The 57,671-nt window shown below is 61.9% G+C and carries 50 protein-coding genes (1 of these 50 running past the window's edge); 20 read left to right on the forward strand and 30 right to left on the reverse strand.

The genetic code is table 11. The features are described from left to right. Positions 1-88: 88 nt before the first annotated feature. Together DK391_RS05540 and DK391_RS05545 are read right to left on the reverse strand one after the other, a co-directional pair. The gene (locus DK391_RS05540) at positions 89-424 is read right to left on the reverse strand and encodes a hypothetical protein (RefSeq protein WP_109476992.1); all 336 of its coding nucleotides are present in this window, start codon (positions 422-424) and stop codon (positions 89-91) included. Positions 425-503: 79 nt separating this feature from the next. Beyond that, the gene (locus tag DK391_RS05545) at positions 504-3,977 is read right to left on the reverse strand and encodes a type VI secretion system Vgr family protein (RefSeq protein WP_109476993.1); all 3,474 of its coding nucleotides are present in this window, start codon (positions 3,975-3,977) and stop codon (positions 504-506) included. A 177-nt stretch (positions 3,978-4,154) separates the two neighbouring features. Here DK391_RS05545 and DK391_RS45580 point away from each other — a divergent pair, with 177 nt between their 5' ends. Further along, positions 4,155-4,280, forward strand: coding sequence for a hypothetical protein (locus tag DK391_RS45580; RefSeq protein ID WP_275426810.1), 126 nt, complete (start codon positions 4,155-4,157; stop codon positions 4,278-4,280). A gap of 39 nt (positions 4,281-4,319) precedes the next feature. On the opposite strand, the gene DK391_RS05555 is transcribed toward DK391_RS45580, so the two are convergent. From DK391_RS05555 to DK391_RS05565, 3 genes are read right to left on the reverse strand one after another with little or no spacing between them, the layout of a single operon-like run. Next, positions 4,320-4,907 (reverse strand): flavin reductase family protein, encoded by a 588-nt coding sequence (locus tag DK391_RS05555; protein ID WP_109476994.1) that lies wholly within the window; start codon positions 4,905-4,907, stop codon positions 4,320-4,322. 1 nt (position 4,908) lies between these two features. Continuing rightward, positions 4,909-5,640, reverse strand: coding sequence for a GntR family transcriptional regulator (locus tag DK391_RS05560; RefSeq protein WP_109477165.1), 732 nt, complete (start codon positions 5,638-5,640; stop codon positions 4,909-4,911). A gap of 11 nt (positions 5,641-5,651) precedes the next feature. After that, a complete protein-coding gene (locus tag DK391_RS05565; protein ID WP_109476995.1) occupies positions 5,652-6,587 on the reverse strand; it encodes a polysaccharide deacetylase family protein in 936 nt (311 codons plus the stop codon). Positions 6,588-6,874: 287 nt separating this feature from the next. Between DK391_RS05565 and DK391_RS05570 the strand changes: the two genes are divergently transcribed. Genes DK391_RS05570 through DK391_RS05585 form a run of 4 tightly spaced genes read left to right on the forward strand, consistent with a single transcriptional unit; the run spans position 6,875 to position 11,122 of the window. Then, positions 6,875-7,930, forward strand: a complete 1,056-nt coding sequence (locus DK391_RS05570; protein ID WP_109476996.1) for an ABC transporter ATP-binding protein — start codon at positions 6,875-6,877, stop codon at positions 7,928-7,930. A gap of 46 nt (positions 7,931-7,976) precedes the next feature. Continuing rightward, complete coding sequence (locus tag DK391_RS05575) at positions 7,977-9,278, forward strand: extracellular solute-binding protein (protein ID WP_109477166.1); 1,302 nt, start codon at positions 7,977-7,979, stop codon at positions 9,276-9,278. 31 nt (positions 9,279-9,309) lie between these two features. After that, positions 9,310-10,224, forward strand: coding sequence for an ABC transporter permease (locus DK391_RS05580; protein WP_109476997.1), 915 nt, complete (start codon positions 9,310-9,312; stop codon positions 10,222-10,224). Between the two features lies 1 nt (position 10,225). Then, positions 10,226-11,122: an ABC transporter permease gene (locus DK391_RS05585; RefSeq protein WP_109476998.1), complete on the forward strand. Its 897-nt coding sequence runs from the start codon at positions 10,226-10,228 to the stop codon at positions 11,120-11,122. Between the two features lie 63 nt (positions 11,123-11,185). Here the strand turns inward: DK391_RS05585 and DK391_RS05590 are convergent, their stop codons facing one another. Continuing rightward, positions 11,186-11,926: a hypothetical protein gene (locus DK391_RS05590; RefSeq protein ID WP_162600692.1), complete on the reverse strand. Its 741-nt coding sequence runs from the start codon at positions 11,924-11,926 to the stop codon at positions 11,186-11,188. Positions 11,927-12,299: 373 nt separating this feature from the next. Between DK391_RS05590 and DK391_RS05595 the strand changes: the two genes are divergently transcribed. Further along, entirely contained in the window at positions 12,300-13,046 is a 747-nt protein-coding gene (locus tag DK391_RS05595; protein WP_109477000.1) for an SDR family oxidoreductase, read from the forward strand. A 124-nt stretch (positions 13,047-13,170) separates the two neighbouring features. Beyond that, positions 13,171-14,085 (forward strand): transcriptional regulator GcvA, encoded by a 915-nt coding sequence (gene gcvA / locus DK391_RS05600; protein ID WP_109477001.1) that lies wholly within the window; start codon positions 13,171-13,173, stop codon positions 14,083-14,085. An 18-nt stretch (positions 14,086-14,103) separates the two neighbouring features. Here the strand turns inward: gcvA and DK391_RS05605 are convergent, their stop codons facing one another. From DK391_RS05605 to DK391_RS05685, 17 genes are all read right to left on the reverse strand, one after another. Next, positions 14,104-14,874: a hypothetical protein gene (locus DK391_RS05605; protein ID WP_109477002.1), complete on the reverse strand. Its 771-nt coding sequence runs from the start codon at positions 14,872-14,874 to the stop codon at positions 14,104-14,106. Positions 14,875-14,908: 34 nt separating this feature from the next. Further along, entirely contained in the window at positions 14,909-15,421 is a 513-nt protein-coding gene (locus DK391_RS05610) for a hypothetical protein (RefSeq protein WP_109477003.1), read from the reverse strand. Positions 15,422-15,537: 116 nt separating this feature from the next. Continuing rightward, positions 15,538-16,728: a Xaa-Pro peptidase family protein gene (locus DK391_RS05615; RefSeq protein ID WP_109477004.1), complete on the reverse strand. Its 1,191-nt coding sequence runs from the start codon at positions 16,726-16,728 to the stop codon at positions 15,538-15,540. 3 nt (positions 16,729-16,731) lie between these two features. Beyond that, positions 16,732-17,841: a hybrid-cluster NAD(P)-dependent oxidoreductase gene (locus DK391_RS05620; protein WP_109477005.1), complete on the reverse strand. Its 1,110-nt coding sequence runs from the start codon at positions 17,839-17,841 to the stop codon at positions 16,732-16,734. A gap of 14 nt (positions 17,842-17,855) precedes the next feature. Continuing rightward, a complete protein-coding gene (locus tag DK391_RS05625) occupies positions 17,856-19,112 on the reverse strand; it encodes an aromatic ring-hydroxylating dioxygenase subunit alpha (protein ID WP_109477006.1) in 1,257 nt (418 codons plus the stop codon). Between the two features lie 118 nt (positions 19,113-19,230). Next, complete coding sequence (locus DK391_RS05630) at positions 19,231-20,106, reverse strand: LysR substrate-binding domain-containing protein (protein ID WP_109477007.1); 876 nt, start codon at positions 20,104-20,106, stop codon at positions 19,231-19,233. A gap of 114 nt (positions 20,107-20,220) precedes the next feature. Next, entirely contained in the window at positions 20,221-20,631 is a 411-nt protein-coding gene (locus DK391_RS05635; RefSeq protein WP_109477008.1) for a cupin domain-containing protein, read from the reverse strand. 33 nt (positions 20,632-20,664) lie between these two features. Next, positions 20,665-21,741 (reverse strand): GlxA family transcriptional regulator, encoded by a 1,077-nt coding sequence (locus tag DK391_RS05640; RefSeq protein WP_239482715.1) that lies wholly within the window; start codon positions 21,739-21,741, stop codon positions 20,665-20,667. An 18-nt stretch (positions 21,742-21,759) separates the two neighbouring features. Beyond that, positions 21,760-22,764, reverse strand: a complete 1,005-nt coding sequence (locus DK391_RS05645) for a LysR substrate-binding domain-containing protein (RefSeq protein WP_109477009.1) — start codon at positions 22,762-22,764, stop codon at positions 21,760-21,762. A 173-nt stretch (positions 22,765-22,937) separates the two neighbouring features. Further along, positions 22,938-23,708 (reverse strand): pyrroline-5-carboxylate reductase, encoded by a 771-nt coding sequence (locus DK391_RS05650; protein WP_109477010.1) that lies wholly within the window; start codon positions 23,706-23,708, stop codon positions 22,938-22,940. A 65-nt stretch (positions 23,709-23,773) separates the two neighbouring features. Beyond that, positions 23,774-25,267, reverse strand: coding sequence for an aldehyde dehydrogenase (locus DK391_RS05655; protein WP_109477011.1), 1,494 nt, complete (start codon positions 25,265-25,267; stop codon positions 23,774-23,776). A 17-nt stretch (positions 25,268-25,284) separates the two neighbouring features. Further along, positions 25,285-26,616: an FAD-binding oxidoreductase gene (locus DK391_RS05660; RefSeq protein ID WP_109477012.1), complete on the reverse strand. Its 1,332-nt coding sequence runs from the start codon at positions 26,614-26,616 to the stop codon at positions 25,285-25,287. Between the two features lie 6 nt (positions 26,617-26,622). After that, entirely contained in the window at positions 26,623-27,510 is an 888-nt protein-coding gene (locus DK391_RS05665) for a dihydrodipicolinate synthase family protein (RefSeq protein ID WP_109477013.1), read from the reverse strand. 64 nt (positions 27,511-27,574) lie between these two features. After that, complete coding sequence (gene glyA, locus DK391_RS05670) at positions 27,575-28,870, reverse strand: serine hydroxymethyltransferase (protein ID WP_109477014.1); 1,296 nt, start codon at positions 28,868-28,870, stop codon at positions 27,575-27,577. 85 nt (positions 28,871-28,955) lie between these two features. Then, complete coding sequence (locus DK391_RS05675; protein WP_109477015.1) at positions 28,956-29,837, reverse strand: glycine betaine ABC transporter substrate-binding protein; 882 nt, start codon at positions 29,835-29,837, stop codon at positions 28,956-28,958. 127 nt (positions 29,838-29,964) lie between these two features. Continuing rightward, on the reverse strand, positions 29,965-30,852 hold the full coding sequence (locus DK391_RS05680) for a proline/glycine betaine ABC transporter permease (RefSeq protein ID WP_109477016.1): 888 nt from the start codon (positions 30,850-30,852) through the stop codon (positions 29,965-29,967). Beyond that, on the reverse strand, positions 30,849-32,138 hold the full coding sequence (locus tag DK391_RS05685) for a glycine betaine/L-proline ABC transporter ATP-binding protein (protein WP_109477017.1): 1,290 nt from the start codon (positions 32,136-32,138) through the stop codon (positions 30,849-30,851). Before DK391_RS05685 ends, DK391_RS05680 begins: the two co-directional genes overlap by 4 nt. A gap of 797 nt (positions 32,139-32,935) precedes the next feature. On the opposite strand from DK391_RS05685, the gene DK391_RS05690 reads away from it, so the two are divergent. Further along, positions 32,936-33,232: a hypothetical protein gene (locus DK391_RS05690; RefSeq protein WP_109477018.1), complete on the forward strand. Its 297-nt coding sequence runs from the start codon at positions 32,936-32,938 to the stop codon at positions 33,230-33,232. 182 nt (positions 33,233-33,414) lie between these two features. Here the strand turns inward: DK391_RS05690 and DK391_RS05695 are convergent, their stop codons facing one another. Next, positions 33,415-35,616 carry a PAS domain-containing sensor histidine kinase gene (locus DK391_RS05695; RefSeq protein WP_109477019.1) on the reverse strand — a complete coding sequence of 734 codons (2,202 nt, stop codon included), beginning with the start codon at positions 35,614-35,616 and terminating at the stop codon, positions 33,415-33,417. 436 nt (positions 35,617-36,052) lie between these two features. On the opposite strand from DK391_RS05695, the gene DK391_RS05705 reads away from it, so the two are divergent. After that, positions 36,053-37,417 carry a lactonase family protein gene (locus DK391_RS05705; protein WP_162600693.1) on the forward strand — a complete coding sequence of 455 codons (1,365 nt, stop codon included), beginning with the start codon at positions 36,053-36,055 and terminating at the stop codon, positions 37,415-37,417. 131 nt (positions 37,418-37,548) lie between these two features. Then, the gene (locus DK391_RS05710) at positions 37,549-38,544 is read left to right on the forward strand and encodes an aldo/keto reductase (RefSeq protein WP_109477022.1); all 996 of its coding nucleotides are present in this window, start codon (positions 37,549-37,551) and stop codon (positions 38,542-38,544) included. Positions 38,545-38,595: 51 nt separating this feature from the next. Here DK391_RS05710 and DK391_RS05715 read toward each other — a convergent pair whose 3' ends face one another. Beyond that, complete coding sequence (locus tag DK391_RS05715) at positions 38,596-40,785, reverse strand: TonB-dependent siderophore receptor (protein ID WP_109477023.1); 2,190 nt, start codon at positions 40,783-40,785, stop codon at positions 38,596-38,598. A 251-nt stretch (positions 40,786-41,036) separates the two neighbouring features. Continuing rightward, positions 41,037-41,939, reverse strand: a complete 903-nt coding sequence (locus tag DK391_RS05720; protein ID WP_204117298.1) for a LysR family transcriptional regulator — start codon at positions 41,937-41,939, stop codon at positions 41,037-41,039. Between the two features lie 77 nt (positions 41,940-42,016). Here DK391_RS05720 and DK391_RS05725 point away from each other — a divergent pair, with 77 nt between their 5' ends. The 3 genes from DK391_RS05725 to DK391_RS05735 all read left to right on the forward strand — a co-directional run bounded on the left by DK391_RS05725 (position 42,017) and on the right by DK391_RS05735 (position 44,955). Next, entirely contained in the window at positions 42,017-43,318 is a 1,302-nt protein-coding gene (locus DK391_RS05725) for an aspartate aminotransferase family protein (RefSeq protein WP_109477025.1), read from the forward strand. Between the two features lie 193 nt (positions 43,319-43,511). Continuing rightward, positions 43,512-44,432 carry an AEC family transporter gene (locus DK391_RS05730; RefSeq protein ID WP_109477168.1) on the forward strand — a complete coding sequence of 307 codons (921 nt, stop codon included), beginning with the start codon at positions 43,512-43,514 and terminating at the stop codon, positions 44,430-44,432. 193 nt (positions 44,433-44,625) lie between these two features. Then, positions 44,626-44,955, forward strand: a complete 330-nt coding sequence (locus DK391_RS05735) for a winged helix-turn-helix domain-containing protein (RefSeq protein WP_109477026.1) — start codon at positions 44,626-44,628, stop codon at positions 44,953-44,955. A 105-nt stretch (positions 44,956-45,060) separates the two neighbouring features. On the opposite strand, the gene DK391_RS05740 is transcribed toward DK391_RS05735, so the two are convergent. Next, positions 45,061-46,038, reverse strand: a complete 978-nt coding sequence (locus DK391_RS05740; protein WP_109477027.1) for an SDR family NAD(P)-dependent oxidoreductase — start codon at positions 46,036-46,038, stop codon at positions 45,061-45,063. Positions 46,039-46,171: 133 nt separating this feature from the next. Between DK391_RS05740 and DK391_RS05745 the strand changes: the two genes are divergently transcribed. The 4 genes from DK391_RS05745 to DK391_RS05760 all read left to right on the forward strand — a co-directional run bounded on the left by DK391_RS05745 (position 46,172) and on the right by DK391_RS05760 (position 51,150). After that, positions 46,172-46,750 carry a TetR/AcrR family transcriptional regulator gene (locus DK391_RS05745; protein WP_109477028.1) on the forward strand — a complete coding sequence of 193 codons (579 nt, stop codon included), beginning with the start codon at positions 46,172-46,174 and terminating at the stop codon, positions 46,748-46,750. A gap of 158 nt (positions 46,751-46,908) precedes the next feature. Further along, positions 46,909-47,634 carry a GNAT family N-acetyltransferase gene (locus DK391_RS05750; RefSeq protein ID WP_109477029.1) on the forward strand — a complete coding sequence of 242 codons (726 nt, stop codon included), beginning with the start codon at positions 46,909-46,911 and terminating at the stop codon, positions 47,632-47,634. 141 nt (positions 47,635-47,775) lie between these two features. After that, positions 47,776-49,344: a methyl-accepting chemotaxis protein gene (locus DK391_RS05755; RefSeq protein ID WP_109477030.1), complete on the forward strand. Its 1,569-nt coding sequence runs from the start codon at positions 47,776-47,778 to the stop codon at positions 49,342-49,344. 411 nt (positions 49,345-49,755) lie between these two features. Next, on the forward strand, positions 49,756-51,150 hold the full coding sequence (locus DK391_RS05760; protein WP_109477031.1) for a TIGR00366 family protein: 1,395 nt from the start codon (positions 49,756-49,758) through the stop codon (positions 51,148-51,150). A gap of 24 nt (positions 51,151-51,174) precedes the next feature. Here the strand turns inward: DK391_RS05760 and DK391_RS05765 are convergent, their stop codons facing one another. After that, positions 51,175-51,810 (reverse strand): NAD(P)H-dependent oxidoreductase, encoded by a 636-nt coding sequence (locus tag DK391_RS05765; RefSeq protein WP_109477032.1) that lies wholly within the window; start codon positions 51,808-51,810, stop codon positions 51,175-51,177. Positions 51,811-51,962: 152 nt separating this feature from the next. Between DK391_RS05765 and DK391_RS05770 the strand changes: the two genes are divergently transcribed. Next, positions 51,963-52,847, forward strand: coding sequence for a LysR family transcriptional regulator (locus DK391_RS05770; RefSeq protein ID WP_109477033.1), 885 nt, complete (start codon positions 51,963-51,965; stop codon positions 52,845-52,847). A 27-nt stretch (positions 52,848-52,874) separates the two neighbouring features. Here DK391_RS05770 and DK391_RS05775 read toward each other — a convergent pair whose 3' ends face one another. Beyond that, positions 52,875-54,050, reverse strand: a complete 1,176-nt coding sequence (locus DK391_RS05775; RefSeq protein ID WP_109477034.1) for a GGDEF domain-containing protein — start codon at positions 54,048-54,050, stop codon at positions 52,875-52,877. A 192-nt stretch (positions 54,051-54,242) separates the two neighbouring features. Between DK391_RS05775 and DK391_RS05780 the strand changes: the two genes are divergently transcribed. Next, positions 54,243-56,843, forward strand: coding sequence for a ligase-associated DNA damage response DEXH box helicase (locus DK391_RS05780; RefSeq protein WP_109477035.1), 2,601 nt, complete (start codon positions 54,243-54,245; stop codon positions 56,841-56,843). Further along, complete coding sequence (gene pdeM / locus DK391_RS05785; RefSeq protein ID WP_109477036.1) at positions 56,840-57,508, forward strand: ligase-associated DNA damage response endonuclease PdeM; 669 nt, start codon at positions 56,840-56,842, stop codon at positions 57,506-57,508. Before DK391_RS05780 ends, pdeM begins: the two co-directional genes overlap by 4 nt. 7 nt (positions 57,509-57,515) lie before the next feature. On the opposite strand, the gene DK391_RS05790 is transcribed toward pdeM, so the two are convergent. Further along, positions 57,516-57,671 carry the 3' end of an ATP-binding protein gene (locus tag DK391_RS05790; protein ID WP_109477037.1) on the reverse strand. The gene runs 1,467 nt beyond the window's last position, so the window shows 156 of its 1,623 coding nt (coding positions 1,468-1,623); the start codon falls outside the window, past its right edge; it ends in the stop codon at positions 57,516-57,518.

A 57,671-nucleotide genomic window follows, 5' to 3' on the forward strand; every position in this document is an offset into this window, starting at 1 on the left:
CCCCCCCACAATCACACCCCCACCCCCTCGGGGATGGGGGCTCGGAGATGGTGGGGGGCTCGGAGATGAAAAAAAGAGACAGCTGCACTCACTTGCCCGCGGCAGGGCCAGAGGTCACGTGCTCGAGAAACGTGTGGCCCGGTCCATACACAGAACTTGTAATCGACGCAGCGTCTTTGGGTGCGACAGGCTTACCGGCCTTGTCCACCGAGACCGTCTCGATCTCGACCACGGGAATGCACCATGCTGCCTGTTCCCGCTCACTCGGATTCCCCCTTGCATCGCTGCAGCGGAATGTGAACGAGTCCGGAAAATCAGCAGCCTTCAAGGTTTCCGTCGAGCCGTTCCACGCGTACCTGATGTTGATCGAGCCCGGATGCGGCTTGTGCGGATCCTGCGCACCGGGTGGAATGGAACTGGACATACTGTTGGCTCCCAAAGTGCCTGCGCAACCGCACACGAGCAACGCGCTCACGGCAACGACTGCCGAGTGATGGAAAATTCTATTTAGCAATCTTGTCGAAGTAGTCATAACGGGCTGGATAGCGTTTTCGTCCTTCCTGCTCACAAGGCGTCCCCTTGCTTGACCAGTACATATTGGCCGATTCGGCGAAATCCTCGGTTGGATTGTTCGCGCCATACGCCGATGGCGGCTTGCCGTCACTGGCGATGGCATCCAGATAACGCTGCTTCGATGCAGCGTCCTTCCAGAGCGTTTCGCTCCAGAGATGACCGGTTTCATGCGTCATCGTACTGTCGATGTATTGCTGCGGAATCGTCTTCCAGTCTTTCCACGGATAAAACGCAACGCCCTGCGAGACGCTAGCCGTTGCCGCCGAATAGAAATCAGGTTTGTTGTAAATTTTCTGCCACGCGGCATCCTGAGGGTTCGGCGCCGGATTGATCGACACGCGACTCAGGTGCTCGAGTTGTTGCGACGGCACAGTCTCCAACGCCTTCGAGATCGACTGCGGGTCTGGCAGCGCCGAACCAGCAGGTGAGCCAGCCTTCGGCACCAGAATATCGAGCGGATGATCATTCACCATCGCGTGATACTGCGTCGCGTTCTGCACGCCGCCGCCCGGAAACTGGAACTTCGCGTCCTTGCCGGCATCTAGCGTAACGGTGTTTTTCTTCGTGTAGAAGTCGCTCGGTGCGTCGATGCGGCCTTTTGAACCGTCGAGATATGAACAGTCCGGCGCAGCTGTTGCACCCGGTGCAGCCGAAGCCACTTCGACTTCCTCGCTGCTCAGCCACTCGTCCTTTTCCATCCACACATGCACGTCTTCCGACTCGCGCGTAAAGAAGCGCGCACCCTGGCCAACACTGTCCGTCACGCCGCTAGCGAGCACAGTGCCGGATGCATCGGTGACGTAGTACGGCGTATTCCCCCAAACATGGCTCGCACCATTCGCCTGAGCGTCTTGTGAAATAGCGTCAAGCCCCGACATGTCTACCTTGTTGCTGTAGCGCTTCATGTCGGAAGGAATCGGCAAAGACTGCAACGGATATGACTGCTGCGTCGGGCCGCTGAACTGATGCTGGCCTCCCTTGATATCTATCATGCCCGGCGCGTGGATTTCGATGTTGCCGCCCTTGATGCGAATATACGCGCCGCCCGACGTCAGGAGAATTTCCTGCTGCGCCGCCGCTTCGATGTTCCCGGTTGCCGATATCAGCTTCACGCTTTTCTGTGCAGTCACTTCGATATTGTCCGAGTGCGCCTGCACTTCGACTTTGCCTTTGGCGGCAAAGAGCTTTGCGCCCGCATTCTGCGCAAAGAGACTGATCTTCTGTGCGACGCTCGCCACCAACGATCCACCTGTCGCGAGATACGTGCTCTGCCCGCTGACAAGATTGACGTGCTGATCGGCCGATGCATGCAGCGATTGCTGGGTCGCCAGGCCAATCCCCGCAGGACTGGCCAACAACATGGCCGACTCTGCAAAACCGTTGGCGTTTCCTGTTCCGCCACCCGCAGTCAATCCATTTGATGCCGCGCCCGCCACGTTCTTCTGTGTTGCATCGCTGAACGACTTCAAGGCGTCGGAACCGTCCTTCAGGCTCTCCGCCTGATGCGTTTCGCTTGCCGACGACATACTCCCGATCACGCCATGCGCCTGCGTCAGTTGCTGAAGCGGCTCGCTAGTATCCATCTGCTGGCTGGTTGCGCTTTTTGCATACGTTGTCACGTACAGGCCTTTCGACGCGCGCACCGCGCCGTACTGGTCCGTACCGAGATCGAACCCGCTACCCAGATATGCGCCTCGCGCATTGCCGTTCTGCGCGATCAGATAGCCCAGTTGCAAAAAGCTGTTCGCGCTGCTGCTATACAGTTGCACGCGGTTCTGGCCTGTCGCATCGTCCATCACCATCTGGTTATAGCCGCTGCCGCCGAATTCCTTCGACCGGTGTCCCGACAGCAATCCATTCGAATGCCATTGCGGCGCGTTAGCGCCGTTATATGCGCGCCCAACGGCAATCGGACGGTCGCAATCGCCATCGATGTAATCGATCAATACTTCTTCGCCCACACGCGGAAGATGCACGCCGCCGTATCCGCTACCCGTGTCCGATTGTGCGACGCGCACCCAGCACGACGCGCGTTCGTCACCATTATTTAGCCGGTCCCAGATGAAGCGCACCTTGATGCGGTTCAGTTCGTCGGTGTAGACCTCTTCATCCTGCGGACCGACGACGATCGCCGATTCCATCTGCACTTGTGGCTTAAGGTGATCGAACGGGCTGCGATAAGGCACATTTGTACGCTGCGCCTCGATTTCGATGCGATAGAAACCATTACTGCCGTTTGCCGGTTTCACGTTGACAGCACCGTCGCCCTCATGGCTCCCGCGCACGGCCGCCAGCGCATCCTCCAGGCTGTGCGGAAACACGGGTGCACCACTGGAAGCGGGAAGATTGTTTTCGATCGTCCATACTGTCTCGATGACTGCGAACTCGCGTTCGCCGGCAGGATCACGATCATGATCCGGATGGCCGCCAAGGGTGAAGCGCCGCCCCGCATCCATATTGCGCACGCCGCCTGCGCCATGAAAACGTTTCGCGCGAGACTCCCACTCTTCCATGCGGATGCGCGACAGCGCATCGCCGCGATTCTGCTGTCCATACGTGTAGGCGCCCGTATATTCGTAGACCTCGGCCTGCGCGGGCAACGTCCCCTGGTTGGGCATGGTGGGCGTACTCGTGCCCTTTGCATTGTGGGCGCTCGACGGACTCTTGTAGTCGAACGTGCGCGTCGTGAGCAAGGTGCTTTGCAGCGTTCGCGTGCCGGACCACTGCGTGAGCGCATCCGTCTCGCTGTTCGTGCCGGCCCGGTAGAAACTGACCGTCTGTGGCGACAAGGCGTCAAAGGTGGACAGCGTGTCCGTGATCACGAGCGTGTGCGACTTGCCATCCTTGCCCTGCTCCCAGAAGCCATACAGGCCTTCCGTTTCCAGCAGCCTGTGTACGAAGTTCCAGTCGAACTCATGCTGGCGGCAATACGAACGGACGGGCAAGGCTTTCGACAGCGCGAAGCGGAACCACCCTTGCGCCTGTGGATGTGCGTTGAACACATCGCTGATGATCTGTTCCGCGCTCACGTCTTGCCATATGCGCTGGTCGCGCCGAAACTTAAGGAAATGCATCCACGAAGCAAAACCGATCTGATAGCCAGTCAATGCACCGTCGGAGCCGAGCCTGCGCGCCGTATGCACATAACCATTACGCGGCGCATAAGTGCGATCTGACTGCAGGACCCATAGCGTGACTGGTTGCGCAATCAGTTTCTTCAGTTCGATATCAGGCGAAGTCGAAATGACATCGACGGTGAATTCGTAATGGCGCCCAATACGCGAACTCCCGACAACGCGTTGCGGTAAAAGAATATTGTTTCCGAGCGGCGTATCCAGCTTCACGAGGCGGTCGCCTTGCGCCACTCCGCCAGAGATAGCAGCGATTATGTCCAGCGCCCCCATAACGCCTCTTATTTTTCCCCAATTGAATGCGCGTGATTCTACAAAAAAACAGATGAATAAAACATCTAACTCACTTTTTAATTTCTATATGCCAATCGAATCATATTGAATTGACAATTGACATTTAATACATTGGGTCAATCATTACCGGATTAAAACTGAAAGACGGTAATTTTTATGTACTCGATACGGGTATCGGGCCAAAAGCCCGATCACGAAAACGTGTCGGGCCTCGTCTACGATGTCGCGACGGGCAAGGTGGAAGTCGTGGTCCCACCGGGACCTTTGCGCGAGGAAGCGTGAGATGAAAGAGACCGCCGCCTTTCAGGCGAGGGCCGCGAATCAAAGCTCAAACCTGTCCCGCGTCGTCACATAGTCGCTCGCGCCGAAGCGCCCCACCGGGAAGTAGTGCTGCAACCTGACGCGCCACGCTTCCCGGTCGATCAATTCATCGCGCGCGTGCAGCATCAGCACCTTGCCGATAAAGATATGGCGGCTCGCCGTTTCAAGCGTTTCCCAAAGCTCGCATTCGAACGCAACAGGCGCCTGCGCGATGCGCGGCGGCCTGACGCGCGTCGAAGGCACTGCCGTGAAACCCACGGCATCGAGCTCGCTGACATCCGGGGCAAAGCGTTCGCCACAACGATGCATCTGCTGCGCAATCGCTTCGTCGGCGAGATGTACGACGAACTGCTTCTCACGCGGAATATTCACCGCCGTGTCCTTGAGCGTGCCGTCCGCGAGCCGGTTGATGCTGATCATCACGATAGGCGGCTCTTCACCCAGCATGTTGAACATCGAGAACGGCGCGGCATTCACAGTGCCGTCTGCACCGAGCGTGGTCACGAGCGCGATGGGCCGAGGCACGATCAGACTCGCCATCAGCTTGTAGCGCTGGTATTCGGTGATCGATTCGAAGTCGATTTCCATATCACTCCATCGCCGTTTGCCGTTCAGGTTCTTCGATGCCGAGCAGTTGCGCAAGCCGCTTCTTGCCCGGCATGCGCGAGGTTTCGATGCGCGCCTCAAGGCTTTGCAGATGCGCCATCATGTGTGCAATCGCGCCGTTGGCATCGCGTGCCTCGAGGCAATCGAGAATCGCCGTGTGCTCGTCGTGCTCGCACGGCGCGTTGCCTACGGGTTCATACGCGCCCACGATCAGCGAGCAACGCGAGATCAGTTCGGTCAGATAGCGCTCGAGAATCGCATTGCCCGCCAGCGCCGCGATCCGCAGATGAAACTCGCTCGCGAGCCGCGCCCACGACGGTTGATCGAAACGATGCATGGCCACGTGCTCATCGGCGAGTTGCTGGCGCAATTCGGCAATCTGCTCGACGCTCGCGCGCTGCGCCGCCAGTTCGACCAGCGCCCGTTCGACCCCGCGCCGCGCCTCGAAGATCTCGCGCGTCTCTTCGCGCGTCGGTTGCGCGATCACGGCGCCCTTGTTCGGACGCAATACGACAATGCCGTCATGCGCGAGCTTCTCCAGCGCGCGCCGCACCACCGCGCGCCCCACGCCGAACAGCGTGCATAACTCCGGCTCAGGCAGTTTGGTGCCGGGCGTGAGCCTGCGATTGAGCACGCCTTCGAAGATCGATTGATAGATGCGGCTCTCCACATCCGGCCGCTCGCTCTTTCCGGGCTTCTCTCGCTTGATGTCCATCGGCGCGGCGCTCATGCGGCTTGCGCCGCCGCGCGCACGGCCTCGTCTGCATGACGCGCAATCGCGCCGGGTGTCGTCAGCCAGATATCGTCGCGCGCGCGGGCAATATGTGCGAGCGCACGCCGCAAATGCCGCAGCCGGTACGGCTGGCCAACGATATACGGATGCAGCGCAATGCCCATCACCAGCGCCTGCGGCCCACGCGCGGCCTGTTCGAGCATCTCGTCGAACTGGTCGATGATCATATCCGCGAAGTCGCGCATGTCCATCTGCCGCGCCATGATCATGGGAAGATCGTTCAGTTCCTGCGGATAGGGAACCGACCAGAGCGAACCGTGCTTCGTTTGCATGCGTATAGGCCGGTCGTCGTGGCACCAGTTGAGCGTGTAGCGATAACCCGTCTGCGCGAGCAGGTCCGGCGTGCGGTGCGATTCGGAGATCCATGGCGACAGCCATCCCGACGGCGCCGCGCCCGATTGCTCAAGCATGCGCGCCTGGCAATGGGCCAGCAGCGCGCGTTCGCCGTCTTCATCCAGATCGCTCTGACGCTGCGCGTTGGTGTGACCGTGCGCAATCAGTTCGTCGCCGCGCGCGACGCACGCTTCGATCAGCGCCGGACAATGCTCGTACAGCGATGTATTGATCAGCGTACCCGCAGGCATATCGAGCGCATCGAACAGTTCGATACAGCGCCACGCGCCCACACGATTGCCGTACTCGCGCCAGCTGAAGTTCAGCACGTCGGGCTGCGGCGAGAGCGGCCCGAGTGCCGCGCCCAGCCCTTCTCCGAATGCAAAGTGTTCGAGGTTGAAGCCGAGATACACCGCGAGCCGCGAGCCGTTCGGCCAGTCATAGGTATCGCCCTCGTGTATCGCCTGATAGCCGAAGCGGCCATGTGTGGTCAGTGGGCCGAAAGAACCGCCCGGCTCGCGCTTGAAGTCGTTCATTGTCAAATATTAATGACCCGGTTTGGTTAGGTTGTGCCCCAATCCGAACGGAACCTGCACTGCGATTGCACACGGAACGCCTTCGCAAGTGCTGACGATCGAGGTGCGCAATCGTGTGCAATATGCGCGCCAACCTGTCGACACGCGTTGCCAGGCGGCATTGCGGCATGCGTGCGCTGTCCCGCGCATCACGAATGGCATATGACTTGCAGAAGCTGCGCGCTGCATGTGTCGTGCGCCGCAAGTTCGCTGTACTCCATTCGTGCCTCTCTACAGGACAGACCTTCATGGTTCAGCCGGCATCAACCGTGGTTCATGCAAGCCCAGCCGACATCGAGCTCGTGCACGTTTCGAAGCGTTATGGCGATTCGGTCGCCGTCGATGCCATCGATCTGCGCATACCCGGCGGCGCTTACTGCTGCCTGCTCGGTCCGTCCGGCTGCGGCAAGACCTCGACGCTGCGCATGATCGCGGGTCACGAATGGGTCTCCGAAGGCGATGTGCTGATCGGCGGACGCAACGTGACGCGCGAGCAACCGGCTGCACGCGGCACCGCGATGGTGTTTCAGAGCTACGCGCTCTTTCCGCATCTCTCAGCCCTCGACAACGTCGCGTTCAGCCTCAAGATGCGCGGCGTCGCCAAGGAAGCACGCAGAAAACGCGCGGGCGAACTGCTAGAACTCGTCGCGATGTCGGCCTATGCGAACCGCAAACCGTCCCAGCTATCGGGCGGCCAGCAGCAACGTGTCGCACTTGCGCGCGCGTTGCTCAACGAACCGCGCTGCCTGTTGCTCGACGAACCGCTCTCCGCGCTCGATCCGTTCCTGCGCGTGCAGATGCGCGCCGAACTGAAGCGCTGGCAGAAAGAACTCGGCATCACTTTCGTGCACGTCACGCATTCGCAGGAAGAAGCGATGGCACTCGCCGATCTCGTCGTCGTGATGAGCCACGGCCATATCGAGCAAACCGGCACGCCCTTCGAAGTCTTCAACCGCCCACGCACCGAATTCGTTGCGCGCTTTCTCGGCGGCCATAACGTGCTCGGTGCGGGCAGCGGCCTGTTCACCGTGCGCGCCGACCGTTTGCGCATCGCGCCGCAAGGCGTGACGCCCGGCACGAGTGCGGGAGAAGGCGGCCTGAGCCGCATCGGTGGACTGGCTTGCAAGGTGCGCGAAGCGGAGTACCAGGGCACGCATCTGCGCATCACGCTCGATCCGCTCGATGGTTCGCCTGCGCTGATCTCGCTGATGAGCGACGCCGACTACGATCCACAACGACTCGGGCCGGACGCGCGCGTGACGGTCTGGTGGGATGAGCAGAACGCCCATCCCCTTGCAGCCTGAAGCGTTCAACGACAACGCAACGACCATTTCCAAAGAGGAGAAAGCAATGAACGACGACAAGGCAGTCGCACGCGTGCAACAGGCTGGAGAAGAGACCGCAGGCAAGGGCATCTCACGCCGCACGTTCATCAAAGGCGCGGTTGCGGCTGCGGGCATCGCCGGTTTTCCGTATGTGCACGCGCAGGAGAAGATCACGTTGCGCTATCTCGGCACCGCTGTGAACCAGAGCGCGGACATTGCGAAGAAATTCAAGGAAGACACGCGCATCGAGATTCAATATGTTGCCGTCACAACCGATGACGTTACCAAGCGCATCATCACGCAGCCCAATTCATTCGATATCGTCGATACCGAGTACTTTTCGCTGAAGAAGCTGATTCCCGCAGGCACGCTCGCGGGCATGGACACGAAGCGCATCAAGCTCGCCGACAAGATCACGCCCGTGTTGACGAAGGGCGAAGTGGACGGCAAGAAGATCGGCGATCAAGGCACTGCGCCGAAGAAAGTGATGTTCCTCAAGGGTGCGCGTTCCACTGAGTTTTCCGCAACGCCCACCGAGTGGATGACGCTGATCCCCACCACCTACAACGCCGACACGCTCGGCATTCGCCCCGACCTGATTCCGCGTCCGGTGACGACGTGGGCGGACCTGCTCAATCCGCAATTCAAGGGCAAGGCCGCGCTGCTCAACATTCCTGCTATCGGCATCATGGATGCGGCCATGGCGATCGAAGCGATGGGTCACGTGAAGTACGGCGACAAGGGCAACATGACCAAGGCCGAGATCGACCAGACCATCAAGATCCTGATCGAAGCGAAGCGCGCTGGCCAGTTCCGTGCCTTCTGGCGCGACTTCAACGAGAGCGTGAACCTGATGGCTTCAGGTGAAGTCGTGATCCAGTCGATGTGGTCGCCCGCCGTCACCAAGGTTCGCACGATGGGCATTGCCTGCAAGTTCCAGCCGCTGAAAGAAGGCTATCGCTCGTGGGCGTCGGGTTTCGGCATTCCGCGTTCGCTGCAGGGCAAGAAGCTCGATGCCGCGTATGAGTTCGTCAACTGGTTCCAGGACGGCTGGGCGGGCGCGTATCTGATGCGGCAGGGCTATTACCCCGGTGTCACGGAAACGGCGCGCACGCACATGCAGGCGTACGAATGGGACTACTGGATGGAAGGCAAGCCCGCCGCGCAGGACATCAAGGCACCCGACGGCCAGTTGCTCGAAAAAGCAGGCGCGACGCGCGACGGCGGCTCGTACAGCCAGCGCATGGGCTCGATTGCGTGCTGGAACGCCGTGATGGACGAGAACATCTACATGGTGCAGAAGTGGAACGAGTTCATCGCAGCATGACGATGCAAACTACCACGCGCGGAGTCTGACGATGGCCTCGGTCGATTTTCTTCAGCAGGCGAAGCCGGCAACCGTGCGTCATCGGCGTGTGAGCGCGTGGCTGCAGGCCACGCCGCTCACGGTGACGTTCGCGCTGTTCTTTATCGTGCCCCTCGTGATCACGTTGATCGTCAGCTTCTGGGACTTCAACGAGTATCAGATCATCCCGGCGTTCACGCTGAAGAACTACGCGGCGATCTTCGACGGTTGCAGCTCGCTCACGGATGTCTGCGTCACGTTCAAGACCTACTGGTCGACGCTGAAGTTCTGCGCAATCGTCTGGGCCGTGACACTCGTGCTCGGCTTTACGATTGCGTACTTCCTCGCCTTCCATGTGCGCACAACGGCAATGCAGACGGTGCTGTTTCTGGTCTGCACGATTCCGTTCTGGACGTCCAACGTGATCCGCATGATTTCGTGGATTCCGCTGCTCGGCCGCAACGGGCTCGTCAATCAGGCGCTGATGTCGGCGCATCTGGTCGATCAGCCGCTCGAATGGCTGCTGTATTCGAACTTCTCCGTCGTGCTGGCTTTCGTGCATCTGTACACGTTCTTCATGATCGTGCCGATCTTCAACGCGATGATGCGCATCGACCGCTCGCTGCTCGAAGCCGCGCGCGATGGTGGCGCCGCGGGCTGGCAGGTGATCCGCGATGTCGTGCTGCCTTTGTCGAAAACGGGCATCGTGATCGGTTCGATCTTCGTCGTGACGATCGTGATGGGCGATTTCCTCACAGTCGGCGTGATGGGTGGTCAGCAGATCGCGTCGGTGGGCAAGATCATCCAGGTGCAAACGGGCTATCTGCAGTTTCCCGCTGCGGCCGCCAACGCGATCATTCTGCTCGCGGTGGTGCTCATGATCGTGTGGGCGCTGACGCGCGCCGTCGATATCCGCAAGGAGTTGTGACATGAGTGTTTCGCTCAGGCATCGCGAGCGCCGGCCCGCGAGCTTCTACTGGCTCGCGGTGCTATTCGGCCTGTTCGTACTGTTTCTGTATGGCCCCGTCATCACGATCTTCATCCTGTCGTTCCAGGGTCCGGAGGGCGGACTGACGTTTCCGATGCGTGGCGTGTCGCTGCACTGGTTTGCGGCGTTGCGCGACGGCGTAGGTGATGTCGATATCTGGGGTGCGTTCGGGCGCTCGGTCAAGCTCGCGCTGGCCGTGACGTTGCTGACGGTGCTGTTCTCCGTCAGTGCGGGCCTCGCATTCAGGCGTCGGTTTCGCGGCGATACCGCCGTGTTTTATGTGTCGGTGGCGAGTCTGATCATGCCGTCGATCATCGTATCGCTCGGCATTGGCCTGACGTTCCGGTTGCTCGACACGCTGATCAAATATCTCGCTACGTCATGGGGCTTTCAGTCGATTGCAGACACATGGACCACGTCGATGGGCCTGTATACGTCGGCGCTCGGCGCGCATCTCACGTGGACCTTGCCGTTCGGCCTGCTCGTGATGTTCGCCGTGTTCAACCGCTTCAACCCTGCGTACGAGGAAGCGGCACGCGATCTGGGCGCATCGCCGTGGCAGTCGTTCAAGAACGTCGTGCTGCCCATCATCGGGCCTTCCGTGATCGGCGTGGCGATGTTTGGCTTCACCCTGTCGTGGGACGAAATCGCACGCACCTCGCAGGCCATCGGCGATCAGAACACCTTGCCACTGGAATTGCAGGGCTTGACGACATCGGTGACCACGCCCGTGATCTACGCACTCGGCACGATGACCACGCTGATCTCGCTCGCGGTGATGGTAGGCGGGTTGCTGATCGCGAGATCGCTTGCCCGCAAGCGCGCGGCCGATCATTGAAGCGCTTTTCACTTCTTGACCTGGCCGTTCAGCGGCAACACGACATATCGATCGCGATGCAGCTCAATCGGCCTGCAGCCCTTTAGGCACGCCATAGCGTCCATTGCGATATTCGAGTGTGAAACTGGAACGCTGAAGGCTTGGACTGCCTTCGTCACAGGAACCACCGCGCACCTTGTCCTGCCTGTGCTCGCTTTTTTCCGACACTTTCAACGCCGCGTAGCCGTCGCTGCCTGCGCGCCCAATATCGATCGTTCGTGTCGTCGTGTCGAACGTTCCGGCACAATTGCCATCCCACTCGCCGGTGTTCGATGCAATCACCAGCCGTTCAAGAACCCGACGCACGGTCGTGCCGTCGATCACATACAGGCTCAGCGCAGTCGTTTCATAGGGTGCGACCCGCGAGGTGTTCCCTTGTGTGGTACGTACGCCAAACGCACGATCAGTCGGCGTCAGCTGATAGCGCGCAGTATCCAGCGAAAGACTGGAAAGGCGTATCGCGTCATACGTGATCGCCGATGGCTGAAAATCATGAGCGACGATAGCGCCAGAGTTGGAATCGGCAATCAGAATGTCCAGATCGTATTGGCCTTCATCGTCGCTATTGCCTTTTTGCGGCAGCGGCAGAAGCGCCAGTGTCAGCGAGGGATTCGCAGGCCATGCCTTGCAGCTCGCAAAATCCGTTGCTATCTTGCGCCCCGGATGCAGCTGATTCGTCCACGCTTGCAGTCTGTCTTCGCATCCAGCGTGTGCGAATGTGGGCGCTATCACAGTCGCAAAGAGCACAAGGCGTATCAGGTTCATGTTGTCGGTGTTCTGCTTGTCTTGGTTCGTAGGCCAATGGTTTCTTGCCGATGCGACGGGCGGCGCAAAGTCTATCATTTGGTATCGCTGAATCGACCCACATTCCGCATAACTGTTACGGGTTGGGCGAACACTCGTGTTGCGAATTGTCAGTCTTTCAAATCTGCAGTGCCGCCAGATTCGAAACGAAATACTTCAACGCAATTTCAGACCGATCGCTCGTGCGAAGCACCCAGATAGTTTTTCTATCCCACCCCTACAGATCTTCTAGTTTGTCGCGCAGGCTCCAAACGCCGATAGTTGAGTCACCGGGACGCAACCAAGCGTGCTTCCCAAAACCCTGGAACTCAACACGGAATCAAGGAGCATCATCATGAAGCTGGCAAACAAGATTGCATTGATCACGGGCGGCACGTCGGGCATCGGTCTGGAAGCGGCCAAGCTGTTCCGCGACGAAGGTGCAAAGGTGGTGATCATCGGTTCGGACGCGCAACGTCTGAAGGACGCGGAACGCGCACTCGGCGATTCAGTAACAGCATTGCGTGCCGATCTGCGCGATCCGGAACAGATCGATCGCGCTATCGCCGAAGTGATCGAAACGCATGGCCGCATCGACGTGATCTATGCCAACGCTGGTGCGGGCAAGGCAGCGCCGCTCGAAGCCGTAACGCGTGAACAGATCGACGAACAGTTTGCGCTGAATTTCACCGGCCTTTTCTTCACGATTCAAAAGGCCGCGCCTTACCTGAGCCAAGGCAGCAGCATCGTCGTGACGACGTCGTTCCTCAACGCAGTCGGCACGCCGGGCCTGTCCATCCTGTCGGCCACCAAGGCTGCTGTGCGTTCGCTGGTCCGCTCGCTGGGCGCCGAACTCGCGCCGCGTGGCATTCGCATCAACGCGGTCAGCCCTGGCCCGATCGACACGCCGTTCGCCACCAAGATGGGTCTCCCTGATGCCGATCTGCGCAAGGCGGGCGAAGCCCTCACCGCTGCCGTGCCGCTCAAGCGCTTCGGCACCGTGTCGGAAGTGGCCAAGGCCGCACTGTTCCTCGCAAGCGACGATGCGTCGTTCGTGACGGGCACGGAAGTGGCGGTAGACGGTGGCATGACGCAAATCTGATGCGGCTGTGCAGTTGCCGGCGAAACCCTGCCGGGGTTTCGCCGGCGAGCCAACCGACGGCTCGTTTGACCGCTGCCAGGCATATGGCCACAATCGACGGCACTTCCTTCTGTGGCTGACGGCTATGCGAGCACCGAATAACCTGAACGCATTGCGGGCTTTCGAAGCGGTTGCACGCCATCTGAGCTATCCGGCAGCCGCCGCCGAACTGAACGTGACACCTGCCGCTGTCGGCCAGTTGATACGCGGACTGGAAAGCTACCTCGACATCGAACTGTTTCATCGCTCGACATCGGGACCGTCCCGTCTCACGCTGACGGATGCCGCCCGGTCTGCGCTGCCCGATCTCCAGAGCGGCTTCGACCTGCTTTCAACAGCCGTCGAGCGACTCAAGGCGAGCAAGTCGCGCATCGTCTTCACCGTCACCGTGCCGCCCGCTTTCGCCGACAAATGGCTGCTGTGGCGTCTGCAGTCGTTCCAGACACAACATCCGTATTACGACCTGCGTATCGACACCAGCGGGCATCTGGTCGATTTCACCGCCGACCGTGTCGATGCAGGCATTCGCTACGGCGCAGGCGCGTGGCCCCATCTGGTCGCGATGTTTCTGCTGCGCGACGAATTTTTTCCCGTGTGCAGCCCGGCACTGCTCAAGGGCAAACATGCGCTGAAGAGTCCCGCTGAACTTCGGCATCACGCGCTGATCCACGATACCTCGATGTCGAACTTCGGGGTGTTTCCGACATGGCGTTCGTGGCTGCAGAAGGCAGGCTACGGCAAGACGGTCGATTGCGATCGCGGCTTGCAACTCACCGATTCTGCCGCTGCCATCCAGACCGCGATCTCGGGAAATGGCGTCGCGCTCGGCAGGCCCACGCTGGTCGAACGCGATCTCGCCGAAGGCCGCCTGGTGCAGCCGTTTGCGGACATACAAAGCTGCGAGCTTGCGTACTATCTCGTGTTCCGCAAGGAAAGTGAGAATGCTGCGCCTGTTGTGGCGTTCAGGGAATGGCTGCTCGCGGAAATCGGATCGCGCTGAGTCTTGCGTCCCGCCCCATCATTGGCCGAACGAATGCACGAGCCGCGTGAGATTCTGCGGCTGCACGTGGATGATGCCGCCGCGCGGGCTGTCGATATCGGCAATCAGCGCCAGCGACAACGCGACCGTCACGGGCAAGATCGTCACGAGCAGACCTCTGCGCAACGAGCCTTTCGATCCATAGCCCTGAACGAAGCATCCCAACATCGCAATCACGAACATGAGAAACCAGGCGCCGAGCGGAATGCGATTGATGCGGGCTGCCTCCGAATAGTCCTGGGAATTGAGCACGTCGTTCATGCCCGCGACGACCAGCGCGCCGATCGGTGTTGGCTTGTCTTTCGCGACCTCGGTCGCGAGGCGCCACAGTTCCGACTGAAGGGTTCCCGTGTCGTGATTGATGCGGTCGAGGTCGGGCAGGTCTTCATCGCGTGTCAGATAGTCGGCGATCCGCAGCTTCGTATAGCGGACCAGTCCGTCCTTGATCTTCGCGGCGGTCGCGGGTTCCGCGAGATCCGCGCGCGCGTACTCCGTGCCGATGGCGTTGGCCTCGTTCTCTTCCAGATTCTTGCGCTGGTCATAGCGGCCGACTGCCATCGAAAGACTGAAGCCGACCAGCAGCGCAAGCAAGGTCAGCGTCGCCGTCTGGACGGTGTTGAAGTCTTCGCGGTCGGCGTCCTGCAGATTCGATCTGCGGCGCAGCCAGTAGGCGCCAAGCGCCACGGACGCCACGAACAGCGCGAAAAGGACCACGAACATGACAGCGGGATGATCGACGAATGAAGCCATGCAATGTCTCCGTTCAGAACAGGCAAGGTTCGCCCTACTTCCGCGGCGGCGGCAAAGGTCCGAAGAAAATGGCTTTGAGCGTGTCGCGGCCCAGAACGCGCGACAGTTCCCCGACTATGCAGTACATCAGGATCAGCGTCACGAGAAGAATCTGGATCGCCCAGAAGCGCGGCCAGCTGATCTCGGCCCATAGCTGGGCGTTAGCGGCGGCAAACCCGTGCGCCTCCTTCCAGTACTCGTAAAGCCGCTCGAAATAATGTATGACAAGCGCAACGACTGCATACATCAGCGTTTTCCACGCGACGTTCCAGATCAGCGGCTTTTCCGGAAAGCGGTTGATGAACGGCAGCATATCCGCGATCAGCACCGATTTGCCGAGCACGAGCGACGCCAGCAGTACCGAACCCGACACCGGCAGCGACACACCCGTACCGCGCACCATCAGTGCACGAATCAACGCAACGATGTGCAGTATTACGAAAAAGAAAATAGTCGGCGGCAGCGCCTTCATGACTTCGTGCCGGATCTTCGCTGTCAATGTACTCATCGCCGTGCCCTCACAGACAATGTAGATAACACTGATACAAGTCCGCACCCGGTTTGACAAGCCCTATCAAGCGATGGAACGGCTATTCTGCCCGGTCTTCCCCTCACACGGCGTTGCTAGAGCCAATCCGCTTCGAACCCGCACGACACAAGCGGCACGCATCCTTCCTGCGTCAGCACGACCTGCTGTTCGAGCTTGACACCCTCGGTTCCTCCTTCGGCGCCAATATAGCTTTCGACGCACAGCGTCATTCCCGCTTCAAACTGGCCGTCATACCCGCCACTCGCCCAATCGACCTGATGCGCGACAGCAGGATATTCATCCACCATACCGATGCCGTGCACGATGCAGCTATAGCGGTTCTTCAGATACACGTCCGGTATCTTCCACGCCTTCTCCGAGAATTCACGGAACGTCATGCCGGGGCGCAGCAGATCCATATTGAACTGCACTTGCGCAAACGCCGCTGCGTAGAGCGTGCGTTGCGCGTCCGTGGGACGGACATGACCGACTGTCCATGTCCGCGAGATGTCGGCGCAATAACCGTTGGGGCCGACCATGTCGGTATCGAAGGCCAGCAGTTCGCCTGGCTGCAAGACACGCGCGGAACATTCCTGCATCCACGGGTTGGTCCTTTCGCCAGAGGACAGCAGCCGCGTTTCGATCCACTCGCCACCGTGGCGGATGTTCTCGTAATGCAGATGCGCCCAGAGATCCTGCTCGGTGATGCCCGGCCGAAGCTCGCTGTACATGCGCTCGATGCCCTTTTCGCATGTGCGTATCGATTCCTGCATCAGCGTCAACTCATCCGGCGACTTGATGCTGCGCGCCATTTCCATCATCGCCTGTCCGTCCAGCAGCGTGATACCGCCTTTGCTCAGACATGCCGCGCCGAACGGATCGAGCCGGTCGACGGCGAGACGGCGTTCGTCCGGTGCGTGCACGCTCAACACGTCGAGGATCTCCGCGCTCCATTCCTGCGCGCGCAATTCGACATCAGGGCCGGCGTTGAAGAAGGTCCAGCTGATCGCGTGACGCAACTCGACGTCGAGGCTCAGTCCGCTCCATACGTGCTCGCAACTGTGAAACTCCCAGCCGATCACGCGGCCATCGGCAAATATCATCACGTAGCGCGACGGATTGCGCCCTGTCCAGATCTGCATGTTCGACGTATCCGTCGCATAGCGGATATTCACCGGATCATAGAGCAGGATCGCGGGACAGTTCGCCCGTTTCAACTGCTCCTGCACGCGTGCCAGACGGTATGCCCTGACATCGGGCAGCATGTTGCGATCAGCTTCACTCATCGGTCATAGCTCCAGCACGAGATCGGAGGTCGGGCGGCTGCAGCACAGGAGCCGGAAACCTTTGACGATTTCCCTGTCGCGTATCCCGCCGTTGTGCTGCATATCGACGCTTCCGTCGAGCAATTTGGTCTTGCAGGTGCCGCATACACCCTGGCTGCACGACGACGGCACGGCCACGCCCGCCTTTTTCGCGGCAGCCAGCACCGTTTCCGCGGCGCTCATCGTGAACGATCTGGCCGAGCGTGACAGCTTGACCGTGTACGTCTGCTGGCTCGTGGGCACGATCGGGGGCGCCGTTGCCTGCGGTGCGTCCGCGCCAAGATCGAAACTCTCCTGGTGATAGCGCTCGGGATCATGCCCGCCTTCGCGCAGCAACGCGCGCACTGCGCTCATGTACCCGGCCGGGCCGCACGTGTAGACCTCGCGTTCGGCGTAATCGGGAAGCCACTGCGCCAGCAGCGGCAGACTGAGACGGCCTGTCGCTCCCGCCCAGTCAGGCTCGTCGCCAGCACCTTCGCATACGAAGAACACGCGCAAACGCGGCGAGAGCTTCGCCAGCATGCGCAGTTCGTCGCGAAAGACAATATCGGCTGGTGTTCTTGCGCTGTGCACGAAGGCGATGTCGCTGTCGAGACCGAGATCGATGCTCGCGCGCGTCATCGACATCAAAGGCGTGACGCCAGAGCCCGCCGACAGAAACAGCCGCTTTGCGGCACGCGTGCCGGTCGGCGTGAAGGCTCCCGAAGGACCGTACGCTGCCAGCTGGCCTCCCGGTTTCAGGTTGTCGTGAAGCCAGTTGGACATCACGCCGCCCGGCACGCGCTTGACCGTGATCGTCAGCAGCCAGGGGCGTGTCGGCGGCGACGAGATCGTGTAGCAGCGCTCCACGCTTTGCCCTGCGACAGACGCGCAGACCGTCAGGAATTGCCCCGGCTCGAAGCGCACGGGCAAGCTGTCGTCGGTGCGAAACGCAAAGCTCTTCACGTCATGCGTTTCGTCGATCACGCGGCAGCACGTCAGCGTCTGCCGCTGATTGCTTGGCCAGAGCGCGCTGCCGCGTTCCCATGTGGCGGCATCCGTAAAGGGATCGACTATCCGTTCGATGGCGTTCATGCGTGTGATCTCCCTCAAACGCCGTGTGCGCTCAAACGCGCTGCATACCAGCGCGAGAACTGGTCCACGTAGGCTTCCGTGAACGGCGAGAACGTGCCCGGCTCATAGGCGGGATCTTGCGTGCCTTCATGGGTGATTTCGACGAGATGCTTGTCCTGCATGTTGGTCGCAATCCACACTTCGGTCAGGTCCGACAGCGTGTAGTCGACGCCTTCCACGGCATCGGCGTGGACGAGCCACTTCGAGCGCACCAGGGTCCTGTCGGGCGCAAGCGGAATGATGTAGCTGATCACGGCGTGATCGCTCATCACATGAGTCCATGAGTTGTGGGTCCAGAGATGCGTGTCGCCGAGATCGCGGCGCTGCAGATTGCCGAGCAGCCGCGTGCTCGCCACCTGAGTGCTCATCGTCTGCGACTCGCCGCTGCTTGCGATAACCAGCTGTTGCGTCCTGAACTGCGTGACGGCGTCTTCGTCGAGCCATTCGACAGCCGCACTCACGAAGCCATCCTGCTCCCAGCTCGCCTGACACGCGGCGTTGCGCGCCTTGTACTCTTCCAATGCGCGTAGCGACTCGTCGTTCAGGTTGTCCGGGCAAAAGCCAAAGTCTTCAGGCAGAAACGATGCCGTCAATTCCGGATGCGTGCCCGCGCAGTGGTAGCACTCGCGGTTATTCTCGATCACGAGTTTCCAGTTGCCGTTCTCGATGATCTCCTGCTCGAAAGCGATCTTCGTATTCTGCAGGTCGTACGGCGCGAAGCGCGGTGTCATCGCGGCTTCGAGCCTGGCGATGTCTGCCGGCGGATCGTCGGCGAGGCACACGAAAATATGCGCACCGACAATCTTCGTATGAACAGGCCGCAAGCTGCGGCACGTGGCATCGAAATCCTTGCCCATGTGCGATGAGTGGCGCAGGCTGCCGTCGAGATCGTAAGTCCACTGGTGATACGGGCACACCAGCATGCCGACCGTCGACTTGCCCGCCTCCTTCAGACGCGCGCCGCGATGACGGCACACGTTCCGGTAAGTGCGCACGTTGTCGTCGTCATCGCGCACGATGATGATCGACGCCTTGCCGATGTCGACGACGGACACATCGCCGGGTTCCGGCACATCGGCGGTGACGCCCGCGAGAATCCAGTGCTTGTGAAAGAACACCTCGACATCGGTCTCGAAGACATCCTGACGCCCGAACAGCTCGCCGGGCATGCCATGCCCGGACGGGCGGCTGCGGATCAGATCGCCATGAGATTTGCCTTGCGCTTCGGACATCGTCTTCTCCAACGTTCAGGGGATGTGGGACGCTGTAACGTTCCCGCGATGAACCCAGTATTGGATTGACGAAAAAGGGCGTCAACGCGCTTTATTTTCGCGCTGGCATGACTTTGGATTATGCGAGTGCATCGGTGCGCAGCCACTCGATCAGGCCGTCGATGGCCGGCGTGTGAGGGCGTCCGTGCGGGACGACGATGAAGTACGCATCGTCTGTCTTCAGCGACGCGACGGGCAACCGCACCAGTTCGCCCGCCGCGACGAGATCGTGAACCAGCCTGCCCCAGCCGAGAGCGACGCCCTGGCCGTAACGGGCGGCCTGGATCGCATCCGTGTACAGGCTGCAGCGCAGCGCGAAGTTCAGGCGCAGCGCGTCGAGGCCGACGGCGCCGAACCATGCCTCCCATCCCATCCAGCCTTCCGAGGTCGAATCGGATTCGATCAGCGCCATGTTGGCGATGTCCTGCAGCGTGTCAGGCATGCCATGCGATTCCACCCATCGCGGCGAACATACGGGAAACACTTCTTCGTCGAACAGCAGCGTCGCCGTGCCGTCGCCCCAGCGTCCGTTGCCGAAGCGCACGGCAACATCGATGTCCTTATGCCGCAGATCCGCCGTAAACATTTGCGTGAAAAGTCGCAACTGGAGATTCGGATATGCGTTCTTCAACGAGGCGAGACGCGGCAACAAACGGAAATGCGAGAACGCCGATGTCGAGGCCAGCACCAGTTCCTGCTGCACGGGACCACTGGAGAGCCGGTCGAATACGCTCGCGATCTTCTGCATCGAACCGGCCACGACGAGATACAGCGCTTCGCCTTCTTCCGTCAGTTCGATCGAGCGGTGCAGGCGATGAAAGAGCCGGATGCCGAGCGTCTCTTCGAGGAATTTGACCTGCCGGCTAACGGCTGCCTGCGTGACACCCAGTTCGTTGGCAGCGACCGTGAAACTGCGCAGACGTGCAACCGATTCGAACTCGACGAGCGCCGTCATCGAAGGAATCAGACGGCGATAGCCTTTGGGGCCTGCAACAGGTGGTTTCAAATCTTGTCCCTTGGATTAAGCCTGGCCGATGGCGCGCTGACCGTTTAGCTCGCGTGGCGCGTGTCAGCCTTGTGCGTTAGACACGACCGTCGAGCCCGTATGCGCAACCACCAGCACCGTACAGCCCTGCGCCGACGACGTGCTGTGCCGCGAGCCCGCCGCATAGCACACCGTCTGGCCGGGCAGAAAATCGGCGCCGTCGTCATCCGTGAATATGCCTTCGAGAATCATGATCAGCTCGGTCGAATCATGCCGATGCTCCAGCGAACGTGCGCCCGGTTGCAGGCGCATCCAGTAACTGGTCCACGCGCCGTTGTCGTCTTCGCCGACGGGAATCCACGAGAAGCCGGGCAGCGGCGTATCGCCGATGAACATCGGGCGCCAGTCGCGCTCGTCGATCGCGTACCAGCGGCGTGCGCCCTTGACGTTCAGGCCAAAGAGCACCATTTCATCGGGCAGTTGTGCCGTCGTCATATCGTGTGGTTCCTGTGATAAGAATGCAGTGTGTCAGCTTGCGGCCATCGCCGGCGCATGGCTTTGCGGACGCGCGACGCGATAGGCAATCGGCGATTCGCCAAACTCTTTTCTGAACTCGCGGCCAAGATGCGATGCGTCGGAAAAGCCGCAAGACGTGGCAATATCCGCGACCGTGCGGTCCGAACTCGTCAGCAGCCACGACGCCATGCGGATACGGATCTGCCGTCCATAGGCATGCGGTGACTTGCCCGTTTCGGCGGCGAACAGGCGCTCCAGTTGCCTGACCGACATCTCCAGCCTGTGCGCCAGTTCGGCGAGACTCAACGGCTGGCCGATATGCTGCTCCATCAGCAGGATCGCGCGGCGCACCTTCGGGTGTGTTGCAGGCTCGAGTCCCGGCGGATGCGGCTGCGGCGCATTGCCCTTCTGTGCGTCGTCGACCAGCATGATGCGCAGCGCCTTCTGCACGATGGTGGCCTCGACATGTCGCAACAGGATGGCCGCGGCGACATCGATCGACGCGCGTCCGCCCGAACAGGTAATGCGCCGCCGGTCGATGACGAACAGACGGTCGGCCACCAGCATGCGTTCGTCGACAGCCGGAAAGCGCTCGACGAAATCCCAATAGTGAAACCAGCTGACGCAGATGCGATAGCCGGCCATCACGTCGGCGCGCATCAATGCGAACACACCCGTGCAGATGCCGACCAGTGTGGCGGACGTTTTCGCCATATCCTGGATGAACTGCAAGGTCGCCTTGCTCGCCGATGGCCCCGAGTGCAACAGGCCGCCGACCACCACGACATAATCGAACTCGCCCGCTTCCGCGAAGGTGGTCCACGGCGTGACCTGGATACCGCAACTCGCCCTGACGGGCACCAGCGATTCCCCGACGATGGTCCACGAACAGCGCACCGGCCGGCTCATGTCGCCTTCGTCGCTGGCAAGCCGGAGCAGATCGACGAAACCCGAAAACGCGGTCAGCGTGAAGTTGGGCAATAGCACGATGCCAAAGCGCAATGGCCGTGCACTCGCCGCGCCGGTTTGAAGTGGGGCGCCCGACACGCCGCTGCCGGTGTCGATGCTGTGGGACGCGTGGCCGCTCATGCTGTCTGCACCGCTACGCTATTTCGTGGTCGCTTCGGCTTCGGCGCCGCGCCACTCGCCCATCATCGCGCCGACTTCCTCGCCTAGCCATTCGCGGAACTGCAGATACTCGGGCCGCTGCTTCGCGTTCTTGTGTGTGATCAGGTAGTGATAGCGGTCGTTGAATTCGAGCGCGTCCTGCACGGGTCGCACCAGCCGCCCCTGCTCGACCTGACGATGCACGAGATGATGCCAGCCGAGCAGCGTGCCCTCGCCCGCTTCGGCTTGCGCCACCAGCAGGCGGTAGTCGTTGCTCTCCAAGTGTTCGTTCTCGACCAGCCGGTCCGTGCCGTCGCCCTGCTGGAACCAGTTGCGCCACACGCGCCAGTCGACATGCTCGCAAACCTGCGCGCGCCCCAGCAGCGACAGATGCAAGGTGGGATGCGACAGCAGATCGAGCGGCTTCAGCGCTCTTGCGTGGAAATGCCGCTCATGGAACAACGGGCTGCAGACGGGATACACGACATCATGAAACAGCGGCTCGATTTCATACTCCGGCTCGCGCGGCGGATTCTTCGTGATGATGACGTCCGGTTCCATGAGCCCGTCCAGCTCCATGAAATGCTCGGTCACCATCACATGCAGACGGATCTCCGGAAAGCGCTTGCGAAACGACGGCAATCTGGACGACAGCCATAGCGCCGAGAACGTGTGCGACACGCAAAGCGTCAACGCGTGACGGTCGGTGCGACGCACGGCTTCGGCCGCTTCGGCGATGTTCATGATCGACAGATAGGACGCGTTGTACAGAATGCGTCCGGCATCCGTGAGCGCGATGTGCCTGCCTGTACGCTCGAACAGCGCGACTTCCAGCGAATCTTCCAGTTCCTTGATCTGCCGGCTGATGGCCGCCTGCGTGACGCACAGCACTTCAGCGGCCTGCGTGAAGCTTTCGTATCGGGCAGCCGTGACGAAGCAGCGCAGCGCGCGCAGCGAAGGCATCTGCGCGAGCAGGCGGTCGGCAAACAACTGTTTCTTTTGCATGGCTTTCACCTGTGGAGCGGATACCCGATACAGCAGCGGCTTAACGGGCCTTAAACGCCCGTTCAAAAATAAGTGTGCGATGGTTCGCAGCGGCTGGCAATCGCGGGCAACCCCAGTGCGCGGCTGCCCGCGCTAACCTCGCCCGTGTCCGACGATTATCCGCCGCCGGCCGTTCAGGTGCTGCCGCTGATTCGCCGCAGCACGCCATCGAGTGCATCGCCGTACAACGCGTAAGCACGACGGCGCGACAGTTCGTTGTGTACCTGCTCGTTGATGCCGCCAGGCGTCATGCTGTGCTTCACCATGGCCGAAAATGGCTGCGCAGTGCGGGTCGTGTCGTGCGCGAGACCCACACAATAGCCGGACAAAAATGCCCGAGCGTCTTCATAGTCCAGCCCCTGACGTACGAGCCACGACGCCTGCTCTTCCAGCACCGCGTAGAAGCTCGCCATCGTCGCCGTCACAGCCGAGAGCGCGTCGAACTTGTCTTCGCTGTCCACTTCGACGGCTTCGCCGAGCGGCGCGAACAGCGCTTTGGCAATCGGGTCCGCAGGACAGATCGCCGTGCTGCCCTTGCCTTCGGCGACAGCGGGCAACGGCACCGCGCGCGCGATGGCGCCATCCGTGCGGATCAGCCCGCGCAACTGCTCCAGCGAGATGCCCGCCATGAAGCTGATGACATGGTGCCGCGTATCGAATGTCAGGTCACCCAGTACGTCAGCCGCGATCTGCGGCACGACGGCAAGGCAGACGACATCCGAGCTATCCAGCACCGCCTGATTGCTCGCGCACACGCTGATACGCCCATCGCGTGCGGCCAGTTCGGCAGCCGTCTGTGCGTTGCGCGGCGACAAGGCTATCCGCTCGAACGGCACGCCGAATCTGAGCATGCCGCTCACGACAGCCTGTGTGATCGTCCCGGTGCCGATGAATCCAAATCGCATGTAGCCTCGCTTGAATGACTCGCCAGCCCCGATCGAAAGCGGGCTGGCAGGTAGGTCGAACCACGTTAGTCCAGCTTGAGCCAGGTGGTCTTCAGCTCGCAGTACTGGTCGTGTGCATAGACGGACTTGTCGCGGCCGCCAAAACCTGACTGTTTGAAGCCGCCGAACGGCGTGGACAGATCGCCCTCGCCGAAGCAGTTCACCGTCACAGTGCCTGCGCGAATCCGCGCCGCCACCTTGTGCGCGTGATTCACGTTGTCGGTCCATAGCGATGCGGCCAGACCGTAGCAGGTGTCGTTGGCAATCTGCACGGCTTCGTCGATATCCGCGTATTCGATAAAGCATACGACAGGACCGAACACTTCATCGCGGGCAATGCTCATGTTCGGCGTCACGTTGTCGAAGATGGTCGGCTCGACGAACCAGCCACCGCTCTCCGTACGCGTCGCCTTGCCGCCGCACACCAGCCGCGCGCCTTCCGACTTCGCCTGGTCGATGTGGCTCAGCACCTTCTCGAAGTGCTTCTGCTCGATCAGCGAACCGAGTTTGACGTCGGGATCGAGCGGATCGCCGGTTTTCCAGCCTTCGAGCACGGCCTGCACTTTTTCGAGCAGGCTTGCCTTCAGCGAAGACGGCACCAGTATGCGCGACCCCGCGCTGCAGTTCTCGCCCATGTTCCAGAAAGCGGCGGCTACCGCCTGCTCGGCGACGGCATCGAGATTCGCGACATCGGGCAGGATCACCTGCGGATTCTTGCCACCGCATTCGAGCACGACGCGTTTCAGGTTGGTGTCCGCCGAGTAGCGCAGGAAGCGCTTGCCCGTTTCCGTCGAGCCCGTGAACGCGACGAGATCGACATCTGCATGACGTCCCAGCGCCTGGCCCGCGCTTTCGCCGAAGCCGGTCACGACGCTGAACACGCCAGCCGGCACGCCCGCTTCCAGCGCGAGATCGGCGATACGCAATGTGGACAGCGAAGTCTGCTCGGCGGGCTTGACGATCACGCTATTGCCGACCGACAGCGCCGGGCCGATTTTCCACGCAAGCATCAACGCCGGGAAATTCCACGGCAGCACCGCGCCGACCACGCCGATCGGCTCGCGCGTGATCATGCTGACCACGCTCGCACCCGATGGCGACAGCGCGTCGTAGCGCTTGTCCGTCACTTCCGCATGCCAGCGGATACACGCAGCGGATTCGGGAATATCCAGCCCCATGCATTCGCCGATCGGCTTGCCCGCTTCGAGTGCTTCGAGCAGCGCGAGTTCTTCGGCGTTTTCATCGATCAGTTGCGCAAGGCGCAGCAGCACCGCCTTGCGTTGTGCAGGCGCAGCCTTCGACCACACGCCGGACTCGAACGTTTCGCGCGCCGCTGTCACGGCACGGTCGATATCTTTCGCATCGCACTTCGCGATATCGGCGAGTACTTTGCCTGTTGAAGGATTGAGCGTCGCAAACGTCTCGTTCGACGCCGCGTTCGCACGCTCGCCAGCGATAAACGCCCGGCCATCGAGCGACAAGGCTTCGGCTTTCTGCTGCCATTGCTGATACGTTGTCATGTCTTGTCCTCACAGATTTAAAGCTCGGCTCCCGCCGAAAATTCCTTGACCCAGATGGCGGCCGATACCGCGACGTCAGCGATCGGACGCACTGGCAGCGAACGCGGCTGCGGCTGATTCAGCAGTTGACGCACGAGATCGTTCGACTGTCCGAGCGCGTACTCCGCGATCAACTTGCCCGACGCGGAACCGCGGCTCAGGCCCAGACCATTGCAGCCGACCGCTTCGAACACGCCATCGGCGCGCCGCCCGAACAACGCGCCATTGTTCGCCGACAGGCACAGCGGACCGCCCCACGTGTATTCGAGTTCGACATCCTTGAGCATTGGGAAACGCCGGTCGAACGAACGCTGATGCAGACTCTTCGCTTTCGCAAGATCACCTTGCGACACTTCGAGATTCGGCCGGAACGCAAAGTGATTGCGCACGCAGATGCGGTCGGTGATCAGGCGACGCACGGTCGAACCCATCGGATCGGCGGGAATCAGCGACCACGAACGTGTGCCGCCCAGGCGCTTCACTTCGTCGGCATTCATCACGCGCGTCATCGATGCAAACGTGTACACGGGCAGCAAGCCGTTCGGATGTCCGCCGAAGGTAGCGGCATACGCGTTCGTGCAGAGAATCACGCGCCTCGCGACGATCTTGCCTGCGGCGAACGTCAGTACTTTCGATTGACCTTCGTCCTCGATACGCTTCACCGCGCTGAGTTCGAATACCTGCACGTTCGCAGGCAAGGTCGCCGCGAGGCCGCGCATCAGCGCGGCGGGCTGCACGGTGCTGCATCCGGGCGTGAGCAGAGCGCCCTGATAGAAGTTCGTGCCCGTCACCTTCGCGATGGCGGCTTCGTCCAGCCATTCGAACGCTTCGCCGATGCGCTCCAATCCTTCCGCAAAGTGCGCGAGCGCCGCATGTCCCTTGCGATTCACGGAAGCATGAAATTTGCCGTCGTCGCGCCAGTCGCAATCGATCTGATGCTGCTTCACGACCGAACGCACATAGTCGATGCCGTGACGCTGGAAGCGCACATCCGCCTTGTCCGCTTCCACGCTGCGCGAATAGCTTTCACTGCTGATGTCGTGCGGCAGATCGACGAAGAAGCCAGAGTTGCGGCCCGCTGTAGTGCGCCCGATGCGATCCGCCTCGACCAGCGCAATCGACGCGTCCGGCGCGAGCTCGGCGAGACGCCGGGCCGCGCACAGACCCGTAATTCCCCCGCCGACCACCACCCAGTCGTAGCGCCGTTCCGATGTCACCGCGACGGCGGCCTTGGGCGGCGGCAGGCTTTCCCACCAGCCGTTGACGCCATCGGGAGCGGGAAAGCGCGCGAATTCCAGTTTCGAGGCCATGCAGATTTACTGAGCGTTGCGCAACAACGGACGAACCAGCTGGGCAAACGTGCTGCGTTCGGCTTCATCGAGCGTGCCGAGCGGCGCGCGTGCATTGCCGACAGGCGTACCCGCCAGTTCGCAGCCGTAGCGCACGTACTGGATGAACTTGCCGCTGCGTTCCAGCAGTTCCAGCACGGGCAGCAACTGCGCCATCAGCTTGCGGCCGGTAGTGAAATCGCCCTGCTTCACGCAGGCATCGAACAGTGCCGTGTGCGCTTCCGGCAGGAAATTGGATGCGCCGCCTACCCAGCTCTTTCCGCCCCACACGAAAAATTCGAGCGCCTGATCGTCCATGCCGCAGCTCAGTACCAACCGGTCCTTGAAGTGCGTGGCGAGATGATGCAGATGCGAGATATCGCCCGTGCTTTCCTTCATCGCGATGAAGTTCGAGCGTTCGAGCACTTTCGACAGCACCTCGTCGCTGATGGCCGTACCTGTGCGCGCCGGAAAGTTGTACAGCATGATCGGCATGTCGAGGCTGTCGTCCACCGTCAGCAGGTGAGTCAGCAGTTCTTCCTGCGTCGGTTGCGCGTAGTAAGGCGCCGCGAGCAACAGCGCGTTCAGACCGGCACGCTTTGCCTCGTTGCCGAGTCGGATCACTTCTTTCGTGGTCGTCGCGTTGATGCCTGCTGTCAGATACGTCTTGCCGCCTGCTGCTTCGGCGACGGTGTTAAAGGTTTCCACGCGCTCGTCGAAACTCAACGCGTAGTATTCGCCCGTGGTTCCGCCGATGCCGAGGCCCGCGACGCGGCCCGCGAGATTCGCGGCGTGCTTGCCGAGCAGTGCGTGGTCGATCTCGCCATCGGCCTTGAACGGGGTGACGAGCGGTGTGTGGACTCCCTCGAAGCTCATGTCGGTTCTCTCTTGAGTGGTTAAGATTGCGGCGCGCCGTTGTGGACGGAATCAGCGGACCGCGTCATACGAGTGCATCTGCATGCGAGTAGATGGGGAACTGGTTGCACAGGTCGCGCACGCGGCTGCGCACTGCGCGTTCCACCTGTTCATCGCCAGCGGCTTCGCGCTCCAGCGCCGACAGCACGTCCAGAATCATCTGGCCGATCTGTTCGAACTGCGCAGTGCCGAAGCCGCGCGTCGTGCCCGCCGGCGTGCCGAGGCGGATGCCAGACGTGACCGTCGGGTTCTCGGTATCGAACGGAATGCCGTTCTTGTTGCAGGTGATGCCCGCTCGCTCCAGCGCCTTCTCGGCCTGCGTGCCCGTCAGCCCTTTCGAGCGCAGGTCCACCAGCAGCAGATGATTGTCGGTGCCGCCCGTCACGAGGCTCACGCCGCCCGACTTGAGCACATTGCCGAGCGCCTGCGCATTGCGCAGCACCTGATCGATATACGTGCTGAACTCCGGGCGCAGCGCTTCGCCGAACGCGACCGCCTTGCCTGCGATCACATGCATCAGCGGGCCGCCCTGCAAGCCGGGGAAGACCGCCGAATTGATCTTCTTCGCGATGTCGTCGTTGTTGGTGAGAATGAAGCCGCCGCGTGGGCCGCGCAGTGTCTTGTGCGTGGTCGACGTGACGACGTCGGCGTACCGCACCGGGTTCTCGTGCCGCCCTGCTGCGACGATGCCCGCGATATGCGCCATATCGACCATCAGCAACGCGCCGACGCTATCGGCGATGTCGCGGAATGCGGCGAAGTCCAGCGCGCGTGGATAAGCGGAATAGCCCGCGATGATCAGCTTCGGCCGATGCTCCTCGGCCAGACGGCGCACCTGGTCATAGTCGATGCGATACGTGTCCGGGCTGACGCCGTATTGCACGGCGTTGAACCACTTGCCGGACAGCGCGGGACGCGCGCCGTGCGTCAGATGGCCGCCTGCATCGAGCGACATGCCCATGACCGTTTCGCCCGGCTTGACGAGCGCGAGCATCACGGCGCCATTCGCCTGCGCACCCGAATGCGGCTGCACGTTGGCGAATTCCGCTTCGAATAGCGCCTTCACGCGGTCGATGGCGAGCGCCTCGACACGGTCCACGTGTTCGCAGCCGCCGTAGTAGCGCTTCGACGGATAGCCTTCCGCGTACTTGTTGGTCAGCACCGTGCCTTGCGCCTCCATCACCGCCGCCGAGACGATGTTTTCAGAAGCGATCAGTTCGATCTGCGTTTGCTGGCGGCGCAATTCCAGCGCGATCTCCGATGCGATGACTGGGTCGCGGCTCTGGAGCGTTTCTGCAAAAAAGCGCGAGTTCTCGTTCACGTGGTAACTCCGGGAAAAATTCGTGAAGCAGGTCGTGCGGGACGGCCAATATCATTCGATGCGATGCAAGGTGCTGCCGTAAGGCTTATTGCTGCAGCCATGCCTTCAGCTTTTCCGGGTGTGCATCGACGAATTTCTTAGCTGCCGTTGCGTAGTCGTTGGTGCTGTTGCCTTCGTATTCGATCGCTTCGACATCGGCGAGCGTCAGCTTGAAGTGCTTGAAGAACACATCAGCACGCGGGAATTTGGTGGCGAACTGCTTCGAGGCGAACGCGTGCACCTGTTCTTCTCCACCCAGCGTGCCCTTCGGGTCCTTCAGGTAACGCATCTGCCACTTCTGGAACAGCCAGTGCGGACTCCACACCGTGGCGACGATCCACTGCTTCGACTGATACGCGCGCGACACGCCGGCCAGCATTCCTGCCTCGCTCGACGATTGCAGGTTGTAGCCGTTCAGGTCGTATGCCTTGATGGCCTTTTCGGATGCTTGCATCAGACCGCCTCCCGGCTCGATGCCCTGAATGGTGCCGTTCAGCTTGCTTTTCACGTCCGGCTTTTCGAGGTCGGAGATCGTCGCGACCTGCGACTCGGGAATGTAGGCGGGCACGGCCCAGCCGTTCTTGCCGCCCGTGTAGATCACGCCGCCGTCTTCCATGTCGTTCTTGTATTTCGCGTAGTACGCGCCGTGCGTCACGGGCAGCCAGCCGCCGACCATGATGTCGAGATCGCCGCGCGCCACGCCCTGGTACTGGATGCCGATGTCTGCCTGAACGAACTGGACGGGCTGCTTCAGGCTCGTTTCGAGCGCGTACTTGGCCACATTGGCGACGGCGAGCACGTCGGCCCAGTTGGTGACAGCCATCTTGATCGGCTCGGCTGCGACCGCCGTGCCCACGCCGGCGCCCATCGCGACGACTGTCGACACAGTTAGCGTCGCAACCAGCGATTTGAACAGATTGATCTTCATACCGTACTCCTAAGCGATTATGAAAGTTATCGAAAATGAACAGACATAGCGGTGTGGTGTGTTGCTTTGGCTTGCTGCCTTACATGCCGCTCCTACCCTTACCCGGCGATGCAGGCACGCACGACTCTCAGGTTCTGGCGGCGGCTGCGCCCTGGTTGGGCTTCGCGGTGCGCACATTGCTGCGCTTCGATTTTTTCGCTTTCACGCCGAAGCTTTCTGTCAGACGGTCGAGCACGATGGCCAGCAGCACCACGCCCAGCCCGCCTTCGAAGCCGATTCCGATGTCGAGACGCTGGATGCCGCTCAGCACGTATTCGCCGAGTCCGCCTGCGCCGATCATCGAGGCGACCACCACCATCGACAGCGCCATCATGATGGTCTGGTTGACACCCGCCATGATCGACGGCAGCGCGTTGGGCAACTGGATCTTCCACAGCAACTGCGTGTCCGTGCTGCCGAACGAGCGGCCCGCTTCCAGCAATTCTTCACGCACCTGGCGAATGCCGAGCGTGGTGAGACGCACGACGGGCGGCATAGAGAATACGATCGTGGCGATCACGGCAGGCACGCGGCCCAGTCCGAACAGGATCACGGCAGGAATCAGATAGACGAAGGCGGGCATCGTCTGCATGAAATCGAGCAACGAACGCAGCACCACTTCGACGCGCCGGTTGCGCGCGCCCCAGATACCGAGCGGCACGCCGATCACGAGACTGAATACCGTTGCGGCGATCACGAGTGCGAGCGTCGACACCGTCTGCGCCCACAGGCCCATGTAGTGGATCGCCAGCAAGGCGAGCCCGACGAAGATCGAGAACACCACACCGCGCCGCCACAACGCAAACGCGACCAGAAAGACCAGCATCGCCATGAACGGCACGGCGGCGAGTCCGTCTTCCAGCAATTTGATGACGGCACCCAGCGCTGCCGAGAAAGCATCGAAGCCGCCCCGGAAATGCTGAAAGAGAAAATTGACGGCGTCTTCCGCAAACTTGCCGATAACTGACGAATTCATGCTGCTCTCCGTTCCATGACCTGCTTGAGAATCGTCCGGCAGGACACGACGCCTGCGAGCCGGCCGGCTGTATCGGTGACGGGGACGTCGTGTTGCTGGCTCAACGCGATGGTCGCAAGCTCATGCAGGTCCGCGTCGAGTGCAACGGCGTTCATGTCCTTGACGAAGGCGTCGCGGATAGGATGCGCGCCCGACTTGTGCAGCGATGCCGGCGTGACGCAGCCCTGATAGCGCCCGGCTTCATCGCAGACATAACCGCATTCGACGCCGCTATCGATCAGCTGATTCAGGTAACGCTCGGACGGCGCGGCGACGTCGCATGAAATCAGGCCACGGTCGACACTCGTCATCAGGCTCGATGCCTTGAGGAAGCGCGACACGTCGACATTGCGGAAGAAGTCGCGTACGTAGGCATCGACAGGAGACTGGATCAGTTCGGCTGGTGTGCCGACCTGAATCAGGCAGCCATCTTTCATAATGCCGATGCGCCCGCCGATCTTGACCGCTTCTTCGATATCGTGAGAGATGAACACGATAGTGCGCCGCTCTTCCTTTTGCAGCCGCAGCAGTTCGTTTTGCATCTCGAAGCGGATCAGCGGATCGAGTGCCGAGAATGCTTCATCCATCAGCAGCACCGAGGGATTCACGGCCAGCGCGCGAGCAAGGCCGACGCGCTGCTGCATGCCGCCCGACAGTTCGCCCGGCAGCAGCTTTTCATAAGAACCCAGCCCGACGCGCGTCAATGCGGCACGCGCGATGTCGTAGCGTTGCGCCTTCTTGAGACCCGCGACTTCCAGCCCGTAGGCGATGTTGTCGATCACGGTGCGGTTCGGCAGCAACGCGAACGACTGGAACACCATCGCCATTTTCTTGCGGCGTACTTCACGCAACTCTTGCGTCGACATCGGCGCGATATCGCGGTCTTCGAGAATGACCTGGCCGGAAGTCGGTTCGATCAGACGGTTGAGCAGGCGCACGAGCGTCGATTTGCCGGAGCCGGACAGGCCCATCACGACGAAGATCTCGCCTGCCTTGACGCTCAGGCTCACGTTGTTGACGGCGACCATGTTGCCCGTCTGCTCGAAGATCTCGTTTCTGCCGAGACCTTGCCGGACCAGCTCGGCGGCGCGCTCGGGCTTCGGTCCGAATATCTTCGACAGATTCTTGACCGTGAGGATATCGGTCCCGGAGATCGCGACGGGTTTGGCCGCAGCGGACGTACTGTCCATGTCGATCGCGCCCGGATGGATCACGCTGTCCGGCGCAAATGTCAGGTTTGGGGTCATTCGGTCATCCCAACTGGCAAGTTCATGAAATGGGCGTCGTGCGCCGCGTATATCGCGCAGGGGTCATCGCGCGGCGACACTCGACTGCGAACCCGCATTTGTTCGCTCAATATGCCGCTGATCCTCCATAAGGCAGAAGATTCGTGCGTCGCATTGTGTGAACGTCGGGCTTAATGCATGAAGTGCAGCGTATCAAGCCAATTTGCTTCATCCAGCTACATTTTCTGCGCGCTTTCCGATACCTCTGGTAATGCAAGGCGGGCTGGTGGTGAGCGCTAGCGGTGCGCCGGGGATGGATGAAGAGGCTGGATGGTTTGCGGGGCGGGGGTTTGCGGGTGATTGAAGCGGCGGGTGTAAGGCAATCGGAGGGTGCGCGGCGGCCGCGCTGGAGGCGGGTTTTCAGGGAATGTACCAGGGCGGGCTGAAACTTCGTCTTCTGATCTGCCTTCGTCACGTGTCAATCCGCGTGTAAAGCCCGAGGCACAGGACCATTCTCGACAACAGCAGGCGGATCGCTAGCGGCGAACGAATCGCAGCGTCTCTAGACCCCTCCCCCACGCTTACCCAAACGCACGCCGCCCGACTGATCCAAACGAAGCAGCGTTCAGGCACGCGCACCCATACCCGCTCCCACGCCCACGCAACACCCGACTCCCGGATTACTCACGATTCCGGCAAGTAAGCCTTCCTGGCGCGGGCCTTATTCCCGCGAGCCTCGACTTATAGACTGGCTTCAACGTTGAAGCACATTCATTCAACGAACTTTCGATCCCTGAACCGATTCTGGAGTCACTGCCATGAAAACCAAATTCGTCGCCGCCGCCGTTCTCGCTGCTGCTGCTTTCGCCTCTGCACCTGTGTTCGCGAGCGGCTTCGGCCCGGCGCCTTACTACAACCCCGTCGCCGGCGCACCGGCTTCGCAGCAAGGCCCGGCAGCGACGACGGCTGAAGGCGGCGACGTAGGCGCGACTTCTTACGGTGGCGTCGCTGCGGGCGCATCGCAATCCGGCTCGCACGGCCTGTTTCACAAGCACACGGGCGACAATTCGTGCGTCGGTCCTGTCAGCTACTGCAACATCTATTTCGGCAGCTAAGCGTCCATGCGTCGGCCGATGCTGGACATGATTCGCCTGTTACGTCAGCGGCCCGCTTCCTACTGAAGCCGCCGCTGACGCGCATTGCCTCCCGCCTTTCTCTGCTGCCCTCTCTTCGCCTTGCACTTGCGCACACCAATGCGTCCGCACGGAGCGAAGCACAAAGCCCCGCTCCCCGCACGTCAACTCTCCACGCTCACGACTACATCGAGCGGCAGGATGAACTGCATCGTCGTACCCTCGCCCTCCTGCGAATCGGCCCAGATACGCCCGCCATGCGCTTCGACGATCGAGCGGCAGATCGACAGCCCCATGCCCATGCCGTCCTTCCTCGTGGTGAAGAACGGGCTGAACAGACGCTTGCTGTTGGCTTCGCTGATACCCGTGCCCGAATCCTCGACGCGCAATTGCGCGTGCCCCGCGTCGAACCGGTGCGTGACGACCTTGAGCCGCCGCGCGCGCCCCGTCACGGCTGACATCGCCTGCACTGCGTTCATCATCAGGTTGATGATGACCTGCTGGATCTGCACGCGGTCCACGCACACGCGCAGCACATGCTGAAGATTGTCCGTCTCTACCTCGACCGAATGCGCCTCCAGTTCGCGTCTGAGCAGTTCGATGGCTTCGCGTGCTAGCGCATTCAGATCGAGAGGTGTCGGGCTCGGATCGCGCTTCTGCGCCATCGCGCGAATCTGCCGGATGATCCCCGTGGCGCGTTTTGCGTCGCGCGTCATGTTGCCGATCGACAGACCGACTTCGTCGAGATCGGGGCGCGGCCGGTTGAGCCAGCGCGTGGCGGCGTCGCCTGCCGTGACGATGGCCGCGAGCGGTTGCGTCACTTCATGCGCAATCGACGCCGCCATTTCCCCCAGCATCGTCACGCGCGTGACATGGGCCAGCTCGGCCGTCGAACGGTCCAGCGCCTGTTGCGCCTTCACGCGATCAGTCACGTCCATCAACGCGCCGACATATTCGACTTTTTCTGACGCCGGCATCGACAGATGCGCGACGTAGTGCACGTATTTGACGGCACCATCCTTCAGTAGCAGCCGGAATTTACTGTCGATATTCGGCTCGCCCCGCATCGCGCGTTCATGCATGCGCTTCACGATGTCGATATCGTCGGGATGCGCGCGCGTGACGATCAGGTCGATGGTGGGCATCACATAGCGAGGCACGTCGAGAATCCGGTACGTCTCTTCCGACCACCACATGTCGCACTCCGGCACGCGCGTGCCGATGCTGCCCGTGCGGCTCAACCGCTGCGCGTCCGACAGGAACGCCTCGCTGCGCTGAAGCGCCTGCTGTGTCTGCTTGTGCTCCTCGATATCGGTATTGACGCCGTACCAGCGCACGATGTCGCCGTGCGCGTCGCGCATCGGCTCGGCGCCGATATGCATCCAGCGATACACACCGTCCTTGCGCCGGATACGCGCCGTCGTTTCGAGCGCGCTGCCCGTGCCAACCGCTTCGCGCCACGCGGCCTGCATCGCGGGCAGATCGTCGGGATGCACGATGGACTGCCAGATATCGTCAGTGCCTGCCTTCAGCTTCACGCCATATTCGTTCCAGCGGCGATTCATGTAATCGGGGCAGCCGTCACGCGACGAACTCCACACCATGCCGGGAATCGCGTCGATGGTGGCGCGCAGTTCGTCCTGCTGGCGCTGCAACTCCGCTTCCATCTGCATGCGCGCGGTGATGTCGTTGCTGGTGGCGAGGATCGCGAGCGGCTTGCCTCGGTCATCGCGCCATAAGGTGCAACGCGCCGAAATGAAGACCGTTGCGCCGTCCTTGCGCACACGTTGCAGTTCCCCGCTCCAGCCGCCGTGCTGCACGGTTTCGCGGCGGATCTCGTCGACGCTCATCGTCATCGCGCGCGTCTGCGTGAGCGCGTGCAGCGGCTGACCCATCGCCTGTTGCGCGGTCCAGCCGTACAGCTGCTCGGCGCCCTGATTCCAGAACGTGATGCGATCGTTCATGTCGTACACGACGATGGCATCGTGCGTGAGATCGAGCATGTCGAGTTGCTTGCGCAGCATGTCGTTGCTCGCCTGATTGCGCAGCGCCAGCATCGACGTAGTGGCGATGGCGAGCAGACTGACCACGCAGCGCGCCACCGAGCTATCCGGGTAATGCCCGTTATGCGACATGCTGAAGCCCAGCAGCGTCAGCGCGACGCATCCCCACGCCACATTGGTGGTGACAGCGCGCGAACCTGCCGATGCAACCAGCAGCACCACCGTCGCGTACAGCACGGCGACGGCAATGTCGATCATCGTGAAGGCATCGATGACGAACACAGCCAGTGCGATGGCCGCTGCCACCAGATACAGCACCCGCGTGCCGATGACGCGGCCTGGAAGCATTGCGTCGAATATCATCGCGCTCCCGCTGGAATCGGGTTGTCGTGGTTGTCGTTCACGCCGCGGGCCTTTCATGGGTGAAGCGCCGCGCGCCCGGCGGCCACCTTCGACTGCTGGTGGCGGACGGCCTGCGGCGCGCGATGCAATGGATCGTCGCTGTCGGCTTCGACAGCCTGTGTGGCGCTCATTATCGGAGCCGCTTCGCACAGCGACGCCGCATTTCGCCCGGTATTTGTCTATTTGCACGGCAAGGCTCACACGCGCGTTCGATCAGACCGAACCTGTTGTTCGGCATCGCAGCGCTATTCAGTCCAGGCTGGCATCGCTACCTTTGAAGCTTGCGTCGGCCCGTACAGGGGCCCGCAAAGGGACAGTCATGCGCGGCGTGCACGACATGCGCGCGGTCCCGCCAGCCTTGAAAGGAAGCTCATACATGTTTGCAAAGCAACACCCCATGCACGTAACAGGAAATCTGCGTCGCCTCGTATTGGGTCTGACGTGCTCTCTTGCCATCACCTCATCCGAAGCTCACACGCTGACCGATGCCTCGCCGAATCTTGTCGAAGACACACCCATCGTCATCGATGGAAATCCCAACGGCGTTGTCAGATATCGAAACGGCATCGTGTTTGTCGCCGTCACGGCACGGGCTCCGTCAGCGGCTGCGACGGCGGGAAGCGCGGCCCAGATTGAGATATTCAGACGCACGAACGGTGCGTTCCAGCGGACGGGCACGGTCTTGCTGAAAGCCGGCGACACGGTCAACGGCCTGACCATCACGCCCGATCGCACGACGCTCGTCGCCTCTCTCGAAAGCAGCGGCGTCGCGCTCATCGACATCGACGAGGCGCTGCATGGAACATCCAAGACAGCTTTTGTCGATCAGAGCAACGGCGGCAAGATCGCCCGCCCTGGCACGTTCCAGACGACAGTGACGCCCGATGGACACTATGCGTTCGTTGCCAACGAATACGGTCAGCTATCGGCTGATTATCCCGCCGGGAACGTCGGGGTGATCGCCTTGCAGAGAAACGCGCGCGGCTTGCTGGAAGGCACGCCACTCGGATTCATACCACTCGCGGGTGGAACGATTCCGGGTGTCTCGGTGTCGCGGGACGGCAGGCGAGCCTACGCTGTCAGCGAAATCGTCCCGGCTGCCAATCTCAGGCAGTTGTCCGGGACGAGCAATACGCGGCTCACCAGCGATCAATGTGTGCAGAACGACCCAGCGCAGCCAACACATAACGGCGAACTCAGCGTGATCGACGTGCATAAGGCGATCGAAGCAGCGCGTGTCGCCAACGGCACGTCGAAAATCATTCAGGGAGCCGTGATCACCAGCATTGCCGCAGCCTGCTCGCCCGTTCGCGTGCTCGAATCGCCCGACGGCGCCTCGTTATGGGTCACCGCCCGTGGCAGCGACGCGTTGCTGCAATTCGACACGGGAAGGCTCGTCTACGACCCGGATGGCGCCCTGCTGCAAGTGGTGAACAGCAACGGACTGCAACCGGTTGCGGAAGCGATGTTCGACAACGGACGCTTTCTGATGGTCACTAATTCCGCGCGATTTGCGGACACATCGATGGGTGCGAATACGGCGAGGATCGCGGGTACGAATGTCTCCCTCTTCGATATTTCCCGGCCCGTTGCAACGCTCGTGCAAACGCTGCCGACGGGCAGCTTCCCGAGAGACATTGCCGTTTCGCCACGCGGACGCACCGCATTCGTGACGAACTACCAATCCTCCAGCGTGACCGTGTTGAGTCGTGGCGCTCCTTCGAACGGAAAGGCAAACACTGTGAGTCCATTCGGAAGCTGAACGCAGAATCTCATCCAACTGTGCGCTTCGCGCCGTTTCAGGCCGCGTTCGTCAGCAGCACGCAGACGCTGCGCAAGCGGACTTTCCGGCATTGGCTACATAATCGAAGCCCGAACTGCACGGAGGATGAGATGGACTATGTGAAGCTGGGCCGCACCGGACTCGATATCTCCCCGCTCTGCCTGGGTTGCATGACGTACGGCGTGCCCGAGCGCGGCCCGCATCCGTGGACGCTGAACGAAGACGCGAGCCGCCCGTTGATCCGCCAGGCAGTGGAAGCCGGCATCAATTTCTTCGACACCGCGAACACGTATTCGGATGGCACCTCGGAAGAAATCGTCGGGCGTGCGCTGAAGGACTTCGCGAAACGCGACGAGATCGTGCTCGCGACCAAAGTGTTCTTCCCACTCGGCAACCGTGCGGACCCGAAAAAGCCGAATGGCTCGGGGCTGTCGCGCAAGGCGATTTTCCAGTCGATCGACGCGAGCCTCACACGTCTTGGCACCGACTACGTCGACCTGTACCAGATCCATCGCTGGGACTACGCGACGCCGATCGAAGAAACACTGGAAGCGCTGCACGATGTGGTGAAGGCGGGCAAGGCACGCTATATCGGTGCATCGTCGATGTTCGCGTGGCAGTTCGCCAAGGCGCTGCACGTGGCCGAACGCAACGGCTGGACACGCTTCGTGACGATGCAGAATCATCTGAACCTGCTGTATCGCGAGGAAGAACGCGAGATGCTGCCGCTGTGCGCAGATGAAGGCATCGGCGTGATTCCATGGAGTCCGCTCGCGCGTGGCCGTCTCACGCGCGACTGGGACGAGACCACCGGGCGTCAGCAAAGCGATACCTACGGCAACAGTCTGTACGACAAGACGGCCGACGCCGACCGCCGGGTGATCGAAGCCGTCGCGACGATCGCGCAGGCGCGCGGCATTCCGCGTGCACAGGTGGCGCTGGCATGGGTCAGCGGCAAGGCGGACGTGAGCGCGCCGATCATCGGTGCGTCGAAGCCGCAGCATCTGAGCGATGCCGTCGCAGCGCTCGACGTGAAGCTCACGCCGGATGAAATCGCATCACTCGAAGCGCCTTACGTGCCGCACGACGTGGTAGGCATCGAGTAAAACGGTCTGCGTGTGGACGGGCGGCTCACACTGCCCGTCCAGATGCGATCCTTACCAGTGGTAGTTCATGCCTGCAAACACCTGGCGGCCATAACCGAACGCACACCAGCTGCCGTAGTAGCACGACGCGACATACTCCTTGTTGAACAGGTTCTGCGCATTCACGTAGATTTCCGCGCCCTTCAGCCGTGACGAAGCGCGGCCGAGATCGTAGCGCGCCGTCGCATCGACGAGGAAGAAGCTCGCCACCTTGAACTCGTTGTCGCTGCTGTACGTCGTGCCCGTGTAGCGGCCGCCTGCACCCATCGACAGCCCCGCGAGCGGACCACGATCGATCGTGTAATACGCCCACAGCGAAGCCTGATTCTGCGGAATCGCGGGCAGATACTTGCCTTGCAGACCGCTGTTGTCCTTCGTGTAGATGGTGCTCGTGTACGTGTAGCTGGCCGTCACGTTCAACGAATCGGTCAGGCTGACCTTCGCCTCGAGCTCGGCGCCGCGCGAGCGTGCCTCGCCCGTTTGCGACTGGAAGTTCGGGTTATCCAGATTCGCCGTCAGCAGGTTCGAACGCGTCAGGCTGAACAGCGCGGCCGTGAACAGCGCGTTGTATCCCTTCGGCTGGAACTTCACACCGATTTCATACTGATGGCCGCGCTCGGGATCGAACGCCTTGCCGTTGATGTCGGTGCCCGCTTGCGGCGTGAACGACTGCGTATAGCTGACATACGGCGCGATGCCGTTGTCGAACACATACGTGAGGCCGGCGCGGCCCGTAAAGGCGCGGTCGAACTGATGCGATGCCGTGTCGTAGGTCGTGTTGCGTGTGTCGCTGCTTGCCCAGTCTTCGCGTCCGCCGCGCGTCAGGATCACGTTACCGAGGCGCGCCTGGTCCTGCAAATACACGCCGTATTGCGTGCCGCTGAGGATCTGGTGGTAACGGTCGGGCGGCGTGATGGTCTGGTAGTAGGTCGGCGCGAATATATCGATCGACGGCGCAGTGCCGAAACCAGCATCGAAATTGCTCGCGTAGTGCTGGTAATCGAAACCGGCCAGCAAAGTGTGCTCGACCGGGCCGGTGGAGAAGTTGCCTTCCACCGAGTTGTCGATGGCAAACGTGTTCAGGTTATCGGCAGATGCCGCCGTGCCACGGTCGAGCGTGCGCAGATCGGCTTCGAGGCCCGAGCCATAGACGCTCTTGTAGTCCTGCGCGAGATGCAGGAAGCGGGCATTCGAGCGGAACGACCACTTGTCCGTCAGACGCCGGTCGAACTTGTAGCCGATCGATTCCTGCACGCGATTGAAGCTCTCGAAGTTCGGGTCGCCGTCGTAGAAGTTGCTGGGCAGCTTGCCGTTCGGGTTGTACAGCGCCGAGCCTTGCGGCGGCACGCTGCCGTACGACGTGCTGCGCGGATCGTGCTGATACAGCCCGAACACCGTCAACGAGGTCTTGTTGTCGGGGCGCCAGGTGAAGGTCGGCGCAAACGCGATGCGCTCGTTCTTCGTCATGTTGATCTGGCCGTCTTCCTTGCGCGCGATGCCCGTGACGCGGAACAGATAGCGGTCGTCGCCGGCAATCGGGCCGGACAGATCGAACTTGCCTTGCACATGGCCATAGTTGCCGAACTCGACGCCGACTTCGTGCAACGGCTGCACCGTCGGCAGCTTGCTTTCCATATCGAGCAGGCCGCCCGCTGCGGCCTGGCCGTACAGCACCGAGACCGGCCCTTTGACCACTTCGACGCGGTCCATCAGGTACGGATCGAGCTGCGGCGTCGCGTACCAGTTGTTGCCGATCAGCTTCAGGCCGTTCCAGTAGGTGTCGGCGTCGAAGCCGCGCACTTTCAGCATGTCGTAGCGCGTGGCGACGCCGCCGCGCGTCTCGGGCGTCACACCCGACGTGTAACGCACGACGGCGTTGAGCGTCTGTGCGTCCTGCTGATCCATCTGTTCGCGCGTGATGACGGATACCGACTGCGGCGTTTCCAGAATTGGCGTGCCGGATTTCGTCGCGGTCGAATTCCATTCGGCAACGTAACCGTGCGTCGGACCGTACGGCTGATCCTGGTCGCTCTGCGCGGTGACGCTGACGGCGGGCAGCGTGGCTTCCTTTTGCGCGTCGGCGGAGCTTGCCGCGGGTGTCGTATCCGTGGACTGGGCGCCCGCATGATTGGCCGCAAACGCGAGCAGAACGGCCATGGTCAAGGGCCGCAGCGCGGTCGAGTGGATCTTGCCTGTTTTCATTTTCCTCTTGCCAACCCGTTGAATGAGAATGATTGTTATTTAGCGGGCGCATTGTGGACTGTCTTTTTACATTTGTAAAGTTGGCGTTGGAGATTTGTTGGCTATGCGCGTCGGATTTTTTGCGGCCGGCTGGAGCCGCAAAACGGAGCAGTTTCGGGTGACGGCGGGGCGAAGCGCGGCTGCGCTTCGGGCGGGAAGATCGTTGTGTGCGCTACCTCAGGCGGTGCGCAGCCGACGTATCGATGGATCGCTCACAACAACGGCAGCGTCGCCCGGATGTGCTCCGCGAACGCGGTGATCAATAGCGACGGCCGCGCCCTGGCGAACTTCAGCGACACGCCGACAGCAGGCAAGGCGGGCAGCCCGGCATCGGCGGTGAGCACGCTCAGATCCGTGGGCACGGCCGTCTGCGTCATGACCGCGAACGCCTGTCCCGACCGGACCAGCGCCGTCAGCCCCGCAAGACTGCTGCTCGCATACGCGATGCGAAACGCCCTGCCCGCGCGTTGCAGCGCTTCGCACGCGGCGATGTGATCGAGCGTGTCGGGATCGGACAGCGCCAGCGGCAACGGCTCGAAGTGCGTGGAATCCAGCCCCGGATAGCCGATCCAGACCAGTTGTTCGCGTCGGATGATGTCGTCGTGCGCGCCGCCGGAACTTGTGCTGTGGCCGTCAGGCAAAGAGATCATCGCGAGATCGACTGCGCGTTTGTCGAGCCGCTCCAGCAGGCGCGGCGTCGGCCCGCACACGACTTCGACCTGCGCGTGCGGATGCTGGCTCGAAAACTGCCGCAATAACGGCGGCAGGAACACCGCAGCATAATCGTCGGGACAACCGAAGCGGATCGTGCCCGACAGCCCCGTGCCGCACAGATCCGCCATCGCTTCGTCATGCAGCCGCAAGATGCGTTGCGCGTGGATCAGCAGGCGCTCGCCGGGATTCGTCAGCACCACGCCACGGCCCGTGCGCTGAAAAAGCGGCTGGTCGACGATTTCTTCGAGCCGTTTCATCTGCTGGCTGAGCGCCGACTGCGTCCGGCCGACACGGTGCGCCGCGCGGCTCAGCGCACGCACCTCGGCGATGACGGCAAACGAACGCAGCAGATCGATGTCGAGCGAAAGACTCAAGCTATTAGCTCCTCTACTATCTCGCATTAGAACTATTCGATTCTATAAAACCAGAGAGCCGCCTAGACTGCAAGCTATTCCTACCATTCGCGAGGAGAAGCACGGTGTCCGACAACCACGACGCACGCTTCTGGCAAAACGCCAGGCAGCATCTGATCCGCTACGGCGGCACGTTCGAACCGATGATCATCGAGCGCGCGCAAGGCAGCTTCGTCTACGATGCGGACGGCCGCGCGATCCTCGATTTCACGTCGGGCCAGATGAGCGCCGTGCTCGGGCACAGCCACCCCGAGATCGTCTCGGTGATCAGCGAATACGCGGGCAAGCTGGACCATCTGTTCAGCGGCATGCTGTCGCGCCCGGTCGTCGATCTCGCCACCCGGCTCGCCGAGATCACGCCCGACGGTCTCGACCGCGCGCTGTTGCTCAGCACGGGCGCGGAATCGAATGAAGCCGCCATTCGTATGGCGAAGCTGGTCACGGGGAAATATGAAATTGTCGGCTTCGCGCAGTCGTGGCACGGCATGACGGGCGCGGCGGCGTCGGCGACTTACAGCGCGGGCCGCAAAGGCGTCGGTCCCGCCGCGGTCGGCTCGTTCGCGATTCCCGCGCCGTTCACGTATCGGCCGCGCTTCGAGCGCGACGGCCACTACGACTACCTCGCCGAACTCGATTACGCGTTCGATCTCATCGACCGGCAGTCGAGCGGCAATCTCGCGGCCTTCATTGCGGAGCCGATCCTGAGCTCGGGCGGCATCATCGAGTTGCCTGAAGGCTATATGGCGGCACTCAAGCGCAAATGCGAAGAGCGCGGCATGCTGCTGATCCTCGATGAAGCGCAAACGGGCGTGGGCCGCACGGGCACGATGTTCGCCTGCCAGCGCGACGGTGTCACACCCGACATCCTCACGCTATCGAAGACGCTCGGCGCAGGGCTGCCGCTGGCCGCTATCGTGACGTCTGCGGAGATCGAAGAGCGCGCACACGAACTCGGCTATCTGTTCTACACGACACACGTGTCGGATCCGCTGCCTGCTGCCGTCGGTCTGCGCGTGCTAGACGTGGTGCAGCGCGAAGGGCTGGTGGCGCGCGCCAATGTGATCGGCGATCGGCTCCGGCGCGGGCTGCTCGATCTGATGGAGCGTCATGAATGCATCGGCGATGTGCGCGGACGCGGCCTGCTGCTCGGCATGGAGATCGTCAAGGATCGCCGCACCAAAGAACCGGCCGATGGCCTCGGCGCAAAGATCACGCGCGAGTGCATGAATCTGGGACTCAGCATGAACATCGTGCAGTTGCCCGGCATGGGCGGCGTGTTCCGGATCGCACCGCCGCTGACGGTGCGAGAGGAAGAGATCGATCTCGGGCTGGAGCTGCTGGGAGAAGCGATCCGGCGTTCCGCGTAACGGCGGCTGGTGGCGGCGTCTCATTGACCACGCACATGATGCGTGTGCATTGAACGCCGCCGCTCGTTCGACGCAAACTGTCCTTTTCGGCCCCATCGTCTACTCTTCTCTGACGGCATCGCACCGTCTGCCGACCGCGAACACCGCGCCACTGCATCCGGACGTCTCATCCTGCGAGGGGGTGTCATCCATCATGCACATCGCGAGTCTGATTCTGCCGATCTTTGCGATTATTCTGGCCGGCTGGCTGGCGGGACGCTTCAACTATCTGCCACGGAGCGTCGCGGGACCGCTCATGCAGTTCGCCTATTTCGTCGCGATGCCCGCGCTCGTGTTCCTGACCGTCGCGAGAGAACCGCTCGGCGCGCTGCTGGAGTGGCGTTTTATCGCGGCCTTTGGCGGCGGCTCGATACTCTGCTTCGCCGTCGTTCTGCTCGCTGCGCGCCTCGCGCTGCGTGCGAGCCTCAGCAAAAGCGCGATGCTGGCCGCGGTCGTATCGATGACCAATACGGGTTTCGTCGCGCTTCCCATTCTGCGTGCGCTGCAAGGCCAGCACGGCGTGCTCGCCGCTGCAGTTGCAACGGTGTTCGTCGGCGGGATCATGTTTCCCGCACTCGTCGTGCTGCTAGAAGTCGGTCAGCACAGCGGCTCGCGCAAGACGCGCGGCGGCGCGCTCGCCAGGCAGATCGGCACCAACCCCGTGATTCTTGCGACGATTCTCGGCCTGTTGTGGTCGGTGGGCGGGCTGACGCTGCCTGTGCCCGTTGCCACCACGCTCGGCATTCTTGGCGAGGCGCTGACGCCTTGTGCGCTGTTCGCCATCGGCCTCGATCTGTCCATCGACGAACTGCGCGACCATCTGCGCCGCTACGCGTTGCTCGCCGCGCTCAAGCTGATTGCGATGCCGTGTGTGGTGTACGGGCTATGTGTCGCGGCGGGACTGGACCGGACGTTGACGCTCGCCGCCGTGATATGCGCCGCCGTGCCGACGGCCAAGACTGCGTACGTGCTAGCAAACGAATACGACGTCGAGAAGACGACGGCAGGCGCCACCATTTCCATCACGACACTGTTCTCGATTGCCACCTTGCTCGGCTGGCTTGCCTGGCTATAGATAAGAAACCCGCCGCTCATACCAAAGTATAGCGACCGATACACACGTGCTATCGACGCGATCAAGCACTTGCGGTTTCATCATCTAACGTGCCGCATCCTTCGTCGCCCTGCTGTCCTTCCTTGCGTTCCTTGCATTTACCCGACCGATGCGGATCATTCGAGAAGCCTTTGTCTACTCGTGAGAATCGAACATGAAGGTCAGTAGCATCGACATCAATCTGTCGACCCGTGAGCTCCAGGTCGGCGGAAACGCTATTCCCGTGGGCAGCCGCGCATTCGATATCCTCACCGTGCTGATGGCGGCGCACGGTCAGGTCGTATCGCTGGAAGACATTCTTCGCAAGGTGTGGCCTGACACGGTCGTCGAGGAATCGAACATACGTGTGCATGTCTGTGCGCTGCGAAAAGCGCTGGGCGATGACCGGCGTCTGATCCAGAACATACCGGGACGTGGCTATCGCCTCACGCCCAAACACGACATGCATCCCGCGCTAGCCGGCATGCCCGTGATGAGCGACTAGCTGCTGCGCAAGTTCGCTGAACTGGTTGCGTCCGCAAGCGAGTGGATTCGCTTGCGGGGCAGACAGTGAAGCGTCTGTAAACGGGCAGCCATCAGCGCCGAAACGTCAGAACGTTTCGCCTGCCATCTCTTCCGTTTTGCGCCACAACGCCTCGGCGTTGGCGGGATCGAGCGCATAGCGTCGCACGCCTTCGCTGACTGGCGTGATGACGACATCGTCGGCGACGATGTTGCTGACGTGGCAGTTCTCGCAGTATCGGCCGCCCACTTCTTCCGCCGATGCCACCACGCCCGCCCACACCGCCGTCGCCGCACCTTGCGGAATGGTCTTGAACTCGAACGGCGGCTTGCCTTCGGACGCAAGCTGACTGTTGATCCGTTCGAGCAGTCCCGCCATTTGCCCTTCGTCCATGTGCCGCCCGAGCTCGGTATGAATGCCGCCCGGATGGACTGCTGCCGCCCGCACGCCACGTGCCTGATGACGCCGGTCGAACGCAACCGCGAACAGGATGTTCGCCGTTTTCGAGCGTCCGTACGCGACGAACGGATCATAAGGCGTACGTTCGAAGCCGGGATCGTCGAGGTCGACGTTGGCGAATCGATGCCCCGACGACGCCCGCGCAACGAAGCGACCGCCCGACTGCAGCAGCGGCGCAACGCGCTTCACGAGCACGAAATGCCCGATATGGTTGGTGCCGAACTGCGTTTCGAAACCGTCCGCGGTCTTGCCGAACGGTGTTGCCATCACGCCCGCGTTCGCGATGATCACGTCGAACGGCTTGCCGTCGTCGAGCAAGCTGTCGGCGCACGCGCGTACGCTCTGCAAGCTCCCCAGATCGAGCGAACCCAGCTCGATGCTGCCGCCGCCCGCTGCGGCATCGCGGCGCGCGGCTTCGATTGCCCGCGCGGCCTTGTCCAGATCGCGCGCCGCGCCCACCACGTTGGCGCCGTGTGCCGCCAGCGCACGCGCCGTCTCGACGCCGAGACCCGCCGACACGCCCGTCACGAGAATCCGCTTGCCACGCAGATCGACGCCCGCGAGCACCTGGTCGGTTGTCGAAGTTGCACCCAATTGTTCAGCCATTTCCGCCTCTCTGTTTGCAGTAAGGTTGACGTTTTGCCTTACGAGGGATAAAAACGGAGTCCCTCTCCGTTTTTATATCCTAAACGGAGACACCCTCCGTTTGCAAGCATCAAACGATACGACAAAGGTTGACATGACTCACCCGACGCCCCGGGAACGGAAGCCCAGAGCCGATGCACAGCGCAATCGCGAGCGCATCCTCGACGAAGCCAAAAAAGCGTTCAACCGCGAGGGAGCGGATATCAGCCTGGAAGAAGTCGCCCGCCAGGCGGGCGTCGGAGCGGGGACGCTGTACCGGCACTTCCCGACCCGCGACGCGCTGCTGGAGAGCGTCTATCGCGCCGAAGTGGAAAAGCTCGCGAAGGAAGAACGCAGGCTGAGCGAGTCGATGCCGCCGCCCGAGGCGCTGCGAGCGTGGATGCTGCTGTTCGTCGATTACATCGCCACCAAGAAGATCATCGCGCCCGCGCTGAATTCGATGGTGGGCGGCCCGTCGAAGCTGTTCGAGTCGTCGGGCGCGCTGATCATCGACGCGATTCATGCGCTCGTCACGCGTGCAATCGAAAGCGGCGATATCCGCGCCGATCTCGATCCGCTGGACCTGCTGCGCGCGCTGGTGGGTGTCTCGAATGTCGCGTCGGCGCCGGACTGGCAGCAGAGCGCCCGACGGCTGGTGGACATCCTGCTGCTCGGTTCGCGACCAGCCGAATAACACACGGCGATTGCGGCAGGCGTGGCGCAAATGATGCCAAAAATGTCATTTGCGGCAATAGCCCGAACGCATCTACCGGACTACATTGATAACGCCGAAACACGACGCGCGTGCGCCGCCCGGCCAACATCCGATCAATCTACGCAGCTGGAGCAAGCATGAGCAACACGGCGCCTCGTTCGACCCTCGCCACTCTCGACCGCCCGATCTGGACCGCGCTCACCACGCGCCAGGCGCACCTCGGACAGGGCGATGCACTTGCGCGCCGCTACCATCCCGACGTCGCCCCGTTTGCCGCGCTCGCATCGGAAACACCTGAAGCTTACGAAGCCTTGCATCACGTGCTGCAGCCGGGGCAACAGGTGGCGTTGCTCTCGCTCACGCCGCTAGCCGCCATCGATTCGCTGCACGTGAATCAGGTCGGCACCCTGTATCAGATGGTCGCCATGCGCGACGACACACAGAACGCCGACGTTTCCGACGTGATCCGCCTGTCTGCCGTCGATTCGCCCGAGATGCTCGCGCTAGCGCAAAAAACCAAACCCGGTCCGTTCGGCCCGCGCACGCACGAGATGGGCAACTACATCGGCATTCGCGATCAGGGCCGTCTGGTTGCGATGGCAGGCGAGCGCATGCGCATCGACGGATACGTCGAGATCAGCGCGGTGTGCGTGGATGACGAGTGGCGCGGCAAAGGCATCGCGGGCCGCCTGATCAACATACTGCGCAAGGAGATCGCACAGCGCGCCGAAACGCCGTTCCTGCATGTTTTCAGCAACAACACGACGGCGATCCAACTGTATGAACGCCTCGGCTTCGAAACGCGCCGCGAGTTCCTTCTGTATCGCCTCAGCCATGCCGACGCGAGTGTGAATACTGCGTGACAACGCGCCAGTGCGACCGCGCGACCCTTCAGATTTTCATTCATGTGACCGTTAACAAAGCCGCAGCAACGTCCTGCGGCCTTTGTCTCGCCATCGGCCGCCGGAGGGACAACATCGTGGTTCACACTCAAAACGAAAACTATGAAACTGAAGAATCTGCCCGTGCGCACGGGCTTTATCGCAGTTCTCTCGCTGTTTGGCATGCTCGTTCTGGTCACCGCATTGCTTGGGATCTTTTCGCTCACGAAGAACAATGGCCTGTCGGAGCGCATCAGCACGCTGAACGCTGAAACGGTCGATCTCAAGGACGTGTACATCAACAATCTGAAGGCGCGCAGCGCGCTGAGCCGCGCTTTCATCGCGCTCACGGCAAACCCGGCGGACAAGGACGCAGCCGTTGCTGCAGCGACCACCTACTACAACCTCGCGAAGAAATCGTTCGCCGCGTTCGAGAACATCACGAAAGAAACGACCGCGCAGCAGGAAGCGGCACAACGCGCCGCCGACACCTTCCACGCGCACGCGGGCGCCATCGATCAGCTGTTCGCTGCGATCGCTTCAGGCGATGCCAAAGCGTACGCCGCGACCAACGAAGGTCCGATGACGCAGACGAGCGCCGCATTCGGCAAGGCAGCCGATGCGTTCTTCACAGTCGCTGCCGACGAAACGGACCAGCTGAAAGATGAGAAGGCGCGCGCCAAGTCCGTGCTGATGGGCGTTGCAATCGGTCTGCTCGCGTTGTCGTGCGCATTGATCCTGATGGTCTACTACACGCTCGAGCACACCGTCGTGCTGCCGCTCAAGGAAGCGATGAATGTACTGCAGCACGTCGCGCGCGGCGATCTGACGGTGCAGATTCAACACGAGTCCACCAACGAGATCGGCAAGCTGTTCGAATCGATGCAGGAAATGAAGCGCAGCCTCGCGGGCATCGTGCATGCGGTGTCGGGCGGCACCGACACCATCGCGACGGGCGTGCATCAGATGGCAAGCGGCAACACCGATCTCTCGCAGCGCACGGAAGAACAGGCGGCGGCGTTGCAGGAAACGGCGTCGTCGATGGAGCAGTTGACCAGCACGGTGCGCCAGAACGCCGACAACGCGAAGCAGGCCACGCAACTCGTGATGAGCACGGCGATGATCACCGAACAAGGCAACCGCGCGGCGAAGGAAGTCGTGGTGACGATGCAAGGGCTGTCCGATCTGTCGGGCAGGATCGCCGACATCACGAACGTGATCGAGGGCATCGCGTTCCAGACCAATATCCTGTCGCTGAACGCAGCCGTGGAAGCCGCGCGCGCCGGCGACGAAGGACGCGGCTTCGCCGTGGTGGCGAGCGAAGTGCGCTCGCTCGCGCAGCGCAGCGCGAACGCCGCAAAGGAAATCAAGGAACGCATCACCGATTCGCTCGGTCGCGTCGAAGCAGGCGCGCAACAGGTCGAAAAGGCCAGCCAGGTGATGGGCGAAATCCTCACTTCGGTGAATCGCGTCAGCGATCTGATGGGCGAGATCGCGGCGGCATCCGAAGAACAATCGGAAGGGCTCGAGCAGGTGAATCGCGCGATCACGCAGATGGATCAGGTCACGCAACAGAATGCCGCACTCGTCGAGCAGGCATCGGCGGCTGCGCTGGCGCTCGAAGAACAGACGGGCGCACTGAAGAACGCGGTATCGGTGTTTCGTGTCGATCGCACGATGGCGCTCGCGTGATGTAATTCGCGCCCTGTTCACGGAATGCCGCCGACGAATGCTCAACGTCAGGCGTTAGCAATAGTCATGAAAGTACGCGCCGCATTGCGGCGCGTTTTTGCTTCAAACGGGCGCAGCGTTGCCTTGACATCCAATGCGCATAAGAAGAATAATGAAGCGTTCGTTTAACGAAACCATGTTCGTATAACGAACATGCAAAAGCACGAGACGAATCGCACGCAAAGCGTGGGCGCGACGGGCCTCTGTCGCGCTCAGGCCTGAGCTTCACCCCGGAAATCCTGCCTCAACATCCACCTGACAACCAGGTGACGTCAAGCTTGCCGGCGGTGCATGCATCATGCACGGACACGCCGCGCCTCGATTCCGTCCGCGCCGCCCACAGGCGGACCGACGCCACACCGAGCGAGAACCATGAAGCGAGACACCTCCCCCTCTTCCGCCCTTCAACCGGCCGCGCCGCGCGGCATCGTCGAAGGCCTTGTCTATGTTTTCGAGCGGGTCATGCCTGATCCGTTCATGCTGTCGATCTGCCTGACCTTCGTCGTCGCCGTGCTGGCACTGCTGATCGCGCCGACGGGCAACATCCCCACGCTGCTCGATTCCTGGTACACGGGCACGTTCGGCATTCTCGCCTTCGCGCTGCAGATGATCCTGATCCTCGCGACGGGTTATGCCATCGCCGAAGCGCCCATCGTTCAGCGCGGCCTGCGCGCACTCGCGGCGCACGCGCAGACGCCCGTGCGCGCGGCGCTGCTGGTGTTCCCGGGGGTCGGGATTGCCGCGTGGCTCAACTGGGGTCTCGGACTGATCGTGGGCGCGCTGCTGTCGCGTGAGATCGCCAAGCGCGTCAACGTCGATTTTGCGTGGCTGGTGGCCGGCAGCTACTCGGCGTGGTCGGTGTGCAATAGCGGGCTGTCGAGTTCGATTGCGTTGTCGCAGGCATCGCATGGCAATGCCCTGAATCTCGTCGAGAAAGCGACCGGCCATGTCGTGCCGCTCGCCGACACCATCTTCGCGCCGTTCGTGTTCATTCCGACCGTGCTCGTCGTCGTGGTGATGACCTTCATCTTCATCAAGATGCATCCGAAAGCGGAGAACGTGATTGCGTTCCGCGATTCAGGCGAAACAGCCGATGATGCCTCGAATGCCGATCCGCACGCGCGCATCGGCGACGGCACGCCGACCTTCGCATCGCGACTCGAAAATTCGATGCTCGGCACGTTGCTTCTGCTCGCGCTCGGCGTCGGCTATCTCGCGATGGAATGGCACGAGAACAAGTTCGATCTCGACATCAACAACACGATCCTGATCTTCCTGCTGATCGGTCTCGCGCTGCAGCGCACGCCGATCGCGTACGCCAACGCGATCCGCCGCGCCGCGCGCCAGACGGGTTCGATGCTGCTGCAATACCCGGTGTATGGCGGCATCATGGGCATCATGAAGGGCACAGGTCTCGCGTCGATGATCGCCAAGGCGTTCGTAACGGTCGCCACGGCTGCCACGCTGCCGCTGTGGAGCTATCTGAGCTCGCTGATCATCACGTTGCTGGTGCCGAGCGCAGGCGGCCACTGGGCTGTGCAGGGCCCGTTCGTGCTGCCCGCTGCGATCAGCCTGCATGCATCGGTGCCGCGCACGGCGATGGGTGTGGCGATGGCCGAGAACGTGTCGAACATGCTGCAACCGTTCTGGGCCGTGCCGATCGTGGCGATTGCAGGTATCCGCATCCAGCGTGTGATGGGCTATACGGCCGTCACGTTCGCTGTGTCGCTCGTGATTTACGCAGCAGCGCTGCTGTTCGTGCAGTAACGCCCTCAGGCTGCCGCGGCAACGTCACGCCGCAACCGTTTGCGAGACTTCGCCAAGGTTGCGGACCAGCTGACGATATTCATCGCCGCGCGCAGCCATCTCCTCTTCGCTGATCGAGCCACGGCGGCTAAGCGGTCCCACGTTATACGTGATGAACGGCTTGCCGTAGTGCATGCCCGCGAGATGCGCCGACTGCTCGAACGGCATCAGCAATGCATCGACGATCTGCGTGCCGTGCTGCTCGACGAGTTCGGGCTTCAGATACGGGCGCAGCACATCATCGGCCCATACGTGGTCGCTCGCTTCCGGGAAATAACGCTCGCGAATCCGTCCGATGGTGACGGCCAGTTGCAGCGTGCGTCCGTCGAGTGCCAGCGATTTCTCGGGTGCGCTGCCGAACAGCGTGTCGTTGACCACATCGTCGAGCCACTTCTTCAAGAGCGGCGGGCAGCTATACCAGTACAACGGAAACTGCAGCACGATATGGCCGTGCTCACGGATCAATTGCTGCTCGCGTGCAGCGTCGATCTTGAAGTCGGGATACAGCTTGTACAGCTCGCGGACGGTGACGTCCGGTTCCTGCGCGATGGCATCGCGCAATGCCTGGTTGCCGCGCGATTGTTCGATGTCGGGATGGGCGACGATGACGAGAGTTTTCACGTGTGCTCCTGCAGCTATCAGCTAATCGGTTGAATCCGTAGCGCGCCGTGCATTTCGTGGCACGCTCCGAACGACATGTGACGACTATACTGAGAAGCCCATCGAGCGATAAACCGGGCACCGTCCAATTCACCTTTCGAAGAACTCAAACGATGGACCGCATCGACGCGCTGCGCATCCTGATCGATGTCGCCGAGATCGGCAGCTTTTCCGCGGTGGCGCGACAGCGAACGGTGGCGACATCCTCCGTGACGCTGGCGGTGAATCAGCTCGAACAGGAAGTCGGCGCGACGCTGATTACCCGCACCACGCGCCGGCTGGTGTTCACGCATGAAGGTCTGGCGCTGCTGGAGAGCGCGCGGCGCATCATCGACGAATGGGACGCGACGCTCGCAGGCCTCAAGCAGGACGGACCGCTGACGGGCCCGATTCGCGTGACAGCGACCAACGACTTCGGGCGCGTCCAGTTGCGGCCACTGCTCGACCGTTTTCAGGCGCTGCATCCCGGCATCCACATGAGTCTGTCATTGAGCGACAGCACCGTCGATCTGATCGACGAACATATCGACGTCGCGCTGCGCAACGGCCCGCTCGCCGATTCGAACCTGCATGCACGCCTGCTGGTGCGTGGCCAGCGCGTGGTGTGCGCGTCGCCGGACTATTGGCGTCTGCATGGCAAGCCCGCACTACCCGCCGATCTGGCGAACCACAATTGCCTGATTCTGGCGCGGCCCGGCGCGCCGCTCGCGGCGTGGCGCTTTCGCGTGGCGGGCAAGCCGGTCAGCGTGAAAGTAACGGGCGACCGTCAGGCCAGCGACGGCGGCGTGCTGCGCGAATGGGCTGTGGCAGGCCTGGGTGTGATCATCAAGAACCGCTGGGACATTCGCGCGGAACTGGCGGAAGGCATGCTCGAAACCGCACTGGACGATTACGTGGCCGAGCAGGTCGATCTGTACGCCGTCTATCCGGCGGCAGCGCCTCATCGGCGTGTGACGGCGCTGATCGAGTTTCTTGCGGAAGAACTGGCGCGCCCTTGAGCGCGTGAGAGGCGATTCGGGCGCGCGTTACGCGGCAGCAGAACGTGCGTCGGCGTGCGCTTCTTCGAGCCGGTTGCCACCCAGCGATTTCGCGCGATACAGCGCGTGATCGGCTGCGGCGAGCAGATCGTCCAGCGTGGGCGCGTCGCCACCCGATTGCGCGACGCCGATGCTGACCGTCGCCTGGATGCCAGCGCCGTTGGCACTGAGCGTGATGGTCTCGCCGAATGCCTGCACTAACGATTCGCCAGCTTCCTTGGCCTGGAAGGCGTCGTAGCCAGGCAGCAAGGCCGCGAACTCTTCTCCGCCGATACGCGCAAGCAGCGTTTCAGGTCCGAGCACGCTGCGGGCAATGTCGGCGAACGACTTCAGCACGCGGTCGCCTGTTTCGTGACCGTGGCGGTCATTGATCTTCTTGAAGTGATCGAGGTCGATGGCGAGCAGCGCGATCGGCCGCGTCGCACCGCGTTCGCGGATCATCCGTGCGCCCTGCTCGAAGAACCAGCGGCGATTGCCGAGGGCCGTCAGAAAATCGGTCTGCGATTCCTGCAGCAGTTGCCCGTGCGATTCGTCGCGCACCAGCCGCAGCAAGGTCATGGGCAGAACGACGGAATACAGCACGCCCTCGTACATCGTGACCTTGCTCGCCGTCATCAGGAAGTCGAAGCCGAACTTCGCCACGAGCCACGGCAGGATCAACGCCCTGAAGGCGTACAGGACGCAATGCGCGCCCGCTACCAGCATCGCGATCTGCTGCCCTTGAAAGCGTTTTCTGCCATCGCCGCGCGCCAGTTCGAACGAAGTCATGCCCGATGCAATCGAGATCGGAATGGCGCTCGGATACATCCACATGACCTCCTGCCATTTCGCGCCCGCAATGACCCATGCAAGCGCAAGCAGCACGAGCACGGCGAGCGACAGCCGCACGTGGCTGCGGCCATTCAGCGCGGCCACGCCGTGCAGCACCAGCAGATAACCGGAAACGATGACGAGGTTGCTCAATGCAGAGCCGAGCGCGCCGGGAAGCGCATGACGCCAGGACGCCGCCGCGCAGCCGAGCGCCAGCGTGGCAAATCCCGCTGCCAGTATTCCGAGTTCTCTGCTGCGCTTCGGGTGAACGCGCCGCTCCCAGAGCGTCATCAGCGCACTGGCGAGGAGAGTCCCGATCAGAAGGAGATAAAGCGTATTAAGATCGACATGCATCGCTGACGTAAGGGCACTACGCCGGTACATCGCGGCGGCAGTCGCATTTTACGCTGAAAATACGGCTGGTTCATGATCGTCGGGCCGCGCTTCATTACGGTTGCCCGCGTAGGCATGCGGCGTGCTGGCTGATGCACTTATGCATATTGCCTGGCAACGGCACCATTGGGCGTCTTCGATGCAACTCACCCCATGACCGATCCGATCGATCCCGAGCGCAACGCAGCCACCCCAGACACGCGCCGCCGCGCGCCCCGTCCGCGCCGCATTCCGACCACACGCGCCGCCGCGCCTGCACCCGAAGCCTTCGTCCCGGCCGCCTACTCGCCCGATCCCGACCGGTCAAAGATACCGTTCGATGCTCGCGTCCAGCAGTGGTTCGACGCGCGCGAGTGGCAACCCTTCGCATTCCAGCGCGACGTATGGCGCGCCATCGCGCAAGGTGCGAGCGGCCTGTTGCACGCGACGACGGGCGCGGGCAAGACATGGGCCGTCTGGTTCGGCGCGATGGCGGCCTACGGCGATCACGCGCCACGCGCGCTGCCCGATCCGCTGACCGTACTGTGGATCACGCCGATGCGTGCGCTCGCCGCCGATACCGCCCGCGCGCTTCAACATGCCGCACGCGAGCTCGCCGTGCCGTGGACTATCGGCCTGCGTACGGGCGACACCAGCTCGACGGAACGCGCGCGCCAGAGCCGGCGCATGCCGAGCGCACTCGTCACGACGCCCGAAAGCCTTTCGCTGATGCTCACGCGTAGCGATGCACGCGAAGAACTGAAGCACGTGCGCCTCGTCGTGGTCGACGAATGGCACGAACTGCTCGGCAACAAGCGCGGTACGCAGAGCCAGCTCGCGCTCGCGCATCTCGCGCGCTGGCGCGCGGATCTGCAGGTGTGGGGACTCTCCGCGACGCTCGGCAATCTCGCCTTCGCCGCCGATGTGCTGCTCGCGCCCGTGCGCACGCCGCGCGTGTCCTTGAGCGGCATGCAGCCGAAGACGCTCATCATCGACACGCTGATTCCCGCCACCATCGAACGCTTTCCGTGGGGCGGGCATCTGGGCACACGTCAGGTGGAGCCGGTCGCGCAAGGGATCGACGAAGCGCGCACGTCGCTCGTGTTCACCAACACGCGCTCGCAGGCGGAAATCTGGTATCAGGCGCTGCTGGGACTTCGCCCGGACTGGGCCGGATTGATCGCGCTTCATCACGGCTCGCTCGCGCAGGAGGTGCGCGAGTGGGTCGAGGATGGCCTGAAGACGGGCAAGCTCAAGGCTGTGGTGTGCACGTCGAGTCTCGATCTCGGCGTGGACTTTTTGCCCGTCGAGCGCGTGTTCCAGATCGGCTCGCCTAAAGGCGTCGCGCGGCTCATGCAGCGCGCGGGCCGCTCGGGCCACGCACCGGGGCGCGCGTCGCGCATCACGATCGTGCCGACGCACGCACTCGAACTGGTCGAAGCCGCCGCCGCGCGGCGCGCGGTCGAAGCGCGGCGTATCGAAGGCCGCGATACGCCGCGGAAGCCTTTCGACGTGCTGGTCCAGCATCTCGTGACGGTTGCGATCGGCGGCGGCTTCAAGGCGCCCGAACTGTTCGACGAGGTGCGCACCACATTTGCGGTCCGCGATCTGACGCAGCAGGAATTCGACTGGGCGCTGACCTTCGTCGAACGTGGCGGCTCATCGCTGCGGGCGTATCCCGACTTTCATCGCGTGGTGCGTGGCGATGACGATGTGTATCGCGTGCTGCGCGACGATCTGATCCGCCGGCACCGCAGCAACGTCGGCACCATCGTCGCCAATGCGACGCTGCACGTCGCGTGGCTCACGGGTGGGCGGATCGGCTCGATGGAGGAATCGTTCATCTCGCGCCTCAAGCCCGGCGATGTGTTCACCTTCGGCGGACGCGCGCTCGAACTGGTGCGCGTGCGCGACATGACGGCCTACGTGCGCAAGGCGGCTTCATCGCGCGGTGCGATGCCGCAGTGGGCGGGCAGCAAGATGCCGCTATCGTCCGAACTGGCGGACGCCACACTCGCGATGCTCGCCGAAGCGGAGCGCGGCCTCTACATCGAGCCGGAGATGATTGCCGTGCGGCCATTGCTGGAATTGCAGGCAAGCTGGTCGGCTTTGCCCGAAGCTGGTGTGCTGGTCACTGAGGTCTTGCGCACGCGCGAAGGTCATCACTTCTTCTGCTATCCGTTTGCGGGGCGCATTGCGCATATCGGCCTTGCATCGCTGCTCGGCTGGCGCGCCGCGCGTCATCAGCCCGGCACGTTCTCGATTTCCGCGAACGACTATGGCTTCGAACTGTTGTCGTCGCAACCATTCGACTGGGCGACGCTGATCGCCGAAGGCCTGTTTTCCGCGGAGCGTCTTGCCGACGACATCATGGACAGCCTCAACGCATCCGAACTCGCCATGCGGCGCTTTCGCGAAATCGCGCGTGTCGCGGGTCTGGTTTTTCAGGCGAATCCCGGCCAGCAGAAAAGCGCGCGGCAATTGCAGGCATCGAGTGGTCTCTTTTACGAAGTGTTCCGCAAGCATGACAACGGCAATCTGCTGCTCACGCAAGCCGACAGCGAAGTGCGCTTGCAGGAACTCGAACTCGACCGCATCCAGCGCGCGCTCGATTCGATGCGAGCAAACAGGCTCGCGTTGATGCACCCGAAAAAGCCGACACCGTTTGCGTTTCCACTGATCGTCGGACGCATTCGTGAGAAGGTCAGCACCGAGAAGCTCGCGGATCGTATCGAACGGATGCTCGCCGATCTCGACAAGGCAGCGCAACGATGATGGTCGAAACCCTGAACATAGAAGTGGATGGCTATCCGCTGCAGTTGTCAGCGCAGCGCGCCGCGTTCGATCCTGAGCGCAAGAGCCTGCTGATCGCCGATGCGCATTTCGGCAAGGACGCCGTGTTTCGTGCGCGTGGCGTGCCCGTTCCCGCCGGCACGACAGGCGGCGACCTTGCGCGGCTCGATACGTTGATCGCTGCGCACAAGCCCGAGTCGATTGTGTTTCTCGGCGATCTGCTGCATGGGCGCGAATCGCTCGGCAGCGAGACCACGCTTGCACTCGAAGAATGGCGCACGCGGCATGCGTCGATCCGTATCGTGATGGTGGAAGGCAATCACGACCGGCACGCAGGACTATTGCCGCCATCGCTAGCCATCGAAACGGTTTTCGAGCCGTGGCGACAGGGGCCGTGGGCGTTGTGTCATTACCCGCAAGTGGTCGAAGGTGCGTACGTGCTTGCAGGTCATCAGCATCCCGTCTATGTGATCGCAAGCCGTGCGGATTCCGTGCGCGTGCCGTGCTTCCGCTTCGCTGCGCGATACGGCGTGCTGCCCGCATTCGGCGCGTTCACGGGCGGATATGTCGTCAATCAATCCGGCGACGCTGCGGCGATTTATGCGGTTGCACAGCATCGGGTGATTGCAGTGCGTGAGCGCCGATAGTCAGACTTCACGCATGTCCGCGAAACAGCGCACAGGTTCTGAACGCATCCTCTGAAAGCGGAATCTGCTTTGCGCGGCAATAGCGGGTGGTGAGCTTGAGCAGTTCCTTGATGTCGCGGCCACTCGATTGTGGCCACGCATTCGTCAGCGTTTCGATCAGCGC

The sequence above is a fragment of the Paraburkholderia sp. C35 genome (assembly GCF_003121405.1).
Classification (GTDB): Bacteria; Pseudomonadota; Gammaproteobacteria; order Burkholderiales; family Burkholderiaceae; genus Paraburkholderia.

Bases quoted from the DNA above. Each gene is read 5' to 3' on its own strand.
- DK391_RS05540 (WP_109476992.1), bottom strand. From the start codon at position 424: ATGTCCAGTTCCATTCCACCCGGTGCGCAGGATCCGCACAAGCCGCAT.
- DK391_RS05545 (WP_109476993.1), bottom strand. From the start codon at position 3,977: ATGGGGGCGCTGGACATAATCGCTGCTATCTCTGGCGGAGTGGCGCAA.
- DK391_RS45580 (WP_275426810.1), top strand. From the start codon at position 4,155: ATGTACTCGATACGGGTATCGGGCCAAAAGCCCGATCACGAAAACGTG.
- DK391_RS05555 (WP_109476994.1), bottom strand. From the start codon at position 4,907: ATGGAAATCGACTTCGAATCGATCACCGAATACCAGCGCTACAAGCTG.
- DK391_RS05560 (WP_109477165.1), bottom strand. From the start codon at position 5,640: ATGGACATCAAGCGAGAGAAGCCCGGAAAGAGCGAGCGGCCGGATGTG.
- DK391_RS05565 (WP_109476995.1), bottom strand. From the start codon at position 6,587: ATGAACGACTTCAAGCGCGAGCCGGGCGGTTCTTTCGGCCCACTGACC.
- DK391_RS05570 (WP_109476996.1), top strand. From the start codon at position 6,875: ATGGTTCAGCCGGCATCAACCGTGGTTCATGCAAGCCCAGCCGACATC.
- DK391_RS05575 (WP_109477166.1), top strand. From the start codon at position 7,977: ATGAACGACGACAAGGCAGTCGCACGCGTGCAACAGGCTGGAGAAGAG.
- DK391_RS05580 (WP_109476997.1), top strand. From the start codon at position 9,310: ATGGCCTCGGTCGATTTTCTTCAGCAGGCGAAGCCGGCAACCGTGCGT.
- DK391_RS05585 (WP_109476998.1), top strand. From the start codon at position 10,226: ATGAGTGTTTCGCTCAGGCATCGCGAGCGCCGGCCCGCGAGCTTCTAC.
- DK391_RS05590 (WP_162600692.1), bottom strand. From the start codon at position 11,926: ATGAACCTGATACGCCTTGTGCTCTTTGCGACTGTGATAGCGCCCACA.
- DK391_RS05595 (WP_109477000.1), top strand. From the start codon at position 12,300: ATGAAGCTGGCAAACAAGATTGCATTGATCACGGGCGGCACGTCGGGC.
- gcvA (WP_109477001.1), top strand. From the start codon at position 13,171: ATGCGAGCACCGAATAACCTGAACGCATTGCGGGCTTTCGAAGCGGTT.
- DK391_RS05605 (WP_109477002.1), bottom strand. From the start codon at position 14,874: ATGGCTTCATTCGTCGATCATCCCGCTGTCATGTTCGTGGTCCTTTTC.
- DK391_RS05610 (WP_109477003.1), bottom strand. From the start codon at position 15,421: ATGAGTACATTGACAGCGAAGATCCGGCACGAAGTCATGAAGGCGCTG.
- DK391_RS05615 (WP_109477004.1), bottom strand. From the start codon at position 16,728: ATGAGTGAAGCTGATCGCAACATGCTGCCCGATGTCAGGGCATACCGT.
- DK391_RS05620 (WP_109477005.1), bottom strand. From the start codon at position 17,841: ATGAACGCCATCGAACGGATAGTCGATCCCTTTACGGATGCCGCCACA.
- DK391_RS05625 (WP_109477006.1), bottom strand. From the start codon at position 19,112: ATGTCCGAAGCGCAAGGCAAATCTCATGGCGATCTGATCCGCAGCCGC.
- DK391_RS05630 (WP_109477007.1), bottom strand. From the start codon at position 20,106: ATGACGGCGCTCGTCGAGTTCGAATCGGTTGCACGTCTGCGCAGTTTC.
- DK391_RS05635 (WP_109477008.1), bottom strand. From the start codon at position 20,631: ATGACGACGGCACAACTGCCCGATGAAATGGTGCTCTTTGGCCTGAAC.
- DK391_RS05640 (WP_239482715.1), bottom strand. From the start codon at position 21,741: ATGAGCGGCCACGCGTCCCACAGCATCGACACCGGCAGCGGCGTGTCG.
- DK391_RS05645 (WP_109477009.1), bottom strand. From the start codon at position 22,764: ATGCAAAAGAAACAGTTGTTTGCCGACCGCCTGCTCGCGCAGATGCCT.
- DK391_RS05650 (WP_109477010.1), bottom strand. From the start codon at position 23,708: ATGCGATTTGGATTCATCGGCACCGGGACGATCACACAGGCTGTCGTG.
- DK391_RS05655 (WP_109477011.1), bottom strand. From the start codon at position 25,267: ATGACAACGTATCAGCAATGGCAGCAGAAAGCCGAAGCCTTGTCGCTC.
- DK391_RS05660 (WP_109477012.1), bottom strand. From the start codon at position 26,616: ATGGCCTCGAAACTGGAATTCGCGCGCTTTCCCGCTCCCGATGGCGTC.
- DK391_RS05665 (WP_109477013.1), bottom strand. From the start codon at position 27,510: ATGAGCTTCGAGGGAGTCCACACACCGCTCGTCACCCCGTTCAAGGCC.
- DK391_RS05675 (WP_109477015.1), bottom strand. From the start codon at position 29,837: ATGAAGATCAATCTGTTCAAATCGCTGGTTGCGACGCTAACTGTGTCG.
- DK391_RS05680 (WP_109477016.1), bottom strand. From the start codon at position 30,852: ATGAATTCGTCAGTTATCGGCAAGTTTGCGGAAGACGCCGTCAATTTT.
- DK391_RS05685 (WP_109477017.1), bottom strand. From the start codon at position 32,138: ATGACCCCAAACCTGACATTTGCGCCGGACAGCGTGATCCATCCGGGC.
- DK391_RS05690 (WP_109477018.1), top strand. From the start codon at position 32,936: ATGAAAACCAAATTCGTCGCCGCCGCCGTTCTCGCTGCTGCTGCTTTC.
- DK391_RS05695 (WP_109477019.1), bottom strand. From the start codon at position 35,616: ATGATATTCGACGCAATGCTTCCAGGCCGCGTCATCGGCACGCGGGTG.
- DK391_RS05705 (WP_162600693.1), top strand. From the start codon at position 36,053: ATGCACGTAACAGGAAATCTGCGTCGCCTCGTATTGGGTCTGACGTGC.
- DK391_RS05710 (WP_109477022.1), top strand. From the start codon at position 37,549: ATGGACTATGTGAAGCTGGGCCGCACCGGACTCGATATCTCCCCGCTC.
- DK391_RS05715 (WP_109477023.1), bottom strand. From the start codon at position 40,785: ATGAAAACAGGCAAGATCCACTCGACCGCGCTGCGGCCCTTGACCATG.
- DK391_RS05720 (WP_204117298.1), bottom strand. From the start codon at position 41,939: ATGCGAGATAGTAGAGGAGCTAATAGCTTGAGTCTTTCGCTCGACATC.
- DK391_RS05730 (WP_109477168.1), top strand. From the start codon at position 43,512: ATGCACATCGCGAGTCTGATTCTGCCGATCTTTGCGATTATTCTGGCC.
- DK391_RS05735 (WP_109477026.1), top strand. From the start codon at position 44,626: ATGAAGGTCAGTAGCATCGACATCAATCTGTCGACCCGTGAGCTCCAG.
- DK391_RS05740 (WP_109477027.1), bottom strand. From the start codon at position 46,038: ATGGCTGAACAATTGGGTGCAACTTCGACAACCGACCAGGTGCTCGCG.
- DK391_RS05745 (WP_109477028.1), top strand. From the start codon at position 46,172: ATGACTCACCCGACGCCCCGGGAACGGAAGCCCAGAGCCGATGCACAG.
- DK391_RS05750 (WP_109477029.1), top strand. From the start codon at position 46,909: ATGAGCAACACGGCGCCTCGTTCGACCCTCGCCACTCTCGACCGCCCG.
- DK391_RS05755 (WP_109477030.1), top strand. From the start codon at position 47,776: ATGAAACTGAAGAATCTGCCCGTGCGCACGGGCTTTATCGCAGTTCTC.
- DK391_RS05760 (WP_109477031.1), top strand. From the start codon at position 49,756: ATGAAGCGAGACACCTCCCCCTCTTCCGCCCTTCAACCGGCCGCGCCG.
- DK391_RS05770 (WP_109477033.1), top strand. From the start codon at position 51,963: ATGGACCGCATCGACGCGCTGCGCATCCTGATCGATGTCGCCGAGATC.
- DK391_RS05775 (WP_109477034.1), bottom strand. From the start codon at position 54,050: ATGCATGTCGATCTTAATACGCTTTATCTCCTTCTGATCGGGACTCTC.
- DK391_RS05780 (WP_109477035.1), top strand. From the start codon at position 54,243: ATGACCGATCCGATCGATCCCGAGCGCAACGCAGCCACCCCAGACACG.
- pdeM (WP_109477036.1), top strand. From the start codon at position 56,840: ATGATGGTCGAAACCCTGAACATAGAAGTGGATGGCTATCCGCTGCAG.